At 66.5% G+C, this 42,886-nt stretch carries 34 protein-coding genes; 7 read left to right on the plus strand and 27 right to left on the minus strand.

What is annotated here, in order from left to right; translation table 11 throughout:
- Window positions 1-371: 371 nt before the first annotated feature.
- Genes GGQ80_RS16960 through GGQ80_RS16970 form a run of 3 tightly spaced genes read right to left on the minus strand, consistent with a single transcriptional unit; the run spans window position 372 to window position 1,517 of the window.
- Window positions 372-1,088 (minus strand): IS6 family transposase, encoded by a 717-nt coding sequence (locus tag GGQ80_RS16960; protein WP_183987070.1) that lies wholly within the window; start codon window positions 1,086-1,088, stop codon window positions 372-374.
- Window positions 1,089-1,119: 31 nt separating this feature from the next.
- The gene (locus tag GGQ80_RS16965) at window positions 1,120-1,323 is read right to left on the minus strand and encodes a UPF0149 family protein (RefSeq protein WP_183987072.1); all 204 of its coding nucleotides are present in this window, start codon (window positions 1,321-1,323) and stop codon (window positions 1,120-1,122) included.
- Entirely contained in the window at window positions 1,320-1,517 is a 198-nt protein-coding gene (locus GGQ80_RS16970; protein ID WP_246347173.1) for a hypothetical protein, read from the minus strand. The genes GGQ80_RS16965 and GGQ80_RS16970 overlap by 4 nt, the downstream gene beginning before the upstream one ends.
- Before the next feature lie 572 nt (window positions 1,518-2,089).
- Between GGQ80_RS16970 and GGQ80_RS18540 the strand changes: the two genes are divergently transcribed.
- A complete protein-coding gene (locus GGQ80_RS18540) occupies window positions 2,090-2,233 on the plus strand; it encodes a hypothetical protein (protein ID WP_246347174.1) in 144 nt (47 codons plus the stop codon).
- 39 nt (window positions 2,234-2,272) lie between these two features.
- On the opposite strand, the gene GGQ80_RS16980 is transcribed toward GGQ80_RS18540, so the two are convergent.
- From GGQ80_RS16980 to GGQ80_RS17000, 5 genes are all read right to left on the minus strand, one after another.
- A complete protein-coding gene (locus tag GGQ80_RS16980) occupies window positions 2,273-5,173 on the minus strand; it encodes a PAS domain S-box protein (RefSeq protein WP_183987074.1) in 2,901 nt (966 codons plus the stop codon).
- 353 nt (window positions 5,174-5,526) lie between these two features.
- Complete coding sequence (locus GGQ80_RS16985) at window positions 5,527-6,522, minus strand: response regulator (RefSeq protein WP_183987076.1); 996 nt, start codon at window positions 6,520-6,522, stop codon at window positions 5,527-5,529.
- 224 nt (window positions 6,523-6,746) lie between these two features.
- Window positions 6,747-7,772 carry a GlxA family transcriptional regulator gene (locus GGQ80_RS16990; RefSeq protein ID WP_221364468.1) on the minus strand — a complete coding sequence of 342 codons (1,026 nt, stop codon included), beginning with the start codon at window positions 7,770-7,772 and terminating at the stop codon, window positions 6,747-6,749.
- A gap of 175 nt (window positions 7,773-7,947) precedes the next feature.
- Entirely contained in the window at window positions 7,948-8,664 is a 717-nt protein-coding gene (locus tag GGQ80_RS16995) for an IS6 family transposase (protein WP_183987080.1), read from the minus strand.
- A gap of 313 nt (window positions 8,665-8,977) precedes the next feature.
- Entirely contained in the window at window positions 8,978-10,177 is a 1,200-nt protein-coding gene (locus GGQ80_RS17000; protein WP_183987082.1) for an amino acid aminotransferase, read from the minus strand.
- A gap of 94 nt (window positions 10,178-10,271) precedes the next feature.
- On the opposite strand from GGQ80_RS17000, the gene GGQ80_RS17005 reads away from it, so the two are divergent.
- Window positions 10,272-10,742, plus strand: a complete 471-nt coding sequence (locus GGQ80_RS17005) for an Lrp/AsnC family transcriptional regulator (RefSeq protein WP_183987084.1) — start codon at window positions 10,272-10,274, stop codon at window positions 10,740-10,742.
- Here GGQ80_RS17005 and GGQ80_RS17010 read toward each other — a convergent pair.
- The 18 genes from GGQ80_RS17010 to GGQ80_RS17095 all read right to left on the minus strand — a co-directional run bounded on the left by GGQ80_RS17010 (window position 10,739) and on the right by GGQ80_RS17095 (window position 35,126).
- A complete protein-coding gene (locus GGQ80_RS17010) occupies window positions 10,739-12,268 on the minus strand; it encodes a malonate--CoA ligase (RefSeq protein ID WP_183987086.1) in 1,530 nt (509 codons plus the stop codon). The genes GGQ80_RS17005 and GGQ80_RS17010 overlap by 4 nt on opposite strands.
- A 60-nt stretch (window positions 12,269-12,328) precedes the next feature.
- Window positions 12,329-12,757, minus strand: a complete 429-nt coding sequence (locus tag GGQ80_RS17015) for an acyl-CoA thioesterase (protein ID WP_183987088.1) — start codon at window positions 12,755-12,757, stop codon at window positions 12,329-12,331.
- Complete coding sequence (locus GGQ80_RS17020) at window positions 12,750-13,334, minus strand: carboxymuconolactone decarboxylase family protein (protein WP_183987090.1); 585 nt, start codon at window positions 13,332-13,334, stop codon at window positions 12,750-12,752. Before GGQ80_RS17020 ends, GGQ80_RS17015 begins: the two co-directional genes overlap by 8 nt.
- 2 nt (window positions 13,335-13,336) lie before the next feature.
- Complete coding sequence (locus tag GGQ80_RS17025) at window positions 13,337-14,086, minus strand: SDR family oxidoreductase (protein WP_183987092.1); 750 nt, start codon at window positions 14,084-14,086, stop codon at window positions 13,337-13,339.
- On the minus strand, window positions 14,083-15,846 hold the full coding sequence (locus GGQ80_RS17030; protein WP_183987094.1) for a hydantoinase B/oxoprolinase family protein: 1,764 nt from the start codon (window positions 15,844-15,846) through the stop codon (window positions 14,083-14,085). The genes GGQ80_RS17025 and GGQ80_RS17030 overlap by 4 nt, the downstream gene beginning before the upstream one ends.
- A 3-nt stretch (window positions 15,847-15,849) precedes the next feature.
- Window positions 15,850-17,916 carry a hydantoinase/oxoprolinase family protein gene (locus tag GGQ80_RS17035; RefSeq protein WP_183987096.1) on the minus strand — a complete coding sequence of 689 codons (2,067 nt, stop codon included), beginning with the start codon at window positions 17,914-17,916 and terminating at the stop codon, window positions 15,850-15,852.
- 2 nt (window positions 17,917-17,918) lie between these two features.
- Window positions 17,919-18,851, minus strand: coding sequence for a 3,5-dioxohexanoate:acetyl-CoA acetone transferase (gene kce / locus GGQ80_RS17040; protein WP_183987098.1), 933 nt, complete (start codon window positions 18,849-18,851; stop codon window positions 17,919-17,921).
- Window positions 18,852-18,868: 17 nt separating this feature from the next.
- Complete coding sequence (locus tag GGQ80_RS17045) at window positions 18,869-20,197, minus strand: MFS transporter (RefSeq protein ID WP_246347175.1); 1,329 nt, start codon at window positions 20,195-20,197, stop codon at window positions 18,869-18,871.
- The gene (locus GGQ80_RS17050) at window positions 20,194-20,964 is read right to left on the minus strand and encodes an SDR family NAD(P)-dependent oxidoreductase (RefSeq protein ID WP_183987102.1); all 771 of its coding nucleotides are present in this window, start codon (window positions 20,962-20,964) and stop codon (window positions 20,194-20,196) included. Before GGQ80_RS17050 ends, GGQ80_RS17045 begins: the two co-directional genes overlap by 4 nt.
- Window positions 20,961-22,100: a serine hydrolase domain-containing protein gene (locus GGQ80_RS17055; RefSeq protein WP_183987104.1), complete on the minus strand. Its 1,140-nt coding sequence runs from the start codon at window positions 22,098-22,100 to the stop codon at window positions 20,961-20,963. The genes GGQ80_RS17050 and GGQ80_RS17055 overlap by 4 nt, the downstream gene beginning before the upstream one ends.
- Before the next feature lie 3 nt (window positions 22,101-22,103).
- Entirely contained in the window at window positions 22,104-24,251 is a 2,148-nt protein-coding gene (locus tag GGQ80_RS17060) for a TonB-dependent receptor (protein WP_183987106.1), read from the minus strand.
- 168 nt (window positions 24,252-24,419) lie between these two features.
- Entirely contained in the window at window positions 24,420-25,142 is a 723-nt protein-coding gene (locus GGQ80_RS17065; protein WP_343051082.1) for a GntR family transcriptional regulator, read from the minus strand.
- Window positions 25,143-25,308: 166 nt separating this feature from the next.
- Window positions 25,309-26,388, minus strand: coding sequence for a CoA transferase (locus GGQ80_RS17070; protein ID WP_221364469.1), 1,080 nt, complete (start codon window positions 26,386-26,388; stop codon window positions 25,309-25,311).
- Between the two features lie 66 nt (window positions 26,389-26,454).
- Window positions 26,455-27,972 (minus strand): carboxylesterase family protein, encoded by a 1,518-nt coding sequence (locus GGQ80_RS17075; RefSeq protein ID WP_183987112.1) that lies wholly within the window; start codon window positions 27,970-27,972, stop codon window positions 26,455-26,457.
- Window positions 27,969-29,771 (minus strand): glycoside hydrolase family 127 protein, encoded by a 1,803-nt coding sequence (locus tag GGQ80_RS17080; RefSeq protein ID WP_183987114.1) that lies wholly within the window; start codon window positions 29,769-29,771, stop codon window positions 27,969-27,971. Before GGQ80_RS17080 ends, GGQ80_RS17075 begins: the two co-directional genes overlap by 4 nt.
- A gap of 7 nt (window positions 29,772-29,778) precedes the next feature.
- Window positions 29,779-31,917, minus strand: coding sequence for a formylglycine-generating enzyme family protein (locus tag GGQ80_RS17085; RefSeq protein ID WP_183987116.1), 2,139 nt, complete (start codon window positions 31,915-31,917; stop codon window positions 29,779-29,781).
- A 21-nt stretch (window positions 31,918-31,938) separates the two neighbouring features.
- Window positions 31,939-32,886 (minus strand): ribokinase, encoded by a 948-nt coding sequence (locus tag GGQ80_RS17090; protein ID WP_183987118.1) that lies wholly within the window; start codon window positions 32,884-32,886, stop codon window positions 31,939-31,941.
- Between the two features lie 17 nt (window positions 32,887-32,903).
- Window positions 32,904-35,126 (minus strand): TonB-dependent receptor, encoded by a 2,223-nt coding sequence (locus tag GGQ80_RS17095; RefSeq protein ID WP_183987119.1) that lies wholly within the window; start codon window positions 35,124-35,126, stop codon window positions 32,904-32,906.
- A gap of 202 nt (window positions 35,127-35,328) precedes the next feature.
- Here GGQ80_RS17095 and GGQ80_RS17100 point away from each other — a divergent pair, with 202 nt between their 5' ends.
- Genes GGQ80_RS17100 through GGQ80_RS17110 form a run of 3 tightly spaced genes read left to right on the plus strand, consistent with a single transcriptional unit; the run spans window position 35,329 to window position 39,409 of the window.
- On the plus strand, window positions 35,329-36,174 hold the full coding sequence (locus GGQ80_RS17100) for an HpcH/HpaI aldolase/citrate lyase family protein (protein ID WP_221364470.1): 846 nt from the start codon (window positions 35,329-35,331) through the stop codon (window positions 36,172-36,174).
- Window positions 36,171-38,561 (plus strand): sodium:solute symporter, encoded by a 2,391-nt coding sequence (locus GGQ80_RS17105; RefSeq protein WP_183987121.1) that lies wholly within the window; start codon window positions 36,171-36,173, stop codon window positions 38,559-38,561. Before GGQ80_RS17100 ends, GGQ80_RS17105 begins: the two co-directional genes overlap by 4 nt.
- Before the next feature lie 32 nt (window positions 38,562-38,593).
- Entirely contained in the window at window positions 38,594-39,409 is an 816-nt protein-coding gene (locus tag GGQ80_RS17110; protein WP_221364471.1) for a LysR family transcriptional regulator, read from the plus strand.
- Here the strand turns inward: GGQ80_RS17110 and GGQ80_RS17115 are convergent.
- On the minus strand, window positions 39,363-41,702 hold the full coding sequence (locus GGQ80_RS17115; protein WP_183987123.1) for a sodium:solute symporter family transporter: 2,340 nt from the start codon (window positions 41,700-41,702) through the stop codon (window positions 39,363-39,365). The two genes, GGQ80_RS17110 and GGQ80_RS17115, sit on opposite strands and share 47 nt — an antisense overlap.
- A gap of 370 nt (window positions 41,703-42,072) precedes the next feature.
- On the opposite strand from GGQ80_RS17115, the gene GGQ80_RS17120 reads away from it, so the two are divergent.
- Window positions 42,073-42,588, plus strand: a complete 516-nt coding sequence (locus GGQ80_RS17120) for a DUF3489 domain-containing protein (RefSeq protein ID WP_183987125.1) — start codon at window positions 42,073-42,075, stop codon at window positions 42,586-42,588.
- Between the two features lie 22 nt (window positions 42,589-42,610).
- Window positions 42,611-42,886, plus strand: a 276-nt coding sequence (locus GGQ80_RS17125; protein WP_343051084.1) for a DUF2924 domain-containing protein, incomplete at its 3' end; no start/stop codon positions are given.

Here is a 42,886-nt window from a genome sequence, read left to right on the forward strand (position 1 = left end):
CGGGGTTAACCCCGCCCGTTGCTTCACCTGCGCTCATGCGCGACAACACCGGTCGGTCTCTGGTTGCCGCTGGTTGAAAGACTGGGGTCACGTCACTGCGTGTGAGCGGTGTCTACATTTGGGGCGATAGCGGAACGTCCGCTTTCGGGCAGCGATCCGGGTTAGCCGGACGACGCCTCCTGGTGGCAATTTGACATCAGCCGCGTGCGGTCAGGCGCACCTCGTCGGCGTGAAAATCACTGTCGTCGAAATCGACAATCAAAGCACGCGTACTAGCTGGTCCGCTGCCACGAGGCCGTCTGGATAGACGGTGCTGTCCGTCCAACGCGAGCCGCTCGCCACACAATGCAGTTAGGCCTTTGAGGCTGAGGTTAGGACGCAAGGATCTGCCACTCAGCCAGCGCACCGGAGCGGCGCTCTTTGTAGATCTGGCGGCCGACGAAGTGACACTCAAGAGCAAAGTGGTTGTGGACGTTGGCGTGGACCAAGGCGAACTTCTGTAACGTCTTCATCTGTCTGAACCGCAGCATCGCCCGCTCTCGTCGTCGGAACGGCAGGTGGCTATTTTCCACCCGATTGTTGGCCCAGCGACCGACCTCTCGCTTTTCAGCGTTGCCGAGCTCGTTCATCGCAGCGCCGTAGCTGCGCAGCCCATCGGTGGTGATCGCCTCGGGCGAGCCATGCCGCTTCAGCGCCTTCTTCATGAAGCTCAGGGCTGCCGCCTTGTCGCGGGTCCTGGTGACGTAGCTCTCGAGCACCTCACCCTCATGATTGACAGCCCGCCACAGGTAGACCATCTCGCCATTGAGCTTCACGTACATCTCGTCGAGGTGCCATCGCCAGTGGCAGAAGCCGCGCATGCGGCTTACCCGCTGACGGCGGATATCGCCTGCGAACAGCGGGCCGAACCTGTTCCACCACAGCCGCACCGTCTCATGGCAGATGTCGATACCGCGTTCGAACAAGAGGCCCTCCACGTTGCGCAGCGACAAGGGGAAGCGGACGTACATCATCACCACCAGCCGGATTACCTCCGGCGACGAGTTAAAGTAGCGGAACGGCGAAGGTGGCTTGCGGGGGCGCGGCATGCCCCTGCCCTACCCCGATCGGGTCGCCTGATCACCCGGTGCGTTTGGTTTGACGGAAACCGTCGGCCTCCCTGCCCCACACTACCGTCATCCACTCGCCCGGCGGGATCGTCTCCGGCCAGATGAGCAGCCCGGTGAGGAAGCCGTCAAGCTTGGTGAGCAGCATCGGCTCCTCAACGGGCAGATCGGCGAGAGCGCCGTCCAGGCGCCGGAAACGCGAGGGAAGCCGCTTCATAAGGTGAGGTTGCGACGACGCATCTCGGCCTCCGCCATATCGCGCAGTGGCGTTGGATCACTCGCGGCGAAGATGTCGGCAAGATTGAGCAGGTCCTCGTCGCCGAGCGCTGCCACCGACGCCTCCACAGCAGCGAGACGGTCGAGCGCGCGCCCGGCATCGGCCGCCAAACGTTTGATCCGCATATTGAGCATGGACGTCCGCTAGCAGGAACGATCCGGCTTAACAGCGTTCATTTTGCACTGCAGACCGGTTGATCACTGCGGTCTCGAGCATCAAACCGTTTATGCCGAGACGACCCATTTGCGGTCGTTCGAGGCTCACTTCCCGTCTCCTGGCTTCCGCCGTTCGTTCATCGTCTCGTGACAGGCGTTCCGCCCCGATTTCTATCCGCGATACTGACGGAAGCCGATCGCTCCGGCTGAACGGCACGCCATGCTTCTTGATCAACGGCATGCGCCACAATGGCACCTACGACGCGATGTCGCTTTCCTCCGCCATAGCGGTGCACAAACGAAATTCGTTCGGATGCCGGTGGCTCAGGTCTGATGCGGCGGTGAACCGTAGTCATCCATAAAGACGGTCGGGGCTTTCGTCTGTCGTAGCCAGGAGACCATCATGGCCAAACTCGCGCTTCACGTTCCGCTCACGACCAAGCCCGGCAGAGAAACCGACGTCGCCGCGTTTCTCCGATCAGCGCTACCGCTCGTCAACGAGGAACCGGGAACGCTTACCTGGTACGCTATCGAAATTGCCGCGGGGGAGTGTGCGATCGTCGACCTTCGCCAGCGAAGCGGATCACCAGACCCCTCTCGACGGTAAGGTGGCGGCGGCACTGATGGACCGAGCGGGCGAGCTGTTCGCTGAGCCGCGGCAGATCCACAAGCTCACGATCCTCGCCGCCAAATAGCCGAACGCCATCGCGCTGCCGGCAAGGCCTCACCGCCAGTCAGGATATTTCGATGATGCTGCGGATGCGCGTGGCGATCGCGTCGATCGCGAACGGCTTGGTGATCATCGACATGCCGGGATCCAGAAAGCCGTTCGCGATCGTGGCGTTCTCGGCATAGCCCGTCATGAACAACACCTTCAGCTCGGGCCTGCGTTCCCGTGCGGCGTCGGCCAGCTGTCGACCGTTCAACCCGGGCAGACCGATGTCGGTGACCAGCAGGTCGATACGACGCGTGGATTGCAGGATCTTCAGCCCCGACGGGCCGTCTACGGCCTCAATCGCTTGGTAGCCTAGTTCCTCCAGCACATCGATCACCAGCGAGCGCACGGCAGTCTCGTCCTCGACCACCAGCACAACCTCGCCACGCTCGGTGCGAAGCTCGTCGCCGAGCTCGGTCGTGTGGCCCTCGTCCTCCTCGCCCTCGCCATAATGCCTCGGCAGGTAGAGCTTGAAGGTCGTGCCCTTGCCAACTTCAGAGTAGATTTTCGCATAGCCTTCCGACTGGCGGGCGAAGCCGTAGATCATCGATAGGCCCAGTCCCGTACCCTGCCCGATCGGCTTGGTCGTGAAGAAGGGCTCGAAGGCCTTGCTGATGGTGTCGGCGGTCATGCCGACGCCGGTGTCGGTAACGCAGATGCAGACGTATTGCCCCGGCGTAACCTCGCGCTGCCGAGCCGAATACGCGTCATCCAGGTGTGCGTTGCACGTCTCGATCGTCAGCGTGCCGCCCTCGGGCATCGCATCGCGCGCGTTGATCGCGAGGTTGAGGATCGCGCTCTCCAGCTGGTGCGGATCGCACAGCGTCTGCCACAGCCCGCCCGCCGTCACGATCTCGAGCCGCACCGCCTCGCCGATCGTGCGGCGCAGCAGCTCCTCCATGCCGGTGACGAGCCGATTGGCGCTGACCGGCTTGGGATCGAGCGGCTGGCGGCGGGAGAAGGCCAGCAGTCGGTGCGTCAGCGCGGCAGCGCGATTGGCGGACGTGATCGCGGTCGTCGTGTAGCGCTCGACCTTGCTCATGTCCCCCTTGGCGAACTGCCGCTGCATCATGTCGAGCGATCCGATCACACCGGTAAGCAGATTGTTGAAGTCGTGCGCGATGCCGCCGGTCAGCTGCCCGACCGCCTCCATCTTCTGCGCTTGGCGAAGCTGCTCCTGCGCCGCTTCGAGCTCTGCCTGACGTGCTTTTTCCTCCGTGACGTCGCGGGTAACCGAGTAGAGCTTGCCACCTTCGGGCACCGCCACCCATGACAGCCAGCGCCAATCCCCGTTCCGAGCCCGGTAGCGGTTCTCGAACTGCATGACAGGACTGCCCGCGCGGACTTGGGCGAAGGCCGCGGCGCTGGCATCCAGGTCATCGGGATGGGCGAAGTCTGCAAAGGGGCGCCCCTGGATTTCGTCGGCTGGCCAGCCCAGTGCACCACCCCAAGCCGGGTTCACGGCATCGAACGTCGCGGACTGAATGTCGATGACCGACAGCAAGTCCAGGCTGAGCTGCCAAATCAGGCCGCGCTCGCGGGATCGCTCGAGCACCTCACGCTCGAGATCGGCGTTCAGCGCACGCAGCTGGTCCTCCACCCGCTTCCGCTCCGTGATGTCCAGCGAGGATCCCACCAGGCCGATGACCGCACCTTCGGCGTCGCGGAACGGCGCCTTGGTCGACAGCCAGACGGCCCGGCGCCCATCCGGGTAGGTGATATCCTCCTCGATCGCCTCGCCGTGGTTATCTGCCATGACGCGCGCGTCGTTGGCCATCACCGTCTCGCCCTGCTCCCGATCGTCGAGGAACTCGCGATCGGTGCGGCCGATAATGTCGGAAAGCGGCTTGCCCACCAACTCCACGGTGCCGCGATTGGCAGCGATCATGCGCCCGTCGCGATCCTTGGCATAGACGACGCCGGGCACCGCTTCCATCACCGCTTCCAGCAGCGTCTTGGCCGACCGCAAAGCGTCCTCGGCCTCGCGTCGCTCGTCGATGTCGATGACCGACCCGACATAGCCCAGATACTTGCCATCCTCGCCGAAGCGCGGGCTTGCCGCGTCGATCACCCAGCGGTAGCCACCGTCGGCGCGGCGCAGCCGATACTCTTGGCGAAAGGGGCTTTGCGCCGCGTTGGCTTCGAGGAAGGCCTGCGCCGCGTCGCCCTTGTCGTCGGGATGGGTTGCGTCGAGCCACCCGTAGCCGAGCGCTTCCTCCTCTCGTTGCCCGGTAAATTCATACCAACCCCGGTTGAGGTATGTGCAAGTCCCTTCGGCGTCGGTCACCCACATCATTACCGGCGTATTGTCGGCCATGTTGCGGAAGCGGGCCTCGCTATCCGCCGCCTCCGAGCGGGCGATGCGCAAGTGCCGCTCGCTGGCCTCCGACTCCTTGAGTTGCCGGTTGCGCTCGTCCAGCGCGCGACGCAGTTCCAGCTGCACCATCACCTGTCGGGCCAGCATGCGCAACGCCTCCTGCTGGAAATCGGTCAGTTGCTTGGGGCGGGTGTCGAGCACGCAGAGGGTGCCGATCGGCAGCCCATCGTCCGTTTTCAACAGCGCGCCCGCGTAAAAGCGGAGATGCGGCTCATTCACGACCAGCGGATTGCAGTCGAACCTAGGGTCTTGGGTCGCGTCGGGCACGAGGAGAAAATCCTCCTCCATGATCGCCTTGGCGCAGAAGGAGCTCTCGAGCGGTGTCTCGCGGACACCCAGGCCCACCTCGGCCTTGAAGAACTGTCGCCCATCCCCGATCAGATTGACCACCGCGATAGGTGTGTCGCACAACCTGCCGGCCAACGCAGCAACCTCGTCGAAGGCAAGTTCGCGAGGCGTGTCGAGGACATCGTAGCTTGCAAGAGCACTCAGCCGCCGCCGTTCCCGATCGTCTCCAGCCGCCACGTCATGCAGTTCGTTCATTTCACCATCGTGTTCTGGAGGGGATGCGCCGACCCGTCGGCGGCACAATATTTCTGCAGCAGCGTGAAACCGCGCATCGCCCCGGCCGCGAGAAGTCGGCAGTGGCCACTAATCACCGCGGTCGGCGCATCTGGGTATGGAAATCCCTTTCGCCGATAGCCTGGCAGGCCGGCGGTCGTGAGCGACCACGTGATCGTCTTCGACAAGCCTCACGCAACGGTCCCGATACCCGGGTCTGTGAGCGCTAGGCATGTCCTGTCAAGCTCCAAGCATCGAAATGCGGCCGCCGACGCCCCCGATCGAGCTGTTCCATAACGATCGGGCATTGATTTTCTGACCCTCGACGATGTCATTCACCGATTACCCGCAGGCGTACGTTGATCGATCATCTCGGCGACGATGTCGGCCATTCCTGCAAGTTGGTCCAACACGTGTCTGGACACGGTGCGGACGCGATTATCTATCACGCACAATGCGCCGACATTGACGCCGTCGCTGGTCGTCACGGGGTACCCCGCATAGCACCGCACGTCGGGCGAGCTGGCTACGGACGTGAAATGAGCGAACCGCCGGTCACTTGCCGCGTTCGCCACGACAAAGGCGCCACCTTGCGCAATGGTGTAGTTGCAGAACGCCTCCTCCCGGGGTGTGCTACCGACCTCGAGACCGCTTGCGGATTTGATCCATTGCGTATCCCGATCGATGAATGTCAGGAGTGATACCGGATAATCCGTCACCCGTGTCAGATGCCGGGTAACGAGATCGAACCGACGTTCCCGGTCGTTGTTGATCAACGTGCTCTGGGAAAGGAATTGCAACCGGCTCTTCTCGTCGGCCGGCACGGGAAATTGTGCCTCCGGGCGAACCGGTAACATTCGTCCGGTAGTGGTTCTCGTATCGGGTTCCTCTCCGGGATTCCAACGATACGTCCCACTCTTATCGATTTGGCTCGCCGCAGCCCGTACCTTGGCGAAGAAGTCGTCCGGATCCGTCGCAAGATCCGTCTTGCCGAGGCATAAGGCGGCCCCGGCCCGCATCAGACTCGCTGCCAATGCCAGGTTTTTCAACGGCGCATCCGAGACGACGATCTTGCATACCGTCTGCAAGTCTGAAATCATGCCCAACAGTGTTGCTCCGTCGATATACGGCATGTTCAGGTCGATCGTCACGACATCCGGCATCAGTCCTCTTATCATGTCGACCGCGGCGGCGGCGTTGCTGGAGAAACCTACTACACGAAAGTCGGTCCTAGCGCTGAAGGCATTGTCCAGCATAGCCTGCATGGTTCGAGAATCGTCGACGATGACGACGCGCAATTTGTCGTACGTGTCGGTTTTGCTATTCGCCATGCCGGCAATCGATCTCGCATGCCGGTGGAAACAGCGCGTAAGCTCCGTTCGACAGGAGCGCCGGCAGCTGCGCGTTCGGGGACGCCGCGCAAGCCATATGATCGCGCGCGCCTCGTCGAGACGAGCGCATCGATAGAATTGCTGAAGTTGGTTGCACGCGTTGAACCTCCAAGCCCGACGATGCCGGACTTGAGCGTGGGCTCCAATGTCATGGGTGCGTCGGTTCAGGACAAAACGGCGTCAGTTTCGGCCATTACGGAACTGGCGGCACCGGTCGATTGGAACCGCGTGCGATATTCGTGCGGCGTGATGCCGAGGGCGCGCATGAATGCGCGCCTCAGGGTCGTCGTCGAACCGAACCCTGCCGCAAAGGCGATAGCCTTGATCGGGGCGGAGCTTTCCTCGAGCAGCCTGCGGGAGATGTCGACCCGGGTGCTTTCGACATAGTCGGACAGGCTCTTGCCCTGCTCGGCATGGAACAGGCGCGACAAGTGCCGCGGGCTGACGCCGAGTTCCTTGGCGAGCGTCGCAAGGCTCAGGTCCCTGCGCGGATTCTCCAGGACGAGCAGGCGGATGCGATCGATCGGGCCGCTGACCCCCGATTGGGCGATCAAGGCCGCACTATATTGCGATTGCCCGCCAGGCCGCTTCAGGAAAACGACGAGCCGGCGTGCCACGGCCAAGGCAAGTGCGCGGCCAAAGTCTTCCTCGATCAACGATAAAGTGAGATCGATCGCCGCAGCCACGCCCGCCGAACTGAATACCGGTCCGTCCCGAACGAAGATTTGGTCGGGCTCGACCGTGACGTCGGGATAGGCGGCGGCCAGGTTCGCGGCATATTGCCAGTGCGTCGTGGCGCGCCTTCTCGAGAACAGCCCGGCATGGGCAAGCAGAAAGGCGCCGGTACAGACGGAGCCGTAACGTCGCGCCTGTCCGGCCTGCTGCCGAAGCCACTGCATCACCCGTTCGTTCGGTAGAGCGGGTATACCATACGGACCGACGACGATCAGCGTATCGGAAGGCCCCGTCGCCTGGTCGATGCTCGCATCCGGAACGAAGGTCACTCCGGATGCGCTCCGCACCGCGACGCCCTGCTCGGTCACCAGGCGAACCTCGTAAGGGCTGCCCGTCGCCACTCGGCAATTTGCCTCGAACAGTGCATCACGCACGGCGGCAATTTCGAGCAGATGGACGTTGTCCGGGGCGAAGAGCGTGATCAGCACGGCGGTACTCCGCTCGACCTCGCACATGAAGGCCGATAGTGACCGATATACGCTCGTTGCGATCATGGCGCTGAGCTGGGTCTATGTCCTCTACGGTCGGGTCGGGGTCGTCTCGCGCGCTTGGCGACAGCCCAGAAGGGTGCTGTCAGTCTAACGCGAACCGCTCTCTCGACGATGCAGATCGATCTTTGATGCTGGCAGCCTAGGACGCGAGGATCTGCCACTCAGCCAGGGCAGCGGAGCGGCGTTCCTTGTAGGTCTGGCGGTCGACGAGATGACGTTCGAGAGCGAAGTGGTTGTGGACGTTGGCGTGAACGGAGGCGAACTTCTGTAAGCTACTCATTCGCCTGAACCGCTGCATCGCCCGCTCTCGTCGGCGGAAGGGTAGATGGCTGTTCTCCACTCGGTTGTTCGCCCAGCGTCCGACCTCCTGCTTCTCGGCATTGCCAAGCTCGTTCATCGCCGCACGGTAGCTGCGCAGGCCATCCGTGGTGATCGCCTCTGGCGAACCGTGACGCTTCAACGCCTTCTTCATGAAGGCAAGCGCTGCACCCTTGTCTCGGGTGCGCGTTATGTAGCTCTCCAGGATCTCACCTTCCTGGTCGACCGCCCGCCAGAGGTAGACCATCTCGCCGTTCAGCTTCACGTACATCTCGTCCAGGTGCCAGCGCCAGTGGCGGAAACCCCGCATGCGGCTTACCCGCTGCCGGCGGATATCACTGGCAAACAGCGGGCCGAACCTGTTCCACCACAGTCGCACCGTCTCATGGCAGATGTCGATCCCGCGCTCGAACAGCAGGTCTTCCACGTTACGAAGGGACAAGGGGAAGCGGACGTACATCATCACCACCAGCCGGATCACCTCGGGCGACGAGTTGAAGTAGCGGAACGGGCTGGCCGGTTTGCGGGGGCGAGGCATGGCCTGTGCCCTACCCCGCCCCACTTACCAGCCGGTGCATTTGGGCAGACACAGCCCGGCGACGAGTTGAAATGGCGGAACGGCGAGGGTGGCTTGCGGGCGCGCGGCATGCCCCTGCCCTACCCCGATCAGCTCGCCTGAGCATCCGGTGCGTTTGGTTTGACGGAGCCCCCTGCCCTACCCTGATTGGCTCGCCTGACCACCCGGTACATTTGGATTGACGGAACCAGACCGAAGCCACCAGCCTGCACGGCACCGCCCGGCAGAATGCCAGCGAGCGAACACGCGACAGTCATCGATTACTGCATCGAGGCTAAAGATACGGCATAACTGCTTCAGCAAAGTGCTTCACCGACACGCTATTCAGACCCGCCACATTGATACGGCCGCTGTCGGGCATGTAGATCGCATGACGATCTCGCAGGGAGGCGACCGCCGTTTTGTCGATCGGCAGCAGCGCGAAGAGACCTTCCTGCTGTGCGATGTGTGCCAAGACAGGGTGGGCTTCGCCCAACGATGCACGGATTGCCGCAATCCTCGCGCGCATGTCCGATAGTTCGGTCAACCAGCTTTGGGTGAGGTTATCGTCCTCCAAGATGGTCCTGACGATCGCGGCACCATGATCCGGCGGCATCGACCAGATCCAGCGAGCGAGCATCAGCAAGGCATCGCGCACCGGCATGACGGCGGACGGCGTCGCCGCCTGTATCCAAAGCGCGCCGACCCGCTCGCGGTACAAGGCGAAGTTCTTGTCGCAGCTGTACGCGACCATCGCTTCGGGCACGGCATTGAGCAACAGGCGCATCCCCGCTGCATCGGCGTCCAACCCCTGGCCTAATCCTTGATAGGCCAAGTCGATCAGCGGAACGAGTCCCCGAGCAGCAATCAGGTCCGCCAACGCCGTCCACTGCTCGGCGGTTAGCCGTGCGCCGGTGGGATTGTGGCAGCAGCCGTGCAGGACGACGATGTCGCCCGCACGAGCACGCGAAAGCGCTGCCAGACAACCATCCATATCCACGCCGGAACGGTCCGCGTCGAAATAGGCGTGCGTCTCTACCGCCAGCCCGGCCGCCAGAAAAATCGGGACATGGTTGGGCCAGGTCGGCGTACCGATCCACACCGTGGGTGCGCGCCCGCTCCGCGCGGTGAGTTCCGCGGCGAGCCGCAGCGCCCCGGTGCCGCCGGGTGTCTGCACGCCCGTCAAGCGATCACTTTCCGCCAACTTCGTCCCCAGCGCCAGTCGCGCTAGAAGGTCAGTGTAGCGCTGATCGCCCTCCGCCCCCAGATAGCCCTTGCTATCCTGATGCTTCAACAGGCGCTCTTCCGCTGCCTTGACCGCCCGCATGACCGGCGTAGCGCCGGACTCGTCGCGATACATGCCGACGCCGACGTCGATCTTGTGCGGACGCGGATCGGCCCGGTGCATTCCGATCACGGCGAGCAAGGCGTCGGGCGGCTGCCGGGTCAGTCCGGCGAACAGCGACGATGGGGCGGGGGCTACCATGCTGGTCATGCAACGAATGTCGCACCCTCATCGCGACGAAGCTTTTCAGTTAGTGTGCTGTGATCGGCTTTCGTGACATGATTTATCGCATATAGTAGGTTTGATGAAACAAGCTGTTCAACTCGATCCGATCGACCGTCGCATCGTCGAGCAATTGCAAGCGGACGCATCGCTCGGCAGCGCCCTGCTCGCCGAGCGGGTCGGCGCCTCCAGCGCGTCGGTATGGCGACGCATCAAGTCTCTGGAAGCCGCAGGCGTCCTGGGGGCGACGGTACGCCTGGTCGATCCCCGGACGATCGGACGCGGCGTGACCGTCCTGTGCAATGTACGGATGCGCAGCCACGACAGCGGACCATGCGAGGAATTCGAGCGCTACGTTGCGGCCTGTCCTGAAATCATCGAATGCTTTTCGATGTCGGGGGACTGGGACTATCTGCTCCGCATCGTCGTCGCCGATGTCGACGATTACAACGCGTTTCTGATGAAGCGCCTGCTGCGCCAGCCCCATGTCGGCGGCGCCTCCTCTCATTTTGCGTTGGCGGTGACCAAATACACGACCGCGCTGCCGATCTAATTGGCTCCGACCGGCGTGGCGAAGACGTCCCGGTACGCATCGCGCAGCAGGGTCTTCTGCACCTTACCCATCGCATTCTTCGGCAACGCGTCGACGAAGGCGACGTGGCGCGGCTGCTTGAAGCGCGCCAGCCGGTCCGCCAGGGCCGCGATCAGCGCGGTGCCGTCGGCAAACCCCGGCTCGCGTGGCACCACGACCGCCACCACGCCTTCGCCCATGTCGGGGTGCGGCACGCCGATCACGGCGGATTCGTGAACCTTTGACAGCTCGTCGAGGGCCGCCTCGATCTCGGCGGGATAGATGTTATAGCCGCCGGCGATGATCAGGTCCTTCGCCCGCCCGACGATCGAGACATAGCCCGCGGCATCGATCGAACCCAGGTCGCCCGACACGAAATAGCCGTCGCGAAACGCCTCGGCGGTCTTGTCGGCCATCCGCCAATAACCGCCAAAGACGTTGGGGCCGGCGATCTCGATCCCGCCGACCGCGCCCGTGGGAAGTTCGGCGCCCGTGGCCTCGTCGACGATCCGGATCGACACCCCGGGCAGCGGCGGGCCGACCGTGCCGGCGATCCGATCGCCATCATATGGGTTCGAGGTGTTCATGTTGGTTTCGGTCATGCCATAGCGTTCGAGGATGGCATGTCCCGTCCGCTCGCGGAACTCGCGGTGGATGTCGGCGGACAGCGGCGCGGAGCCCGAGATGAACAGCCGCATCCCCGCCACCGCCGCGCGCGTTAGCCCCGTCTCGCCGAGCAGCCGGATGTAGAAGGTCGGCACGCCCATCAACACCGTGGCGCGGGGCATCAGCGCCAGTATCTCGGCGGGATCGAAGCGCGGCAGCAGGATCATCGACGCGCCCGCCGCCAGCGTGACGTTGGTCGCAACGAACAGGCCGTGGGTATGGAAGATCGGCAGCGCGTGAAGCAATACGTCGGCTTCGGAAAACCGCCAGTAATCGACCAGGGTCAGCGCGTTCGACGCCAGGTTGCCATGGCTGAGCATCGCCCCCTTCGACCGCCCCGTCGTACCCGACGTGTAGAGGATGGCGGCAAGCGCATCGTCCGGGCAAGCCACGGTGTCGAAATCTCCCAGGCTGGCCACGGCCATCACCGCCAGCGTTCCTCCGCCGCGATCGTCGAGCGTCTCAACCCGTATCGCTCCGATCGATGCCGCCAGCGCTTCCGCGCCATCGCGCCGCGCGGCATCCGCCACGAACAGGACCGGCTCGGCATCACGCAGGAAATATTCGAGCTCGCCCGCCGTGTAGGCGGGATTGAGCGGCAGGAAGACCGCGCCGGCGCGAAGGCAGCCGAGATAGAGCAGTAGCATGTCGATGCTCTTGGGCGCCTGTACGGCGACGCGATCGCCCGGCGTGACGCCGCATCCGACCAGCGCATGCGCATATCCTGCCGAACGTGCCTCGACATCGGCATAGGTCACGATCGCATCATCGGGCAGCGTCGCGAACGGCCGCGTTCGGTCGACGGGCGCACGGTCTATCAGCGTGTCGTACAAGTTGGGCATGGCGATCCTCTCTCGCCCATGCTGGTCATTCCATCGGGCAGCTTGTCAACGGCCCGGTCGTCAGTCAATCCCGAACAACGCCGCCGCTTTTGCCCGCAGCGGGTCGGGCAGGGGCGCGGCCTCGCGGGCGACCAGGTCGAAACAGACGGTCCTGGCCGCCAGCGTGGCGCAAAGCCGACCGTCGCTTTGGCGCACCATCCGATATTCCGTGCCGATCGACGTTCGCCCCAGGGCGGTTACCCGCCCCTCGATACGGACCAGCGCCCCGACACCGAGTTCGTTGAGATACGCGATCTCGTGCCGGATGTCGGCCCAGCCCTGTTCGGCGGATCCGCTCGTATCGGCATCGGGATCGAGCATGGCGAACAGCTGATAGCTCGCATCGTCGAACATGCCCATGTAGTGCCGCGTCGTCAGATGCCCCATCCGATCGCACAGCCACGGATGCACGACCGCCAGGCCGCAGGTCACGAAAGCGTCGTCAGCCATGCACCCCCAGCTCCCAGCCATGCCCGCCCAGATTGGCCTCGGCGAACCCACGCGGCGTCGGCTCCAGCGTGGTCGCCAGGCTGTCGTTCCAGCGATTGAAGAAGCCGTAGACGCAGACGACCGCGAGCAGTTCGACGATTTCCTCGGTGCTGAAATGGCGCTTCAGTGCGTCGGTATCGCTATCGCTGACGCCCGATGGCTGCTGCCCGGCAAGCTGCGCGAACCGCAAGGCGGCACGCTCGCGCTCGTCGAACAGCGCGCTGCGCTCATACTCCCACACCGCGGCGACCTTGCCGCCATCACCGCCCGCCTTGGCGGCGTTCGTCGCCGTGTGAGCCGAGCAATAGCGGCAGCCGGCCGCCATGCTCGCGAGATAGCCGGCAAGGTATTTAAGCTCGGGGTCGAGCAGGCCACCGCCCATCACCGCGCCCCACAGCCCGCCGACCGCGGCGAGGATGTCCGGCCGATAGCCGAGCGTCGCGACGCTGCCGGGCAGCTCGTGGAAATCGACCAGATAGGGTGCCGTATCGACCCCCCGCTCGGCGAGTTGGTCGGCGGTCAATGGCACCAATCGCATTTTCAGCCCTCCCATTCGGCATTGCCGTCGACGCCGATCAATTGCCCGGTGATGTGGCGGCCGGCATCGGATGCCAGGAACCACGCCATTTCCGCGATCTCGACCGGCTGGATCTTGCTGCGCATCGAAATGTAGCCGAGCGCTTCGCCCTCGACGTCCGTCACCGCCCGACCGGTCTCGCCCGCGATGCGCGCCATGATCCCGCGCATCCGCTCGGTATCCATGAAGCCGGGGCGGATCGCGTTCACCCGGATGCCCGCCGGACCCAGTTCGCGCGCCAGATTGCGCGTCAGCCCCTCCAGCGCCCATTTCGATGCGACGTAAGCAGAGCGTCGGGGAATGCCGGTCTGGGTCGACGCGGTCGAGATGTTGACGATCGTACCCGTGCCGGCGGCACGCATCGCCGGCACCACCGCCGCGATCGTGTTGAACGCGCCATGGACGTTGACCTCGAAGCAGCGAGCCCATTGGTCGGGGTCGGTCGCGTCGATGTCGCCCACCGGTCCGGCGAGGCCGGCGTTGTTGACCAGGACGTCGACCGCCCCCGCCGCCGCGACCAGCCGCGCGACCGCAGCGGGATCCGCCACATCGGCCTGGACAACGGTCAGCGCGGGAATCGCGGTTCGCGCCCGATCCAGCGCCGCGTCGTCGACGTCGCAGATCGTCACGCGGTCGCCGCGCTCGGCGAACAAGGCGGCGATGCCGAGGCCGATGCCGGCGGCACCGGCGGTGACGATAACCGACCGGCTCATGCCGTCACTCCCCGCAATCCGGCGGTCTCGCCGTGCGCCACGCTTCCGTCCGCCGCGATCGCGACGCCGTAGACGTCTCGCGCCCGATCGCGGCTGACCAGGCCGCTGCGGACGCTGGCGGCGATCCGATCGGGATCGCGCAGCGTCGGCGGGCCATAGCCGCCGCCGCCGCACGAGATCGCGACGATCCGCTCGCCAGGCGCGATATGGACCTGGGCGCAGGCGGCGAGCGGCCGCCGCGTCCCGTCGCGCGCGATCAGATACTGGTCCGCGCCACCGCCACCGCCGCCACCCCGCACCCCGGTCGGCGGATTGGCGTGGCCGTCGGACAGATAGCCGATGTCGATGCCGCCCGCGACCGGGCCGAACTCGACGATCGTCGATGGCGCGCCGGTCGTCGCGCCCGCGCCCTCGGTATCGGCCAGGAAACCGCGCGAATGCACCAGGATCGGCTGCGTCAGCTCTGCCAGCTCGACCCCGTCGATGCAGCATAGTCCGGCATTGCCGACATGGCCGACCGTCCACCACGCATCGCTGGCGGGCGCCGCGGCGCCGCCGCTCATGCCTAGGAACACCTGGTTGACGAAGGCTTCGCCGGTCCGGGAATCGACGCCCGAGATGACACCCGTCGACGGCGCGATCACCGATCCAACCTCTGCCATCCCGACCCCTTCGGCGAGCGCCGCCATCCCGGTCTGCACGCCGTTGGCGACGCGATCGGCGATGTTGGTCGTCGCCGCCGAGCAGGAGAAGGGATGCACCGGGATACCCGCGATGCAGCCTTCGCGAAGGGCGACGTCGATCCGGCGGAACGATCCCGCATTCTTGGGCACGCGATGATCGATGCTGTTGAACACGCCGATCATCGCCGCGGTCCGCGCGCAGGCTTCGGACAGGTTCATGCCGCAGGGCAAGCAATCCGGGTTGTCGGTCAGGTCGACCGCGATCCGCCCCGCCGCCGGCTCGACCGTCACCACCGTCCGGATCGTCAGCCCCCCTTCGGGAAACGCCGGGAACGCGTCGTGCGTGCTCTCGCCCGTCACCGTCCCCCCCGGCAGGGCGCCGATCGCCTCGACCATGCGCGCCTCGGAATAGTCGAACCACTGCCCGGCAAAGGCGTCGAGCCGATCCCAGCCGACATCCGCGGCTAGTTCCTGCAGCGCGCGCTCCCCGATCCGCGCAGCGCCGAGGGTCGACAGATAGTCGCCCTTCCACTGGTGCGGCACGCGGATGCGCATCTCGCACATGCGGATGATGTCGGCGATGTCGCGCCCGTCGCGCTGCACCTGCACGGCCGGGAAGATCAGCGCCCCTTCATGGTACACGTCTCGCGCGTCGGCCATGTAGGTCGTCGGCTGCGAGTTGCCGATGTCGGCCTGGTGCGCCTTGGCGAGCACGGTGAAGCGATGGCGCCCGTCGTCGTCCATCACCGGCACCAGCACGGTCAGATCCGCCGGGTGCGAGCAGCCGTGATAGGGCGAGTTGTGCAGGAACGCGTCGCCCCCGCGCAGGTCGGGATGAAAGTCGAGCATCGACCGCGCCATCATGTCCGGCCCCGACAGCACGTGGATCGGCAGGCTGTCCGCCGCGCTGAGCAATTCGCACCCGGCGGTCAGGATGCAGCAGGAAAAGTCGCGCGCGCGGTTCAGCACGCCCGATCGCCCGGTGCGCAGCAAGGTGTTCGACATGCGCCGCGCGACACCGTCTAGGCGACTGCGCAGCACCGCCATCTCGGCGCCGTTCAAGGATGGTGTGGCCATGGTCTAAGGTTCGATCAGCAGGGCGCCGTCCGCCGAGCGCCGGAAGCGCGCGGCGGGATCGACGACGACGGTGGTGAAGGGCGATTCGATCAGTGCCGGGCCGGCGATCTCCTGATCTGCGGGAATGGCGTCCCAGCGCAACACCGGCGTATCGACCCAGCCGGTGCCGGCGAAATATGCGCGGCGCGTGCGCAGCGTGCCGGCGTCGGCGTTGGCATCGGCATTGGCCTCCGCGAGCCGGAACGGCGCTCCACTGCGCGCCTTACACCGGACGCGGGCGCGCAGGCCGACCAGCTCGACGGCGGACGCCTCGTCGCGGATCGTGAACAATTGCTCGTGCGTCGCGTCGAACGCGCGCCGAAACGCGGCGACGTCGGCCGGCTCGGCCAGCGTCGGCGTGGCGATCGGCACGTCGATCTCCCACGCCTGGCCGAAATAGCGCGCCTCGGCGATCAGCTCGACCTCGGCCAGCAGGCCGGTGCGCACGCCGAACGCCGCAGCCTGCTCGCGGACCGAGGTGATCGCCGCATCGACCCGTGCACCGTCGAACGCCGCCGTGGTTGCATGGATCGACGTGCTGAATTCGCGCATTACGTCGGATAGCATCGCCCCCGCCGCGCTCATCGCCGCGCCGGTCTCCGGGATCAGCAGGCGGCGGCAGCCCAGGCGGCGGGCGATGAAGACCGAATTGAGCCCGGCCGCGCCGCCGCCACCGATCAGCACCGCCTCGGCGGGGTCGATGCCCTGCGTCAGCGTCGAATCCTCGATCGCCTGGACCATGTTCTCGGTTGCGAGATCGAGCACCGCCCAGGCGGCTGCATCGGGATCGAGCCCGATCCGATCGCCTACGTCGCCGGCGATCACCGCACGCGCGCCAGCGGCGTCGAGCGTCATCGCGCCGCCGAGGAAGTAATCGGGATCGAGATAGCCCAGCGCGACGCTGGCGTCGGTAACCGTCGCCCGCGTGCCGCCCCGCCCGTAGCACGCCGGCCCCGGCGTCGATCCGGCGCTGTCGGGGCCGACGTGGAGCAGCCCCGCCGGATCGACCCAGGCGATGCTGCCGCCCCCCGCGCCCACGCTCTTGACATCGACCGAGGGATAGCCGGCGAGATGCCCGAGGTAAGGCTCGCCGATCCACAGGTCGCGGGTCATCGGAATGCGCCCGTCGCTGACCAGGCTGATGTCGTATGTCGTGCCGCCGGTGTCAGCGACGATCGCCGTGCGCCAGCCACCCTCGCGCGCCGCATAATGATGCCCGGCGACGGGGGCCATCGATGGACCCGAGTTGATGACCGAGATCGGCGAGGCGGCAACTTCGCTCGCCTCAACCATCCCGCCCGCGCTGGTCAGCACCATCACGGCGCCCGCGAAGCCCGCCGCGGCGAGGCGCTCGCTCAAGCCGCCGAGATAGCGCGTCATCAGCGGCTTCAGCGAGGCGTCGATCGCGGTTGACGAGGCGCGCCGGAACTCGCGCAACGTCGGGTTGACGCGATGCGACAGGCTATAAGGCACGCCCGGCAGGTGCCGCTCGATCAATTCGCCGACCCGTCTCTCGTGCGCCGGGTACAGCGTCGCCCACAGCAGGGTCACCGCGATCGCCTCGACGCCGGCCGCCTTGATCGAATCAAGCGTGGCGATCAGCGCCGCCTCGTCGAGCGCCTGCATCTCGGTGCCGTCGGCCAGCATCCGCTCGTCGGCCTCGAACGTCAGCGCGCGCGGGACGAAGGGTTCGGGATAGGCGATCGTGTGGTTGAACGGCTCGGCACGCCCACCCTCGCGGAACAACAGGATGTCGCGGTGGCCGCGCGTCACGATCAGTGCGGTGCGCGCGGTGCGGCCAGTGATGATCGCGTTGATCGCATGCGTCGTGCCGTGGATGAAGTGCGTCCCCCGCGCGAGCATCGCGGCGAGCGTCAGCCCGCGCGCATCCGCGGCACGACCGAGTGCGTCGACGACGCCTGCCACCGGATCGCTGGGCACCGTCGGCGCCTTGTGTAGCGTGATGGAGCCATCGTCGTCCTCCACCACCAGATCGGTGAAGGTGCCGCCGGTATCGGTTGCGAAGCGCATGGTCAGAAGCCGACCTGGTCCCCGCCCTTCAGCCCGAGCATCGCACGGGCCTCGGCGGGGGTGGCGACATCGATGTCGAGCGCGTCGAGGATGGTGCGCAGCTTCGTCACCTGCTGGGCGTTGCTCGTCGCGAGTTCGCCCTTGCCGATGTACAGGCTGTCTTCGAGCCCGCAGCGTACACTGCCGCCGACCAGCGCGCATTGCGCGAGAAACTTCATCTGCGGGCGACCGACCGCGAAGGCCGACAGCAGGTAATCGTCGCCGAACAGGCGGTCGGCAGTCTGCTTGAACACCATAAAGTTCTCGAGATCGGCGCCGATCCCGCCGAGGATGCCGAAAATGCCCTGGATCAGGAACGGCGGCTTGACGAGGCCGGCGTCGACGAAGTGCTTAAGATTATAGAGGTGCCCCAGGTCGTAGCATTCGAATTCGAAGCGCGTGCCGCACCCCTGACCCAGCTCGACCATGATCCGCTCGATTAGCTCGAAGGTGTGGTTGGCGGCGAAGCGCTTGGAGCCCGCCATCAACTCGCGCTCCCATTCGTGCTGCCAGTCGAACTTGTCCGCCAACCCGAAGAAGCCGAAGTTCATTGAGCCCATATTGAGCGACGTCATCTCCGGCTTCGCGCGTAGCGGTCCCGCCAGCCGGTCTTCGGGTGTGAACCCGGGCGCGCCACCGGTCGTAATGTTGATGATCGCGTCGGTCGCCTGCTTGATGCGCGGCAGGAACTGCATGTAGATTTCGGGATCGGGCGACGGCCGACCGTCGCGTGGATCGCGCGCGTGAAGGTGGACGATCGCCGCACCGGCCTCGATCGCGGCGATCGACTGTTCGGCGATCTCGTCCGGCGTCACCGGCAGATACGGCGACATGGTTGGGGTGTGGATCGACCCCGTCACCGCGCAGCTGATGATCGCCTTGCCCGTCTTGCGCATTGGTCGTTCCTCGTTCGTCAGATTGCGGTGGCCGCCGCGCTGGCGGCAGCAAAGGGACGGCGGCTGGCGAGTGCCAGGAGCACACCGGCGATGGCGACCGTCGCGATCACCACGGCGAGCGCCCGCGCCAGATATTGCGGCCCACCCATCAGGTCGGTCGTGAAGCCGACTAGCGCGGGTCCGATGCCGATGCCGATCATCGTCGTCGCAGCGAGGAACAGGGCGGTGAGGATGCCCCGCAGCCGATCGGGCGCCAGCATCTGCACGCCGGCAAGCGAGGCCGGCGCGGCGAGCGTGCCGAAGAAGGTGAGAAGGCCGAACGCAACGAGCGAGACCATCAGGCTGCTGTTGGCCACGAACACCGCCAGCGCCGGCAGCACCCCGGTCAGCCCCAGCGCGATCACCGGCGCGACCGGCGCCCTGCTTCCGCGCGACTGGAACAGGTCGGTCAGCGCCCCGCCGCTGAGATGGCCCAACGGTGCCGCTACCAACGTGACCGTGCCGATCCACAACCCCGCTTGGGGTGCGGTCAGTGCGAAGAAACGGACATAGAAGCTGGGTGTCCACGCCAGCAGCGACTGGATGGTCAGCACCGTCAGCGCCGCGGCGCCGGTGTGCAGCAGGAAGGCGGCACGATGCCGGCCCAAATATGCCCAGGCATCGCGAAGGCCGGGCCGAGCGACTTCGGTCGCGGCGCGGGCGGGTTCGCGCACGCTCAACATCAGGATCGCGAGCAGCACGCCGGGCAGCGCCATCGCCAGGAACGTCCCCTGCCAGGGCGCGAAATCGCCGAACACGCCCAGCGACAGCCCGCCGCTCGCGGTAAGCATCGCCAGCACCTGACCTCCGCCGATCAGCGCTGCGCTCTTCCCCAGCGACGCGCCGGTCGTGAACAGCGACACCGCACGACCCAGCTGCGAGCGTGGGAAATAGCCGGCCATCAGCGACATCGCCGCAGGCACCAGCGCCGCTTCGCCGAAACCGACGAGGACGCGCGCACCGAATAGCGTCCAGAACGACGTCGCGAACCCGCACAGGGCGGTCGCCAGGCTCCACACCAGAATGCCGCCGATGATGAGGTTGCGCCGGTGGATGCGATCGGCAAGCTGCCCGAGCGGGACGGCGGCGAGCGTGTAGAGGATGACGAAGCTCGTTCCCTGCAACAGCCCGAGCTGCGCATCGTTCACGCCGAGGCTCGCTTTAAGCGGCTCGAGCACCAGGCTCATGACGAAGCGGTCAATGAACGACACCAGATGCCCCGCGGCGAGCAGCACCGCCACGTACCAGGCATAGCCGGTGGCGCGTGTCGGCGCCGCGATCGAGGGCATCGCCATGCTCGCCATCATCCCACCGCCGCCGCGAAACCCTCGTCGGCCAGCCAGGTCGCGCCATAGACGGGGCGCGCCGCTTCCGAGAGCAGGAACAGGATGATGCCGGCCATGTCCGAAACATCGCTGAACACGTCCGGGCTCGGCGTCATCGCGCGCATCGCGTCGACCATCGCGGTGTCGGCGCGCACCGCGGCGTTCATCGGTGTCGCCGTATTGCCCGGCGCGACCGCATTGACCGCGATGCCCTCGGCGGCGAGCTCGGCCCCCATGACGCGCGTCATCATCGCGACCGCGGCCTTGCTGGCACAATAGAGCGCCATGCCCTTCACGCCGACGACACCGGCGACCGACGACAGGTTGACGATCCGCCCCCCGCCACGCCGCCGCATCGACGGGACGACGGCGCTGGCGACGTTCCACGGACCGGCAATGTTGATGTCCAGGAGTTGCGCGGCATCGGTCGGTGCGGTCGCCGCGACCGGCGTGCCGTAGAAGACGCCCGCCGCGTTGACGAGAAGATCGATGCCACCGAACGCGCGCTCGACATCGGCGACGAGCCGCTCGCACGCGGTCGCTTCGCGGACGTCGGTGACGAAGCCCTTCGCCTCGCCCCCGGCTTCACCGATCGCAGCCGCCACGGCCTCCGCCTTGGCAAGGCTGCTGCTGGCGACGACCGCCACCCGCGCGCCCTCCGCCGCGAGAAGCTCGGCGACGCGCTGCCCAATCCCGGAGCTGCCGCCGGTGACCAGCGCGACCTTGCCGGCGAAACGACCCGCGGTCATGCGTAGGCCGCCGCGACGAGCGCTTCGCAGCGGTCACCGACGCCGCCGCCCGCGCACATCAGTGCCGGACTGTACGAAAAGGCGATGCCATTCTCTGGATCGGCGAAGCCGATCGCGCCGCCGGCGCCCGGATGGCCGAACGCGCGCGGGTTCGTCCCCATCGGCGACATCGCCGGTTCGTTGAGGAAGAAACCGTGCGCATAGCGAAACGTCCGGTCGGTCATCGCACAGGTTCCATGCCAGCTTTGCTCCCGCATCCGATCGACGGTGCCGGCGGACATCAGCGTCGTGCCGTCCAGCCGCCCGCCCTCCGCCAGCGCGGCGAAGATCCGCGCGACGCTGCGTGCATTGCCGTGACCGTTGCTCGAAGGGAAAATCCGGGTCCGCGCCATTTCGTCGTTGTAATGATCCTCGACGACGGGACGGATCCGCCAGGCCCGGCCCAGCTTCGTCGAGGGGTCGCGCGTCTGGACGAAGGTATGGCTTGCGGCATTGGGCACGATGTCCGCCACCCGCGCCGGGTCCGCCCATGCCGCCCCATAGCCATAGTCGGCGCCGAGCGGTCCGGTCACTTCCTCGCGCAGGAAGCGGTCGATCATTCGCCCGTCGACGCGCCGCACCAGTTCGCCCAGCAGGTGGCCCATCGTCGCCGAGTGGTAGCCGTGATCGGTCCCCGGCTCCCAGCACGGCTCCTGCGCCTCGATCGCCGCGACGATCGTTTCCCAGTCATAGGCCGATCCGTCGGGCGCGTGATCGAGATACAGGAGCCCCGCCTTCGCCTGGAGCAGCGTTCGTACGGTGATCCCACCCTTGCCGCCGCCGGCGAAGCCCGGCCAATAGTCGGCGACCGGACGGTCGATATCAATCTGCCCCCGATCGACCAGCATCCAGACGCACAGCGCCGCCATGCCCTTGCCGACCGACATCATGCAGACGATCGTATCCTCGCGCCACGGCCGGGTGCGTGCCGCATCGGCCCAGCCGCCCCACAGGTCGACCACCTTGACGCCAGCCCGGTAGAGGCACACCGCCGCGCCCAGTTCGTCGCGCGACCGGAAATTCTCCGCAAACGCCGCGGCGACCGCCGCGAAATCCGGGTCCGCGTGGCCCTGCACGGGACTGTCCAGCGTCGCCATCGGTCAGTACCGCCCGATCAGGCGAATGCCGTAGGTCCGCGGCTCGCCGACCTTGCCGACCACCCCGGCCGCAAAGCTCGCGGTGCTCGTGACGTAATCGGTATCACCCAGGTTGCGGCCGAAGACGAGCACCTCGAGATGACCGCCGGGCAAGGTGTAGCCGACGCTCGCGTTGACCAGGCCATAGGGCGCCTGCTGGTCGAACCCGCCGTTCACCGGCGTAAAGAACTGGCGTGTGCGATGGCTGTACTCGCCGCGCACGAAGGCGCTGCCCCCGCCCACTGGCGCATCGACCTGCGCCCAGACCGTCTCCGCCCATTTCGGCGAGAGGTTGAGGCGACGTCCCGAGGCGTCGAAGGGGATATTCCCCGCCGCCAGCGCCGACGGGTAGTTGGCGTAGCGGGCATCGAGATAGGCAAGATTGCCGCCCAGCTGCAGCCACGACGCCGGCCGCAACACACCTTCCAGCTCGACGCCGTCCACCTTGGCGTCTGACGCATTAGTGATGTCGATGACGCCCGGGGTCAGAAACGACTGAACCTGCAGGTTTTCATAGTCATAGTGGAAATAGGTGGCGTTGAGCGTCAGCCGCCGGTCGAGCAGTGTCAGCTTCGCGCCGCCCTCGTAGCTCCACAGCGTTTCGGGCGCATAGCCCTGTGCGGCATTGGCGCTGGTGAGATTGAAGCCCCCCGATTTGAAGCCCTTCGTCGCCGATGCGTAGAGCAGCACACCGGACGCCGGACGCACCTCGATGCCGAACTTGGGCGTCCACGCCTCATAGACGCCCTTGCGGTTGTAGGTGCGCGGATATGTCGCCAGCGGCAGGTTGGTGACCGTGGAGAAGTTGGTCGCGACTTGATCGAAGCGCTTCTCTTCGTGGGTGTAGCGGATGCCTGCGGTCAGCGAGACCCAATCGGTCAGCGCATAGGTACCCTGCGCAAAACCTGCCAGCGCTTCGGTATTGACCACCGGCTTGAAATTGGCGCGCAGGTTGCTCGCGAACGTCGTGACGCTCGTGTCGGGTTCGATATGCTCGTCGAAGTAGAAGGCGCCGAGGATGAACGACAGGTCGCCCGTCTTGCCGACGAGGTTCAGCTCCTGCGAAAACTGGTGCTGCTTCTCGAACTGATCCGTCCGGCGGGTGTTGAGCGTCGTCGCATCGGTATCGGTATTGGCGCGCAGGCGGCTGCCGCGATAGCCGGTCAGCGACTTCAGCAGGATGCCGCCGCCCAGGTCGTAATTGACTTCCCCCGAACCGCCCCATTGCCGCCGCTGGTTGAAGATCGGAATGTTGATGGCGATTTTGCGATAGTCGCCGAGCACGCTGTTCGCGATCGGATCCGAAACGGGCTGCAGCAGCTTGACGTAGCCCGCGAGCGTATCGTCGGAATCGACATAGTCGCCGCGTATCAAAACCTCCAACCGCGACGTCGGGGTGAAGCGAAGCTGGCCGCGACCGCCCAGTGTGCCTTCGCCGTCATACCGCCCGCCGACCGGCCCGACGTTCTTCAGATAGCCATCCCGCCGCGACCCGATCAGCGACAGCGACACCGCGAGGTCGTCGGCGATCGGGCCGCTGACATAGCCTTCCAGCCGGGTGAAAGCGTAATTGCCATAGGTCGCTTGCACCTTGGCGGTGAAGGTGTCGCTCGGCTTGCGGCTGATGACGTTGACCGTCCCGCCGACCGAGTTGCGGCCATAAAGCGTGCCCTGCGGCCCGCGCAGCACCTCGATCCGCTCGACGTCCAGGAAGTTGCTGAGATAGCTTGCCGGGCGCGCAAGGTAGATGCCATCGAGATGGATCGTCGACGATGGGTCCGCGCCGGCGAAGACGTTGTTCGAGCCGATGCCGCGAATGTAGATCTGCGAGAAGGCGCCGTTCTGCGTCACCTGCAGGTTGGGCGTCAGCGACGCGAGGTCGCGCACATCCTTGATGCCGGTCCGGTCTAGCGTCTCGGTGCTGAACGCGGTGACGGCGAGCGGCGTGTCCTGCAGTCGCGTCGCCCCGGTGCGCGAGGCGGTGACGATGATATCGCCATCGGCGGGTGAGGCCGGCGCCGGCGGCTCCTGCGCCTCCTGCGGATCCGGCTTCACCACCGGCGCCGATGGCGCGGCGGCGGTCGTGCTCGCCTGCGCCGGGACGGCGACCATCAGGAAAGCCCCATGCACCAGAAGGTGACAGCGTCGCATCATCTCGCCCCCCAAGCCTGCCGAGTTCCCCGGCTCCTTGGCACGCAAGCAAGCACGAACGCGAAATAGGTGCAAGCGGATTGTCGACAATAAACACGCTAATTGCCCAAGATCGGCAACTTTATAGCATTATTGTCGACGATGGGCGGTCTCATAAGCCGGCTCTAGCAGCGCGATGCACCAATCAGCATGATAGTGCATGATCGCCTCCGTCGACTCCGGGTCGCCAGCCAGCAGCGCGTCCGTCAGCCGCTGGTACGTGCGAACATAGGTGGCAGCGTGAGTCTCCAGATCGATCGCCGCCGCCAGCAGGCGGTTCCAATATTCGATATTCACCGATCGCAGCACCGTATCGACATAAGGGCGGTGGCCGATCGCATTGGCGATGTAGTGGAAGTCGTTCAGTGCCAAATAGAATCCTAGCCCGAGCGGCTTGGCCTTCGCCGCCAGGCGGATCGCACCCATCGCTGCCTCGATGCGTGCGGCGTTGTCGTTTTCGTGGATCCGCTTGGCGGCGGCCCGCAACCCGATCGCCGCCACCGGCGCCACCACCTCATAGATCTGCGCGAGGTCGTGCATGTTCATCGGTCGCAAGCTGGCGCCGCGATCGGGGTGCAGCTCGACCAACCCCTGTCCCGCCAGCACCGCCAGCGCCTCGCGCACCGGCGCGCGGCTCAGGCCCAGTCGCTGCGCGATGTCCGACGCGACGATCCGGCTACCGGGATCGAGCTCGCCGCTGTCCATCGACGACATGATCGCCTCGTAGACGCGCTGGACGAGCGACGTCTTGAACTGTCCGTCGGACAACGGCTTTGGCGTCCCGAACGGCTGGACCCCACGGGTGCGCCCCACCCCTGCATTCGCCTTCACACGCGGCTCCCCGCACATTTCCATGATGCCTTGGGTCGTGCCTCACCGATCTGAAGCCGTCAAATACACCCGCCGTGGCCGTTCCCATGCGCCAATCGACGCGTTGCCGATCACCACAACAACTCGCCGCGCTCGGCTATCGTGCCGATCAATCCTCGAGCGACGGCGCGGCGAATGGTTCGGGTCCGGGCGTACGCTGAAACTTGATGGCGCGCGTTACGCCGCGATAGGAGCCCAGCGTCGGGTGGGCGATGCTACCGACGATATCCTCGGAAACGACCTGCGGGTGATCGAACATCGCCTCGATCGGGCGAACCGCCGAACTCGGCACACTATCCTCTAACAAGGCTTCCCATTCCAGCGCCGTCCGCCTCATCAGTACTGCGCGCAGCATCGGCACCAGTTCCGCCGCCGCGGCGGCTCGCTTGCGGACGCTGTCGTAGCGGGGATCGTCGGCGAGCGATGCGAGACCGATCGCCTTGCACAAGGCCGTCCAGAAACGCGGGGTGTTCGCCGACAGATAGAGATATCCGTCGGCTGTGGGGTGGAGCCCCGTGATCCCGCCCGACCGCATGTCTCGCGCGATGTCATGTGCCTCGCCTTCTGCCTGGACGACGCGCGCCGACTGCATGGCCAACGCGCTTCGAAGCAGGGAAACGCCGACATATTGCCCCTGCCCGCTCCGCTCGCGCTCATAGAGGGCGGAGGCGACCCCCGCGGCGACCAGCGCCGCGGCATAATAGTCGACCGGCGAGCCATAGGTCAGCTCCGGCACCGGCGGCTTCCCCTGCAGCACGCACATGCCGGTCATTGCCTGGAGCACCTGATCGTATCCCGCCTTGGCGCGCAGCGGCCCCCCCTCGCCATAGCCCGACACCACGCAATAGATCAGCCGCGGGTTGATCGCCGTCAGCCGCTCGTGATCGATGCCCAGCCGCTCTGCGACGCCGGGGCGGAAGTTGTGGACGAGCACGTCCGCGTGCCCGACGAGGTCGAGCATGATGTCGCGATCGCGGTCGTTCTTGAGGTCGAGGACCATGCCCCGCTTGCTTCGGTTGACGCCCAGGAACGCCCGGTTCTCGCGCTCCAGCGTCGAGGGATAGGCACGCAAATTGTCGCCGCCCGGCGGCTCGATCTTGATGACGTCCGCACCCTGGTCGGCCAGCAGCGAGCAGCCATAGGGGCCCGCGATATAGGCGCTGAGATCGAGCACGCCGATGCCGCTCAACGGTCCGGGTGGCCCTGTCCGATCTGGATTGGCGAACGGCGAGAAGGAGGATCGGTCCACGGGCGGTCAGCTTCCCGGCTGGGTATAGGGATAGGGCGCGAACAGCAGGCGCTGCCAGCGGCGGGGATCGCGCACGACCTGGGTGTGAGCGTCGAAGATCATCGTCGCGCGCTGCGTCGGCCTGTACGGCGGCCAGCCGGGTGAGCCATGCGCGGCGAAGGCGATGATCCGGTCCTGCATCTCACGCGATAACGCACGGGCGGCGGAGCCCGTGCCGGTTCCCGCGTCGGTCGCATCGAACGTGCCGAAGAGCAGTGCGATATCGAGCCCGTGGAAAGCGCCCCGCCCAGGCCGCGTCGGCGACGCGAAATCGAGCTGATAGACATAAGCGGGTGTCCCTGCCCGCGCCAACGCCTCCGCTTCCTCGATCTGGGGACGCCAGCTTCTCCCGTCGGTGGTCGCGGCGTAGAAGACCTCGGCTGGCGAAGCATGGGGGAGGTGCCGGCGATAGGTCTCGATGACGAGGCTCGGCGGGATCGGTACGGGCAGCTCCGCCGCCAGCGGGTCGGGCAGCGTCTCCCAGCTCAACTCGCGCATTTCGGTGGACACCGGATCGAAAAAGTCCCGCGTCTCGTCGCGCGTGCCGCCCAGCATCATCGTCACCGAGCGCGCCCCGGGCGCGGCATCGGGCGAAAAGGGATGGCGGTCGATTATCACGCCGTCGAGCACGGGGCCGGTGTAGAGCGGCGATCGTTCGAACGGATCGGGCGCATCGAGTGCGGCAACGAGCCGCTCGGCCGGCAAGCCGCGGAGCGCCGCGACGTCCGTCACGCCGCAGGCGGTCATGAAGGCACGCGCCCGCTCGGTGGCGCGTTCGGTGTTCGACACCGTCACCTGCTGCCCGCTCATCGTCACGGCACGCTGGAACAGCCCGCGCGCGCTCGGCATCGCCAGCAACGTCGCGATCTTGCCGCCGCCGCCCGACTGGCCGATCAGCGTCACCCGCGCCGGATCGCCGCCGAACGCCGCGATGTTCGCCCTCACCCAGCGCAGCGCAAGTACCAAGTCGAGTTGCCCGGCGTTGGCACTCGCCCCGCAGTCCGGGTCGACGCCGCCGAGATAAAGATAGCCGAACGCGTTGAGCCGATGGTTGACGCTGACGACCACCACGTCGTCTCGCGCCGCCAGCTGCGTGCCGTCGGTCACGTCGTCGTTGGCGCTGCCGAAGGCATAGGCTCCGCCATGGATCCACACGATGACGGGCAGCCCCGCATTGGCGCCGGCCGCCGTCCAGACGTTGAGCGTCAGGCAATTCTCGTCCTGCGGCCTCCGCTTGCCCCGCTGCGGACAGGCAGGGCCGGGTCGCTGCGCGAAGACCGGCAAGGTCGCCGGCGGCTCGGCCACCGGTGCCGCAAAGCGCGCCGCGTGGCCGTACCGCATGCCGCGGAACGTCGCGACCTTCCCCGTCCGCGTGCCGGTGAACCGGCCCGCCGGACACGCCACCACCGGCGGCGCCTCCGCCGCCCGCGCGCCGGGCGCAAGCCAGGCCGCCGCGCCGGCGAGCACGGCACGCCGCGTCGTCACGCAGCCTCCAGCCAGGTCAGTCGCCAGCTGCCGTCCTGGCGTCCGCCTGCCAGATACCAGGGCTCGAACACGATCGGCGCCCTACCCGCCGGATGCAGCACCAATCGATCCCCATCGACCGTCACCGCCGGCACACCGTCGTCGAAACGCACCGTCTCGTTGCGACGATAGCCGTCGATCAGCCCGGTCGCATAGGCGAGCGGCCCGCGGCTCAGCGCGATCCAGTCGCGTCGCAGGACTTCCTGCGCCACCGGCACGTTACCCGGCGCCAGCGATTCCTGGACGTTGTGCTGCATCGCGTAGTTGATCACCGGCTCCATCGGCAGGTCCAGCGTCACCACGTCGCCGCGCGCCCATGTCCGCTCGATCCGCGCATAGGTGCCCGGCGTGACGGCAACCGCCTCACCATCGACGATGACGCGCGCGCCCGTGGCCCAGGCGGGGATGCGGATCGCGAGCGCGAAGCGGGCTTCGGCGTCGGGCTCGACCGTGATCGTCAGCGGTCCCACGAACGGATAACGTCCCGCCTGGCTCAGCCTTACCGCGCTGCCGTCCGCTAGCCTCAGCTGCGCGGTACCGGCACCCAGCAGGTTGACCGCCAGCGCCCCGTCGCGCCGCACGCCATAGGCGACGCCCGGCAGTTCCTCGAGCGCCATCGCCCCGCTCGACTTGCAGCAGCGCCAATAGGTCGTGTGCGTCCGCTTGCCATTAGCGAACTGATAATAGCACCAGTCCTCGCCGTCCTCGGCCTGGGCGCCCAGCAAGTCATTGTAGGCGCTCCGCTCGATCTCCTCGGCGAACGCCGCCTCGCCCAGGATCGCGAGCAACTCGCGGTTGAGCTGGATCCACGCCATGACCGAACAGGTCTCGACATAGCCCTCGGGGCTCCACGCATTGCCCGCGTTGAACACCTCGCGCGATCGATGCGCCACCCCGCCCCACGGCCCGCCCCCCAGCGTCAGGTGCCGCTCGCGCACTGCCGCCCATTGGCTACGCACCGCCGTCAGATAGTCGGCGTTGCCCGTCGCCCGGTACAGCTTGGCGAGGCCGACGAGGTTCCACAGCAGCTGATATGCCTTGCCGGTCGCGATCTCCGACGGATCGGCTCCCGCCAGCGCCATGCTCGGCAGGCGGTTGCGCGGCTCGCCCTGCATCGACGCGACGATCAGCTCGCCGAGATCGACGTAGCGCCCCTCACCGGTTGCCGCGTGCAATTCCATTGCCGCATCGAGCAGCACCGTCGCCGACAGGCCGAAGTGGTTGCCGAGGTCGATGATCGACACCGCCCCGTCCTTCAGCGTCCGCCAGGCCAGGTCGCCGATCCGCTTCGCCGCGTCGAGGTAGTGCGCCGCAGCGGTCGCCCGCCACACCTCGATCAGGCCGAGCACCAGATAGCTGTGCGTCCAGATATCCCAGGTGCGCAGCGCCGGCGCGCCGTCCCACGTCACCGGCTTGGGCGGCTGCGGCACCATGAACCGTCGTGACGGAGCGTAATTGCCGAGATAGCCGTCCGCATCCTGCCGCTCGACCAGCCAGTCGGCCACCCGCCGCACCCGCGCCATCAGCGTGTCGTCATCCGCCCGGACCGCCGCGCGCGTCGCCGCGACCAGCCATTTGCCGGCATGCTCGCCGTACCAGTCGCCCTCTTCGTTGGTCGCGACCAGCTCGGGTCCGAATAGCGCGATGGCTGGGCTGGTTTCGTCGGTGATGAACGTCGACAGTCGCCCGCGCCGGTTCGCCTCTAGCGCCTCGCCCAGCGGCCCCGCCAGCGTCACCGCGCCGGGGGGCGCCAAATTCATGCCGAGATCAGAGGTCGACGGCACAGCGGAACCCGATGCCGGCCGAGCGATCCTTGGCCGGTGCCATCAACAGATACTTGCCATGCTCGTTCAGCGCATAGGCCTGCGGGAAATACCAGTGCGAGGTCTGCGGCTGGTACGCACTGCCACCGCGCAGCACCGCGGCGCGGACGTGATCGTCCCGATATTCGTCGGTCCACTGCCAGATCGTGCCGACCATGTCCTCGACGCCGAACGGGCTTGCCCCCGCCGGATGCGTGCCGACAGGCGCGGGGTCGGGCATGGCACGCGCCAGCGACGGTGGCGGCACCGCGTCCTCGCGCCAGTCGTTCCCCCAGGGATAGCGCCGCCCGTCGGTGCCTTGGGCGGCATATTGCCACTCCCACTCGCGCGGCAGCCGCTTGCCCGCCCAAGCGGCATAGGCGCGCGCATCCTCGATCCCGACCCAGGTGACCGGTCGATCCTCCCACCCCGCCGGCACCGCACCATCATGCCAATGCGCCAGGAAGTTCTGGGCGTCGGCCGGCCGGTAGCCGCTGTCGGCAAGGAAGGCGGCGAATTGCGCGTTGGTGATGGGATGGCGATCGATCGCGAACCGCTCGATGGCGATACGATGGCGGTGTGCGCGGCGGGCGCTATCCTCCCACGGGTACTGAACGTCGACACCCTCGTTGGCATAGCCCTCGATGACGATGCCATGGACCGCGAAATCGAAGTCGGCGGCCGGGATCTCGATCATTCCCTCGGGCAGCGTCTCATTCGGGCGGGTCGGCTCGACCGGCACCAGCGCCTGCTTCGCCGAATGCCAGGTCGGCGAGAAGCTCGCCAGCGGACGCGTCGCCAAGCCCTTCATCGTCGCAAGGAAGTCGCCCAGGTCCACCCCGGTCGTGTCCGCCAGGAACGCACCGAAGCCGCGCCCTTCGATATCGGCGGACAGGATCGCGCGGCCATCCTCGATCCGCGGCTCGATCGCGATGCCGTTCCAGACGTCGTAATAGCGCGTGCCGTCGACGTGCGGCACCGACAGCTGCTCGCCGTCGGTGACATATTCCTGCCGGTTGACGAGCGTCCACAGCGTCTGCCCGTTGCGCGGCCAGCGGCTGGCGAAGACGCCCGCCTGCAACGTCTGCTCATAGGGGCGCCAGTCGGGCCCGGTCAGCAACGACGCGAACCGCCGCTGGATCGTCGCGACGCGGCGCAGCGTCTCGGCATCGCGATCGGTGAACAGGTTCATGCACCCGAACACATTCTCCCACGCGACATAGCCGATGCCGTTGAAGAAGGCGTGCTGCAGGTCGTGGGTGCGCTCGCGGCTCCAGCGGTTCTCGATGTTGACGATGTGGCGCGGCTCCAGCCACTTCAGCTTGACGACGTGAGGCACCGGCTCGTTGGGGATGCGCTTCGTCCAGCTTTGCAGGTTCCACGACAGGTGATGGTCGCCCGCCTGCGCGGTCGATTCCGGTTCCAGGATCACCGGTCGCCCGCGGCTCTCGCACGCGACGTGGAATGCGCGCGGCACGCCCGAATAGGTATCGCCGTTGATGCCGTCGGCATCGGTGGCGACGACCAGCTCGGCCAGGCGATCCCAATCGGTGGCATCGCTGTCGCGCGTGCCATTGTCCCACGCCATCGTCGGCAGGAACACCTTCACCCCGCGGCGGTGGAAATCGGCGACTACCTGGCGCACGGCCTCGATCCCGCCGGGCAGGGCGTGGATAAGGTCGAACTGGCTGCGATCGTCGATGCCGACATTGGGATAGATGTACCAGATCAGCACGCTGTCGATGCCGCCGAACCGCGCTTCCAGATCGTCGAGATAGCGGTCGACGGTGTAGCGGCCGGTGTCCGGATTGTAGAAGTAGCGATCCTCGGCCATCAGCAGTGCGTGGACGAAGTTGGACTGCGCCCATTCCAGCGCCGGATGCCGATACAGGCTGTCGTCGAAGCCGATCCGGATCAGATGCTCGCGTCGCCACTCGACCAGGCCCTGCACCCAGTCGTCGCTGGCGGCGTTCACGTCGACCTTCCACCGGCCGATGTCGTGGAACGGCCAGCCCGGCGCTGCACCGGGCGTCGCGAAATAGGGCCCGGTCAACGCGTGCGAGAATTTGACGCTGGTGCTCGTCCGGTGCGGCGAGGTGGTCATCGTTCGATCCCGTCCATGATGTTAGGCGGCGATGCCGCAATAATCCCTCAGCGCCGCCAGCGCGGTCGCATCGTCCGCCCGCTCCGCCAGCAGCGCGTCGATCTCGGCACGACGCGGAATGCTGGTCTGCGCGCCCGCCTGTGTCGTCGCTAGCGCGCCTGCGGCGGCGGCGAAGCGAAGCGTGTCGTCGATCCCGCGCCCCTCCGCCAGCGCCGCCACCAGCGCGCCGCAGAAGCTGTCGCCCGCCGCCGTCGTGTCGATCGGCGAGACCGCAAACGCCGGTTGGCAATGATGGTCGCCATCGACCAGCGCGCAGGCACCGCGCCCACCCAGCGTCACTACCGCGCAGCGCACCCCCGTGGCCGCGAGCCGTTCCGCGATCGTCTTGCCCGCGGCGATCCCGGCCAGTTCCTCCTCGTTGGCGACCAAGACGTCTATCTGCTCCAGCAGCATCGCGGGCAGTGGCTGCGCCGGTGCGGCGTTGAGCAGCACCGCCGTCCCTGCCTGCCGCGCCGATGCGGCATAGGCCGTGACGGTGGCGAGCGGCGTCTCCAGCTGCATCACTAGCCAGGCGGTGTCCGCCAGGACGGGCAGGTCGCCCGGCGCCAACGTAGCATTGGCACCGGGCGCTACCGCGATCGCATTTTCGGCGTCGTCGGACACGGTAATCAGCGCGGCGCCAGTCGGCTGGTCGGACGCGACCGCCAGCAACGTCACCCCGGCCTCCTCCAGCGATCGCGTCAGCACCGGCGCGAACGGATCGTCGCCCAACGCCGCCAAGAACGACGTCGCCGCCCCGGCGCGCGCGGCCGCCACTGCCTGGTTCGCGCCCTTTCCGCCCGGCACCATGGTGAAGGCGCCGCCCAGCACCGTCTCACCCGGCGCCGGGATGTGCGGCACGCGCACGACGAAGTCGATATTGGCCGATCCGGCGACCAGCACCGGACCAGCGCGACCGATGCCGGTCATGATCCCCTATCCCCCGATCAGAAGTCCGCCCGCAGCGACAGCGACACCGTCCGCCCGCGTCCGGCGAAATAGTTTTGGAAGATATCGACCTGCGATGACGCCAGGAAATAATAGCGGTTGAACAGGTTCTCCGCCGCCAGCGTCACCGTACCGATGCCCTTCAGCTTATAGCTCGCAGTGGCATCGAACAGCGTATAGCCATTGGTCTTCTCGGCCAGCGCCGTACCCTGGTTGATGCTGCGGCTGAGGATGCTGGTCGCGCCGACCGACACCGATCCTTCGGGCGTGAAGCGCCATTCGGCGATACCGTTCAGCTTGTCGGGGCTGATGTTCACCGTGCCCAGCGTCACCGAATAGGGGCTGAGCACGCCTGCCGCGGCGGTCGTCTCGCCCTTCACATGGCTGTACAGCAGGTTCAGGCGGATGGTGTCGGTCGGCTTGAACTCGCTGGTGAAATCGATGCCGCGGATGCGCACCGGGCGCCGCACCAGGACGAAGTCGCGCGTCACCGGGTCGATCGCCAGCGTCGAACCGAGCTTCGATTCCGAATCATAGTAGGATGCGCCGATGCTGCCCCAGCTGCCGCGCCAGTTAGCGCCGACTTCCTTGTTCTTGAACACCACCGCCTGCAGGTCGAGGATGCCGTTCACGCTCTGCCCGGGATAGTTCACGTTGCGCAGCGGGATGCCGACGTTGGGCAGCGTGAAGCCCTCGCTGTACGATCCGAATACCGAAAAGCCGCCGCCCAACCGGCCGATGACGCCGGCATTGAACAGGTCGTTCTTGTACTTCAGGTCGCCGCCCTTCACGAAGGCGCGGTTACGGAAATAGGTCGTCGTGTAATCGTCGACATGGACCTTGCCGTCCTCGTGCCGCCAGCCGCCGCTGACGGTGATCGGCCCCATGTCGTAGGACAGCTGAACATAGGGGCCAACGCTGTCGTATTTGAGCGGCGGTACCCAGACGCGGCGGGTCAACGCCAGCTCCTGCTGCGTCGTGTCGTGGACGAGGTCGACGCCGAAGCGCAGCTCCAGCCCCGTCAGCAGGAAGTCGGGCCGCGTGTACGAGGTGCGCAGGCCGTATTTCGTCGAATTGATCTCCGACTGGTCGACCAGCGTGCCGAGCGGCGCGATCAGCGGATCCTGGCGGTCGACGCCATTGTCGCCGGGGAAGCGCATCCGCTGTCGCGCGCCATAGACGGTCGCGACCAGGCTGCCGCCGAACAGGTCGGTATTGCTGTAGTTGACCGCCAGCTGCAGGAACTGGTTAAATTCAGTGCCAGCCAGCGACTGGCCGTTGGTGCCGAGCGGCGGGCCCGGGGCCGCCGTGTCCGGGATGCCGAGTGCACGGCTGCCCGCCTGGTAGCGGTAATTGCCCTTGCTTGCGATGCGGAAGAAGCTCGCCACCGCCTCGATCCGCTGGTGGTCGTCGAAGTCGGAGCCGATCTTGCCGAAGAAGTTGCGCTGCGTTGTATCGGCCAGCGACGACGAGGCGCTGAGGCCGATCCGCCGCCCGCGCGCGTCATAGGTGATGCCGCGATCGACGTACGCCGCGTTGAAATAGGCGTCGAGCTTGTCTTCCTTGTACGCGACATAGCCGTTGACCTTGTAGATCTCGCTGTCGTCGCGGAACTGGGTGCCGAAGCGGCCGGCAATTCCGGCATGGATGCCCTCTTCGGTCGCCCGCTTCGAGATATAGTTGATGATGCCGCCAGCCGCGCCGATCCCTTCCGCTGCCGACGCGCCGCCGATCACCTCGATGCGCTGGATGGTGCTCATATCGGTGAAGGTCGCATTGCGGCTGCCGTCGCGCAGCGGCGTCGACTGCGGAATGCCGTCGAACAGATAGAGCGCGGTACGCCCGCGCATCGTCTCTCCCAGCGTGTTCATCGTCTGGTTCGATTCGGAATAGCCCGGCACCGTCCGGCCCAGGATCGCGGTGGAATCGTCGGTGATCGCCAGCTGTCGCTGCACTTCGGCGGGGGAGATGATCGTGACCGCGCCGGGGATCTTGTCGACCGCCTTGGGCGTGCGGCTGCCGGTGACGATGACGGTTTCGCTATCGGCGTTCTGGTCGACCGCCCCCGTCGCTTCCGCCGGCGGCACATCGGGCGTGGAGCTGGCCGCCTTCTGGATCGTGGTCGGATCGGCCGGCTGCGGTCCGGTCTGCTGGGCGGCGGCGCCGCTCCACGCCGCACCGATCATCAACGTGGCCACGGTCACGCGAGCGAAATTGCGCATCGAAAACCCCCTCCTGTCATGCTCGGTCACGGCCGGGCTTTGACGCAAAGCTTAAGCGCAGCACGCGGGGCAATAAATCCGCCGGACGCTGTCTTCAGACCTAAGCTTTTGTGATTTCCCGTGCGCAGGAAAGGGGGGTAAGACCACGCCGATACTATCGTCTTGGCGCCGCAACGGCGCGAGGCGTTATTGGGGGAGGATGATGGCGGCCAGGATCCGCAGCAAGCTGTTCGTGCCCTGCTCGCGCCCCGCCCTGTTCGCCAAGGCGCTGGCCGGTGAGGCCGATGCGATCTCGTTCGACCTCGAGGACTCGGTGCCCGAGGACAGCAAGGAGACCGCTCGGCAAGCGCTCGCCGACATCCTCGCCTCCGACCTGCTGCGCGCCAGCGGCAAGACCATCATCGTCCGCCTCAACGCCGTCGACACGCCGCACTTCGCCGCCGACGCAGCCGTGCTCGCCGGCGCGCCGATCGATCTGGTCAACCTGCCCAAGATCGACAATGCAGCCGCAGTCCGCCACGCCGCCGCCGCACTCGACGGGCACGGTGTCGACGCGCCGCTGCTCCTCAACATCGAGAGCGCTGCCGGCGTCGCCCAAGCCACCACCATCGCCGGCGCCCACCCGCGCGTCGCCGGGCTTCAGGTCGGGCTCAACGATCTGTTCGCGTCGATGGGCATCGACCGCGCCGATCCGCGCCACGCCCATGCCGCGCTGTGGAGCGTGCGGCTGGCCAGTGGTGCCGCGGGTTGCCTGGCGCTCGACGGCGCCTGGCCGGACCTGACCGACGACGAGGGGTTCCGCGCCGAGGCGGCGCTCGCCCGCAGCCTCGGCTATGCCGGCAAGAGCTGCATCCATCCGCGGCAGGTGCCGATCGCCAATGCCGTGTTCGACGATGGCGATCGGCTCGCCCAGGCCCGCCGCCTTCTCGCCGCGGCCGAGGGCGCCGCGCGCGAGGGGCGCGGCGCCTTCACCCTCGACGGCCGCATGGTCGATCGCCCGATGATCGATCAGGCCCGCGCCCTGCTCGCCGGGGAGAGGCCGGCATGATCCTGTTCCGCCTGATCGCGCTGCTCCTGTTCACCCTCGGCACACTCGCTCCCGCGCAGGCGCAGGAGCCGGTATCGGCGCTCAAGGCCACTGCCGCGCCCCCGCTACCCGCCATCGGTGCCACGCCGCTGCTGGCGACGATCGATGGCCGTCCGCTTGTTATCGATCGCGACCGCGCCTGGATGCTCGATGCCGAGAGCCGCGGCTGGACCGCGCTCGACGCGCGCGCCCTGGCCGCTGCCGGCACGATCCGCCTCGTCGCGAGCCCCGATCGGCCGGTGGCGCTGTTCGGCGGCAGCACGATCGATCGCGCCGCGCGGCTGACCCGTCAGGGTGGCCGCCTCGTCGTCGACGCCCTGCCCGCCTTGCCGCGGCCGATCACCAACGCCGTTGCGCTGGCCCAGGGCGATGCGACGATGATCGCCGGACTGGCGGACGGAGTTCCGGTACTGTGGCGACTGGACGCGGGGCGTGGCTGGACAGCACAACCGCCCTGGCCGAACCGCGTCGCCCCCACCGCGATCGCCCACCAGAACGGCGCGCTCTATCTCCTCACCGCCGATGGAGCGATGTGGCGCTGGACCGGCAAGACCGGATGGCAGCGCCGCACGCCCGCGCCCGGCACGCCGGCCGGCGGCTTCGCGCGTCCGGTCGGACAGGCCAACCTCCTGTTCCTGCTCAAACAGGGCAGCGCCAGCGATCTCTATGCCTACAGCGGCATCACCGACGCCTGGTCGCGATTGGGCTGGCGACAGCCAGCCGCGTCGCTTGCGGTTCCCTATGGCGCCGGCCTGTTCACCCTTGCCCGCAACCCCGGTGGCTGGCGCGGCGAGGCGGCGGAGCTCCAGTACCAGCGTCGTCCGCTCGGCTGGCTCGATTGGACGATCGTCGTCGGCTATCTCGTGGCGATGCTCGCGATCGGCTGCCATTTCTGGCGGCGCTCGCGGATGGGCTCGACCAGCGAGTTCTTCCTCGGCTCGCGCGCCATCCCCTTCTGGGCGGCGGGCGTGTCGATGTTTGCGGGCAACACCAGTTCGATCAGCTACCTCGCCGTCCCTGCCAAGGCGTTCGACACCGACTGGCAGTATATGATGTCGAAGATCGTGACGGTGGTCGGGCTGATCATCGTCGCCTTCTGGGTGATCCCCATGTTCCGCCGGCTGAACTTGGTGTCGGTGTTCAGCTATCTCGAAACCCGCTTCCATCCCGCGATCCGGATGCTGTCGTCGGCGTTGGCGATCCTGATGCACGTCGGCGGCCGCATGGGGGTTGTGCTGTTTCTGCCCGCGCTTGCGATCGGGACTATCACCGGAACCAACGTCATCCTGTGCATCCTCGTCATCGGCGTCTGCACCATCGTCTACACCGCGCTGGGAGGCATGAAGGCGGTGATCTGGACCGACTTCTTCCAGGTCGTCGTGCTGATGGGCGGCGCGATCTTCGCGATCGGCTTCATGATCCACGCGGTCGGCTTCGCACAGATCGTCGACACCGCCGCCCAGTTCGATAAGACGAAGCTGGTCAATGTCAGCACCGATTTCACCACGCCGACGCTGTGGGGATTCATCATCCTCATCACCTTCGACACCGTCCTGACCTTCCCCAAGGATCAGGTGTTGATGCAGCGCGCGCTGTCGACCCCATCGGCGAAGGAGGCGAGCCGGTCGGTGTGGACCTTCGCCGCCATCCTGCTACCGGGTGGGTTCATCTTCTACATCATCGGTACGACGCTGTTCGCCTATTACCGCGCCAATCCCGGCCGGCTCGATCCACTGCTGCCTGTCGACGCCGTCTTCCCCGCCTTCATCGGCACCGAGCTGCCGCACGGCGTTACGGGGATCATCATCGCCGGTCTGTTCGCCGCGGCGATGGGGACGCTGTCAGGCACGATCAATTCGGTCGCGACATTGCTGTCGGTCGATTTCTACGCGCGCCTGCGCAAAATCGAACCGACGCAAAAACAGTCGGTTCGCTTCGCCGAGTGGATGACGGTGCTGGTCGGCCTCGTCGGCGTCGCCATCGCGATCGTGCTGTCGCGGCTCGACGTCCATTCGCTGCTCGATCTCACCATCGAGCTGTTCGGCCTGCTCGGCGGCAGCTGCGCCGGATCGTACACGCTCGGCATGTTCACCACCCGCGCCAATTGGCAGGGCGTCGCGATCGGAATCGTCGCGGCATCGCTGATCACGTTGATCGCGTGGCTCTTCGGGCTCGTGCATCCCTATTTCTACCTCGCCATCGCGATCGTCGCGTCGATCGTGATCGGCTACGTCGCCAGCCTGTTCTTCCCGCCGCCCGCCCAGGAGCAGCTGCAAGGGCTGACGATCTTCACCGGCAACGGCCGTGGCCAGCGCGGGGAGGCGGCACCATCGACATCAGTTTCCTGAAGACCTTCGTCTCGGTCGTCGATCAGGGCTCGATGGCCGCGGCAGCCCGCTCGCTCAACCTCAGCGCCTCGGCGGTCGCGCAACAGCTGCGCGCGCTGGAGCGGGAACTCGGCGTGCCGCTGCTCACCCGGATCGGCCGCACGGTGAAGGTGACCGACCAGGGCAGCCGCATCCTCAACCACGCCCGCCAGCTGGTCCGCGACAGCGCCAATCTGCGCGGGCTGGCGCACGACGGATCGATCGGCGGCGAACTCCGGCTGGGTGCGTGCAGCACTGCGCTGATCGGCATCCTGCCCCAGCTGATGGCGAAGGTGACGGCCAAATATCCCGACATCCGCTTCCGCGTGGAATCGGCAAACTCGGTCCAGCTCTATACTCAGCTCCTCGCCGGCAACCTCGACGCCGCCTGCGTGCTCGAGGCACCCTATCCGCTGCCCAAGACCTGCGAGTGGCTGCTGATCCGCGAAGAGCCGTTGGTCGTGCTCGCGCCCGCGGCGATGGCGAACCGCGACCCGCTCGACCTGCTGCGCGACGAGCCCTTCATCCGCTACGACCGAAACAAATGGGGCGGGCGCGGGCCGGACAAGTATCTGCGCGAGCTCGGCATCACTCCCAACGAGCGCTACGAGGTCGACATGCTCCAGGCGATCGCCGTGATGGTTAACCTCGGTCTTGGCGTGTCGCTGGTCCCGCAGTGGTCGCATCCCTGGCCGTCCGAACTCGACATCGTCGCCATCCCCTTGCGCGAGCGACGCATCGGCCGCCGTGTCGGCATCGTCTGGTCGCGATCGAGCATCCGCATCAAGCTGGTGAACGCTCTGCTGGCGGAGATCGACGGGCCCGCGTGAACACGGTCAGTCCGTCCAGCGATCGTTGCGGCGGCGGGAAGATCAGGCTGGCAAGATAGCCGACCACCAGCGTCACGAAGATCGCGATGGCAAGGTACAGATACGGGTGCACCGCCTGCATCGCCCAAATCGCGCCGGTGACGATCGCCGAAACGACGATGCCGATCGCCGCGCCCTGCCAGTTGGTGCGGGTCGAGAACATGCCGAGCGGAAAGGCGCCGGCGAAGCTGCCGCCGAACACACCGCCTAGCTCGATCGTCAAGTCGAGCAACGAATGGACGTTGAGCCGCGACAGCAGGATGGCGATTCCCATCCCGATCAGGCCAACGACGATGCTCGCGACTTCCGAGAAACGCACGATCTGCCGTTGCGTTGGTGCCCGCCGCAGCCGCGCGTAGAAGTCGACCGATAGCAGCGTCGCAACGCTGTTGATAATGCCCGACAGCACGCCCATCGCCGCCGCCAACACGCCGGCGACGACCATTCCGACGACGCCATGCGGCAACTGCGTGCCGATGAAGGTCGGAAAGACTGCATCGATCGGCAGTTGTGGATCGAGGAAGCCCGGATGCGCGCGATAGAAGGCAAATAGCGCGGTGCCGATGCCATAGAACAGAATCGCGCTCGGCATCAGGATCGCAGCGAACGTCAGGATCGACCAGCTCGCTTCCTTGGGCGTTGATGTCGCCAGCACGCGTTGCATCACAATCTGGTCGCGCGGGAAGCACAAGATGCCCTCCAGCACCGCCAAGACCAGGAAGGTCCAGATCGTCGGTTGCGTGACGTCGAAGCTTAGGTTGATCGCGCGCGTCTTGTGGAACGCCGCCGTCGTGTCGACCACGTTGGCAAAACCGACATCGTAGAAGATGTAGCCGATCGCGAACAGCGCGCCACCGATCAGCACAAACACCTGGACGACGTCAGTCCACACGACCGCGCGCATGCCGCCCAGCGCGGTATAGACGATCGTGAAAACCCCAACGACGACGATGCAGCCGATGATGTCGATGCCCGTCATCGAATTGATCGCAAGCGCGGGCAGATAGAGGATGATCCCCATCCGCGCGCCGAGCTGCAGCATGATCCACAGGCCGCTCGCCAGCAGGCGGATGCCCAGGTGGAAGCGATCCTCGAGATAGGTGTTGACTGACACCATGTTGAGCCGGCGAAAGAATGGCGCCAGCCAGATCGCCACGACAATCAACGCCCCAACATAGGTCGCCTTTGACATCAGATACTGCCAGTCGGTCTCGAACGACTTGGCCGGATAGGCAAGGTAGTTGACCGACCCGATCGTACCGGCGAACATGCTCAGCCCCGCTGCCCAGAACGGGATGCGGCGATTGCCGAGGAAGAATTCGTCGGCGTTGTCGGCCCTGGTACGCGAGTAGAAATTGAACCCCATCGCCAGCATCGCGAGCATGTAGATGGCGATGATCGCCAGATCGATCGCGGCGAGCCCGGGCCGCGGTGGCGAGACGCTGACGGTCCAACTGCGCAGCACGCCGCGATCGAGCGATACCACCAACATACCGCCCGTGGTGGCGGCAAGCGCGGAGGGAGATGCGACAGGCAGCGGTCGGCGCCGAGCCCAGGCGTCGGTGATCGTGTTATAGCTGTACAGCGTTGCGGCGCCCGCCTCGTCGAGCGCATAGAGAACATGCGCCTGCCCCGCATTGGCGACGACGTTCGATACCAGCGGATGCGGCGGGGCCTGCACAGCGACCCACCCCTCGTTTGACCGCCACCGCATCTGCCGGCCATCGCTCAGGATAACGAACCGCGCCCGGTTCTGGACGTCGAGCGCCGCCAGCGCGGCGCCGCCGGGCCAGACGGGCACATCGTCCCACGTCAGTTGGGCGCTTGGATCGATCCGCAGCAGCCGGCTACGCCTGCGTTCGTCGAGTCCGCCTGCAAGCAGTGCGCCACCATCCCAGGCGACGCGCGTCGAATCTGGCAGCAGGGGCAAACTCGGAAGGGGGCGACCGACCAATCGGCCGTCCGTCAGGGTGGCGATCACGATCCTGGTCGACGTGCTGGCAGCTGGTTGTACCAGCGCTGTGCGCTCCTGCTGCGCGACGGCTGCGATGACCGTTCCGTCGATCTGCGCCGGGCGCGCCAGCGATCGCCACCTGCGAGTCTGTGGGTCGATCGCGAGCGTGCGGGGGCCTGCGAAGATCGTCGGACGACCCCCGATCGAGACGAGGACGATGCCGCTCTTCTGCCCTATTTCACCGGCCGCGTAGGATGGATTGGCCAGCAACAGCATCAGCAACGCGAACAGCCAGCGCACGAAGCTCCTCCCCTGAATTGGTCCGTAACCGACCACTTCGGAGGGCTAACACAGGCTCCCCGCCCTCACACCCCCACCAAAACTGCATTCGCACCCCACATTCCCTACACTCCCAGTTCAACGCCCAGACCCTCCGAAAGCTTGAGAACTTTCGATCGGATGCTTGACCCGTGATCCTTGCCTCAAGCACCCATGCGACTGCGCGGCGTTGGCAATGCCGCTCGACTTCCCACGCGAGCAGAGCGAACAGCACGGCATCGAGTCGGCGCTGCTCTTGAGCGCTGGCCTACCCCCCGCCGATCGGATCGAGCGGGGCTGTGGGTGGTGCAAGGCGGGACTGGTCCTGCCTTGGCACCGAAGGGCAATCCACATGACCAAGCTCAACGACACCCACCGCATCCTGCTTGCCGCGGCCGGCCAGCGCGGTGATGCCAGTCTGCTGCCGCTTCCCTCCTCGCTGACGGCTAACGCCCGCACGACCAAGGCGCTGGTAGCGCTTGTGACCTTCGGCTTCGCCGAGGAGCGCAAGACCACCGATGCAGCGGCAGTTCACCGCATCGATGGCGACCTGCGTTTTGGGCTCTTCGCCACGTCCTCTGGCTTGGCTGCGATCGGCATCGATGCGGACGAGGCTGGCGGGAGGCCGACGATTGACGCTGAGGTAGATGGTATTGCCCCATTGCCGTCCCGCACGACTAAGCAGGCCGACGTCCTCGCGCTGCTCGGGCGCGATGACGGTGCGACCCTCGGCGACATCATCGCTGCCACCGGATGGCTGCCGCATACCACCCGCGCAGCGCTGACGGGCCTGCGCAAGAAGGGCCACCAGATCGAACGCAGCAAGCGCGACGGCGCGACCTGCTACCGCCTGCTGGCAGCGGCCTGAGGTGGCGAGCGTCAAGGATGAGGTGGCAGGTCTCGAACGCCTGTCCTCCGACGAGTTGCGCACCAAGTGGCGCAGGCTGACGGGATCACCTGTCCCCCGGATGAGCCTGTCGCTGCTTCCCCTCGCCCTTGCCTGGGAGATCCAGGCAAGGGCCTTTGGCGGGCTGTCGCGCGAGACGCGGCGTACGCTCGATCAGCTCGCTTCGGCCAGGACGCGGACTACCAGTGTGTCGCCCGGCATGCGGCTGGTGCGCGAGTGGAACGGCAGGGCGCATGTCGTGGTGGTCGGCGATGACGGC

This window comes from Sphingomonas jinjuensis (assembly GCF_014197105.1).
Lineage (GTDB): Bacteria > Pseudomonadota > Alphaproteobacteria > Sphingomonadales > Sphingomonadaceae > Sphingomonas > Sphingomonas jinjuensis.

Bases quoted from the DNA above. Each gene is read 5' to 3' on its own strand.
- GGQ80_RS17105 (WP_183987121.1), top strand. From the start codon at position 36,171: ATGATCCTGTTCCGCCTGATCGCGCTGCTCCTGTTCACCCTCGGCACA.
- GGQ80_RS17120 (WP_183987125.1), top strand. From the start codon at position 42,073: ATGACCAAGCTCAACGACACCCACCGCATCCTGCTTGCCGCGGCCGGC.
- GGQ80_RS17045 (WP_246347175.1), bottom strand. From the start codon at position 20,197: ATGATGGCGAGCATGGCGATGCCCTCGATCGCGGCGCCGACACGCGCC.
- GGQ80_RS16980 (WP_183987074.1), bottom strand. From the start codon at position 5,173: ATGAACGAACTGCATGACGTGGCGGCTGGAGACGATCGGGAACGGCGG.
- GGQ80_RS17030 (WP_183987094.1), bottom strand. From the start codon at position 15,846: ATGGCCACACCATCCTTGAACGGCGCCGAGATGGCGGTGCTGCGCAGT.
- GGQ80_RS17025 (WP_183987092.1), bottom strand. From the start codon at position 14,086: ATGAGCCGGTCGGTTATCGTCACCGCCGGTGCCGCCGGCATCGGCCTC.
- GGQ80_RS17010 (WP_183987086.1), bottom strand. From the start codon at position 12,268: ATGCCCAACTTGTACGACACGCTGATAGACCGTGCGCCCGTCGACCGA.
- GGQ80_RS17095 (WP_183987119.1), bottom strand. From the start codon at position 35,126: ATGCGCAATTTCGCTCGCGTGACCGTGGCCACGTTGATGATCGGTGCG.
- GGQ80_RS17080 (WP_183987114.1), bottom strand. From the start codon at position 29,771: ATGAATTTGGCGCCCCCCGGCGCGGTGACGCTGGCGGGGCCGCTGGGC.
- GGQ80_RS17020 (WP_183987090.1), bottom strand. From the start codon at position 13,334: ATGCGATTGGTGCCATTGACCGCCGACCAACTCGCCGAGCGGGGGGTC.
- GGQ80_RS17015 (WP_183987088.1), bottom strand. From the start codon at position 12,757: ATGGCTGACGACGCTTTCGTGACCTGCGGCCTGGCGGTCGTGCATCCG.
- GGQ80_RS16990 (WP_221364468.1), bottom strand. From the start codon at position 7,772: ATGTGCGAGGTCGAGCGGAGTACCGCCGTGCTGATCACGCTCTTCGCC.
- GGQ80_RS17055 (WP_183987104.1), bottom strand. From the start codon at position 22,100: ATGGCGACGCTGGACAGTCCCGTGCAGGGCCACGCGGACCCGGATTTC.
- GGQ80_RS17000 (WP_183987082.1), bottom strand. From the start codon at position 10,177: ATGACCAGCATGGTAGCCCCCGCCCCATCGTCGCTGTTCGCCGGACTG.
- GGQ80_RS17110 (WP_221364471.1), top strand. From the start codon at position 38,594: ATGGCCGCGGCAGCCCGCTCGCTCAACCTCAGCGCCTCGGCGGTCGCG.
- GGQ80_RS17050 (WP_183987102.1), bottom strand. From the start codon at position 20,964: ATGACCGCGGGTCGTTTCGCCGGCAAGGTCGCGCTGGTCACCGGCGGC.
- GGQ80_RS16960 (WP_183987070.1), bottom strand. From the start codon at position 1,088: ATGCCGCGCCCCCGCAAGCCACCTTCGCCGTTCCGCTACTTTAACTCG.
- GGQ80_RS17035 (WP_183987096.1), bottom strand. From the start codon at position 17,916: ATGCGCTTCGCAACCGATACCGGCGGCACCTTCACCGATCTGGTGGTG.
- GGQ80_RS16965 (WP_183987072.1), bottom strand. From the start codon at position 1,323: ATGAAGCGGCTTCCCTCGCGTTTCCGGCGCCTGGACGGCGCTCTCGCC.
- kce (WP_183987098.1), bottom strand. From the start codon at position 18,851: ATGCGCAAGACGGGCAAGGCGATCATCAGCTGCGCGGTGACGGGGTCG.
- GGQ80_RS16985 (WP_183987076.1), bottom strand. From the start codon at position 6,522: ATGGCGAATAGCAAAACCGACACGTACGACAAATTGCGCGTCGTCATC.
- GGQ80_RS17100 (WP_221364470.1), top strand. From the start codon at position 35,329: ATGGCGGCCAGGATCCGCAGCAAGCTGTTCGTGCCCTGCTCGCGCCCC.
- GGQ80_RS17085 (WP_183987116.1), bottom strand. From the start codon at position 31,917: ATGACCACCTCGCCGCACCGGACGAGCACCAGCGTCAAATTCTCGCAC.
- GGQ80_RS17090 (WP_183987118.1), bottom strand. From the start codon at position 32,886: ATGACCGGCATCGGTCGCGCTGGTCCGGTGCTGGTCGCCGGATCGGCC.
- GGQ80_RS16970 (WP_246347173.1), bottom strand. From the start codon at position 1,517: ATGCTCAATATGCGGATCAAACGTTTGGCGGCCGATGCCGGGCGCGCG.
- GGQ80_RS17060 (WP_183987106.1), bottom strand. From the start codon at position 24,251: ATGGTCGCCGTCCCGGCGCAGGCGAGCACGACCGCCGCCGCGCCATCG.
- GGQ80_RS17005 (WP_183987084.1), top strand. From the start codon at position 10,272: ATGAAACAAGCTGTTCAACTCGATCCGATCGACCGTCGCATCGTCGAG.
- GGQ80_RS16995 (WP_183987080.1), bottom strand. From the start codon at position 8,664: ATGCCTCGCCCCCGCAAACCGGCCAGCCCGTTCCGCTACTTCAACTCG.